Below are 57,671 nucleotides of genomic sequence, written 5' to 3'. Positions count from 1 at the left end.
TATCTTTGATGCTCAAAATATTTCGCCAAACATCAAAAATCCCGATGAAATTCAAGGGACTGTTGATTTAGAGTATGACCTAACAGAATCAGGCGGAAGCCAGGTGCAGTTGCAAGGAGGATATGGAGGAGGTTCATTCATCGGAACTTTGATTCTTTCATTCAATAACTTTTCCGTAAGAAAATTATTTGATAAAGATGCCTATATGCAAAAAATGCCTCTTCCTATGGGAGATGGGCAATCTCTATCAATTAATTTACAAGCAAGTAGATTTTACAGAACTTATGGATTTTCCTTTATGGAGCCGTGGTTAGGAGGTAAACAACCTGTGCAGTTTTCACTGTCATTTAACAGAACTGAGCAGTTTGGATACGACTATCGAACCTACGATGTGGATAAGAGTAGACGAGTTTATATTACGGGAATTAACTTAGGAATAGCAAAGCGTTTGCGAGTGCCAGATGATTATTTTCAAATTTCACATTTGTTCAGTTTCAACAACTATGATTTGAAGAATTACTCATTAGGATTGTTCTCTTTCCAAGAAGGAAACTCGAATGCGTTTTCGTACACTATCTCCCTTTCAAGAAACTCAAGTGGCCCTAATCCAATCTACCCAATGACGGGAAGCAATTTCTCAGTGAGTGCCAAAATAACACCTCCTTATTCAATCTTCAATGGAGTTGATTATGCAGCCTTGGCATCTCAAAGAGTTAATGCGTTCGCAAATGGTGATATGGCAGCCGTTGCAGCTATCGACCAAGAGCGTTTTCGTTGGTTGGAGTACTACAAATTGAAAGCCTCAGGAACGTGGTATACCAATATTGTTGATAAGTTCGTGGTGAAATTAGGTACAGAATTCGGATACTTAGGAGCGTATAACAAAGATAGAGGAATTGTTCCTTTTGAAAGATTCTTTATGGGAGGAGATGGTTTAGGGTATTACAACATGGACGGACGTGAAAATATCCAAATGCGTGGATATACTAATTATTCGCTTTCGTCCGATGGAGGAGATAACATATACAATAAATTCTCTTTGGAGTTACGTTATCCAATCACGTTAAAACCGATGGCTTCTATTTATGGATTGGCATTCGCTGAGGGAGGAAATACCTACACAGGTTTTTCTAATTTTAACCCATTCCAGTTGAAGCGTTCGGCAGGATTAGGATTGCGTTTGTTTATGCCGATGTTCGGTATGTTGGGGATTGATTTTGGATATGGATTTGACAAACCATTAGGCTCAAATACCGTGGGGGGATGGCAAACGCATTTTATTTTTGGACAGCAATTCTAATTTGGCATGATATTTTCTGTAGTAGAAAAGGTTATGCGTAATAAATGTAAATCCAAAACTATTAGCTTGATTATCACATTCCTGTTTTGTAAGTGATGAATAAAATTGTAAAAAATATAATCAGTTTAGGTTTGCTCATCGCAACAACGATGCTTTATGCACAAAAAAGTTCACGTATAGGGTATGTCGATATGGATTATGTCCTGTCCAACTTGGAAGAATATCAAGTAGCAAGTGAGCAATTTGCACTTCAAGTAGCTCAGTGGCAGGTTGAAATTGAAAAGCGGGAAGCCGATATTCAGAAAGAGAAACAGAAACTTGACGCTGAAAAATCCTTGTTGACGCCTGAACTCATTAAGGATAAAGAGCAAGAAATCGCCTTATTAGAATATCAGTTAAATGCCTACAAGGAACAGAAGTTTGGAAAGGAAGGAGAGTACTTTACTCAAAAGTTTATGTTAGCTAAACCAATTCAAGATCAGGTGTTTAATATAGTTCAAGAGATAGGGAAGCTCAGAAATTACGACATGGTTTTTGAAAAAAGTGAAGTGTCGATGCTCTACTCTGCCAATCAACACAATTTGAGTAACGTAGTGTTACTGGTCTTAAAACGTAAAGATAATGCAGAGGATAGGAATCGGGATTTTACCGAGTTATTAAAAGAAAGTTACGATTTTGAGTTTGTCGATGAACGAACCAAACGCCAACGTGAAATAGAAAAAGAACGTGCAAAGCTACAGGCTGAACGGCAAAAGGTGTACGAACAAGAACGAAAACGTAAGGCAGAAGAAAAAGCACAGCGAGATCGTGAACGAGAAGCCAAGGTGAAGCAACAACAGCAAGAACGGGAGGAGCGAATCAAAAAGCAACAAGAGGAACGAGAAGCCAGAAGGAAACAGCAAGTAACGAAATAAATAATAAAAACGATTTAAAATAAACAAGACTAATTATTAATTTAACAATTATTAAGGATGATGAGAAACATTAGAACAATTATGGTAGTGTTAGCTCTTATTTTTGGAGCAACATCAATGGCAACTGCGCAAGTGAAAGTAGCACACATTGACGTACAAAAACTTCTTGAAGAAATGCCTGAGAGAAAAGCAGCAGAGGCTCAATTGAAAAAATTGGAGCAAAATTATACCGCTGATATTCAAGCGTCTATCAAAGAACTTCAAACCAAAGCTCAGACCTACCAAAATGAGGCAGCTTCTCTATCTGAAGCTCAGTTAAAAGCAAGACAAGCTGAGTTTGAGAAAAAAGGAGAAGAAATCCAAACGATGGAAAACAATATTCGTCAAGCTGAGCAAAACGCAAGACAAACGTTATTGAAAAAACAACAAGAATTAGTAGAGCCAATTTTGAAAAAAGTGAAAGCTGCTATTGAAAAAGTTGCTAAAGCACAAGGTATCCACTATGTACTTGATTCGAGTGCTGGTTCAGGGGTAATCGTAGCTTCTGGAACAGATTTGTACGAATCAGTGAAAAAGGAGTTGAAATTCTAACACTTAAAAATAATCTAATATGAGGTTGTCTGAAACATTCAGGCAACCTTTTTTTGTATGTATATATTTATTACTATATTTGCCTCAAAAAATAAGTCTAAATAAAAGATAAGTTATGGAAAATATTTCCACAGCACATAGAACGACAATTTCAGACCTAAAAAAAGGGGAACGAGGTGTTATTAAACATATTGATATTGAGAATGTTCCATTAAAATTGATTGAATTGGGGTGCTTTGTTGGAAGTGAAGTTATGGTTATTGAGAAATCGTTGTTTGGAAATCCTATCTACGTAAACATGAATAACTCCTATCTTTCTATCCGTAAAGAAATGGCTTCATTAATTGAAATTGAAAAAATATGACAAAAGACAGCATACGAGTGGCTCTTATTGGGAATCCTAATACGGGAAAGACCTCTATTTTTAATGCTCTGACAGGGTTAAATCAGAAAGTGGGGAACTATCCGGGTATTACAGTGGAGAAAAAAATTGGATATTGTAAGCTTTCGGATGGAACAAAAGCAGAAATTATAGATTTACCTGGAACCTATAGTTTGAATGCTAACTCAATGGATGAACGCGTTGCTGTGAATATTCTGTTGAATAAAAAAGGGGAATTGTATCCCGATGTGGTAGCTGTTGTCACCGATGTTGAAAATCTGAAACAAAATATGTTGATTTTCACACAGATAAAGGATCTGAATTTGCCTACGATTTTGATTGTTAATATGGCCGACCGGATGGAAAAACGTGGCATCAGTATTGACATTCAAGCCTTGGAGAAGGAGTTACGAACAAAAGTGGTTTTAGTGAGTACGCGAACAAAAAAAGGATTGAATGAACTAAAAGATATTATTACTAATTATGCTGAACTTTCAACCGATAAGTTTTTTAATATCAATAGCTTAGATGAAGGGTATTTCACAAGGATAGCAGATTTATTTCCCAAAGAAAATCCATATAAATTGTGGCTAATAATTTCTCATAACGTAGATATTATCGACCAATACAAAGAAATTGATCTCAGTGGTGTAAAAAGTTCAAAATCAGAGAGCGAAATTAAGCGATTGAAACAACGTGAGACCATTTTGCGTTACAAACATATTAATGAAATCTTAAAAAAGACTTATTCCGTTAATCTGGCTGATGCCCGAGGACTTCGTGCTTCACTTGATAAAATTTTGATTCATAAAGTATTTGGATATCTAATTTTTGCACTTATCTTACTGCTTGTTTTTCAGGCCGTTTACGATTGGAGTTCTTACCCAATGGATTGGATTGAAAAGGGATTCGATTGGCTTTCAAGAAAGGCTGAGCAAATCTTGCCCGAGGGAGCTTTGACAAATCTGCTGACTCAAGGAATCCTTCCTGGAATTTCAGGGATAGTTGTGTTTGTACCTCAGATTTCTATTTTGTTTTTCTTTATCTCTCTATTGGAAGAAAGTGGCTATATGAGTAGGGTAGTGTTCTTAATGGATAACCTGATGAAACGCTTCGGACTTAACGGGAAAAGTGTTGTACCTCTCATTTCAGGGGTTGCTTGTGCTATTCCTGCCGTAATGGTTGCCAGAAATATCGAGAGTTGGAAGGAGCGACTTATAACTGTGTTAGTTACTCCTTTTATGACTTGTTCCGCTCGTTTGCCTGTCTATCTGATAATCATTGCATTAGTAATTCCTGATGGTAGTGTTGGCTTTATCAGTTATAAAGCTCTTACTTTATTAGCTCTCTATGTTTTGGGATTTGTGGTGGCATTGTTATCAGCTTTTATTTTGGATAAGATACTGAAAATTAATAAAAATAAAAGTTTTTTCATTGTAGAAATGCCTGATTATAAGATGCCTTTACTACGGAATGTGGGGACTACGGTTTATGAAAAAACCAAAAGTTTTGTGTTGGGAGCAGGAAAAATTATTTTGGCAATCTCTATAATTCTTTGGTTTTTAGGCTCTCACGGTGTTGGCGAAAAATATGAGAATATTGAGGCAGAAGCCGAAGTACTAGCACAGCAAAATCAATGGGACAAAACAGAAAAGGCTCATTTTGTAGAATCTATGCAGTTGGAATATTCTTATTTGGGATATATCGGGAAAGCCATAGAACCTGTTTTCAAACCTTTGGGATATGATTGGAAGATTAGTATTGGGGTTTTGTCATCATTTGCTGCACGTGAGGTGTTTGTTAGTACCTTGTCATCGATTTACAGTTTAGGAGCCGATTTAGATACGGAAGAGGAGGAGGGAGAACGCACTATTTTGAATAAATTACGAAGCGAAGTTCGTCCCGATGGAACGCCTGTCTACACCTTCGCCACTGGTATTTCGTTATTATTATTCTATGCCTTTGCCATGCAATGTCTCAGTACTATGGCCATTGTTAAACGAGAAACCAACAGTTGGAAATGGACAGTAATACAGTGGTCTTTTATGACAGGCATAGCCTACTTGAGTGCGATGATTGCATTTGTATGGTTGAGTTAGAGAATGCTACGGTAATTAGCTGTTTTTTTTCACATACAGTTATTTCGAGAAAAATATACAATGATTGATTCTAAATCCTTGTAATCTTTCTTTTTTATTCGTAAGTTTGTGGTTCTAATACAAAAAATAAAGAAAATATATGAAAAAATATGATGTTGTAGTCATCGGTTCAGGGCCTGGAGGATACGTAGCTGCGATTCGTTCGGCTCAGTTGGGATTTAAAACTGCAATTGTTGAAAAATACAACACCTTAGGAGGTACGTGTTTGAATGTAGGATGTATCCCTTCAAAAGCTTTGTTAGATTCATCACATCACTACGAAGATGCCCTAAAACATTTTGCAGCTCACGGAATTGAAATCACTGGTGAGGTAAAAATCAGTTTAGAAAAAATGATTGATCGTAAAAAGACCGTAGTAGAGCAAACGTGTGCAGGTATCAATTTTTTGATGGATAAAAATAAAATTGATGTATTCCATGGAGTAGGGAGTTTCGTGAATAATACCCAACTTAAGATTACGAATGAGAACCAAGTTGAGGAAATTGAGGCAAAATATACCATCATTGCTACAGGTTCAAAACCTTCGACCTTACCATTCATAACCGTTGATAAAGAGAGAATCATAACTTCAACAGAAGCTTTAAAACTTAAAGAAATCCCTAAACATTTGATAGTTATAGGAGGAGGAGTTATTGGATTAGAATTAGGTCAAGTGTATAGACGTTTGGGCGCAGAAGTTTCCGTAGTGGAATATATGGATAGTATTATCCCTACGATGGATAAAGGTTTAGGAAAAGAACTCACAAAGGTACTTAAAAAACAAGGTTTTAAGTTTTACACAAGTCACCAAGTTAAAGAAGTTTCACGTTCAGGTGAGGTAGTAAATGTTAAGGCTACTAATAGCAAAGGCGAAGAAGTTAGTTTGCAAGGGGATTACTGTTTAGTAGCTGTTGGTCGTCGTCCCTATACCGAAGGATTAAATCTTGAAGTGGTAGGAGTGAAAAAAGATGAGCGAGGTAGGGTAGAGGTAAATAGTCATTTGCAAACCTCGGTACCTAATATTTATGCCATAGGAGATGTGGTTCGAGGGGCGATGCTTGCCCACAAAGCAGAAGAAGAAGGGGTTTTGGTGGCTGAGCAATTGGCAGGACAAAAACCACACATTGACTATAATCTCATTCCAGGAGTGGTTTATACATGGCCAGAGGTGGCAGCTGTCGGAAAAACGGAAGAACAATTGAAAGCTGAAGGAGTTGCCTTCAAAGTGGGTCAATTCCCAATGCGTGCCTTGGGACGTGCCCGAGCGAGTATGGATGTTGATGGCTTTGTCAAAATTTTAGCTGATGCAACAACGGATGAAATTTTGGGAGTGCATATGATTGGAGCTCGTGCTGCCGATATGATTGCAGAAGCCGTGACCGCAATGGAATTCAAAGCAAGTGCTGAAGATATTTCTCGTACCAGTCATGCTCACCCAACTTTTACAGAAGCTATTAAAGAAGCTGCTTTAGCAGCAACCGATAATAGAGCGTTACACGTTTGATAAGGGTTCATAAAGTTTATAATCCAAAAGAGATTGTCTCAAAGACAATCTCTTTTTGGATTTGTAAAATAAGCTTGTTTTCCGGTTTTTAATACAATATCAGTTGGTTGCTTTCCAATTCAAGTAAAAACTTCTTACGCCAGAGCCCTCCTGCATAGCCTATGAGGGAGCCATTTTGACCAATTACTCGATGGCATGGAACAATAATCGCAACTGGATTCATTCCGTTGGCGGAGGCAACTGCCCGAATGCCCTTGATGTTACCTAAAGTGATAGCTTGTTCTTTATATGAAATCGTTTTTCCGTAAGGAATGTTGAGAAGTGATTCCCACACTCGTTGTTGAAAATCCGTACCGCGAAGATCTAAAGGTAAATTAAACTCGGTGATTTGCTTTGAAAAGTAGGCTTTTAGTTGCTTTTCTAACTCTAAAAATAGAGGAGTTTTTTCTTCAACAATAGAGGCTTGAAAGCATTTTTTTAACTTATCTAATTCTATTTCGGTTTGTTCATTGTCATAAAAATCTAACATACAAACTCCATGGGAAGAAACACATGCTAACAATTCCCCGATGGGTGTGGTTATGTAGCTCTTATAAATGGTGTTTTCTATCATCAGAAATGAAAATTAAATTGAATGTAGCCTATTTTTGCTAACCGACTTTCAAACCATGCTGAAGTTTTTTTCAAGTCGAAAGTATTGTTATCCTTTGTAACACTGTATTTTATAAAGAATCCAGGTTCCGTACATATAGAAAAGTGCTTACTAATTCTATATAAAATTCCAAAAAAAGGATTGATTGCTAGTGTTTTAGTTCGCTGCTTTCGCGAAGTATAATCAATATGCCTTCCCCATAGGTCGATTCCATAGTAGAACGACCAATTTCCACTTTGTTTAAATATTGTTTCTACCCCAATTTTTAGACCAATATCGTAAATGGCATCATCTGTAGTTTCTATTCGATAATCTCCAGCCAAGCGATAACCGAGTTTTTCCTTAGGAGAGTATTTGTATTCAAACAAAAAAGCATTAGCGTCACTCGGAAAGGCCATATTCACGAATTTAGATATACCAATTCCAACCTGATGCTTTTGTGTTGTAACAAAAGAAACATTGCTCTCCTGTTGAGCGAGAGCAATGTTTGCTATAAATAATATTGTAAAAAAAATGATTATTTTATTCATTATTTTCTTCCTTCAAAAAATCTTTTGAAAATCTTTTCTACTCTTTCAGGAAAGTCTGAAACGAAATTCTCAGCTTTCTCTTTTGAACCATCTTCAAAAATCAAATAAGGAATTAATTTTTCAGTATTATCTTTTTCAAGTTTTAAATCAGCTATCTTTTTTGAGTTTTTGAACACCTCTGATTTGATGAATGAGTTAATTTCTTCAGCTGACATATCATCGATGTTCTTTTTGGAACCATAAAGTCCTTTTAAATCAGCTAAACTTCTGATTATTAATTCATTATGAGATATTTCTAAAGTGATTTTTTCGATATCTGATTCTGGATTGATATTTTCAATGTCGGTGTGAGTTAGCTTTACTTCTCCTTTCAATGATGTAGAACACGCGTTTGGAGAACTGAAAACAAAGTCTAATCTGAATATATTTTCACTGGTTTTATTCCATTTTAGATTTGCAGTAAATGGGTTTGCATATGCTTCAATATCTGCTTTTTCAATCATAATTGATTCTCCTGTCTGCATGTATGCGACATCATTTACCTTTATGCTGAAAATTTTAGAAGAATCAACGGTAACTGAAATATTCCCTCTTTTAGGCAACTTAACTTCTTTGCCTTCAATTGTGAATGTTTGGTCTGTATAGCCATCTAAAATCAGTGTGGCGTTGTTAGTAGTTGCGTCTTTTTTTGAAGGGAAATGCAAAGTTATGTTATTTCCGTTGCTTTTTTTCCATTTTTTAGATGTATTGTCCCAAGTGTAGACTCCTTTCATTAATTGATAATTAAAAGAGTCTTCAAACACATCACCATACTGATCTTCAAAAGCATCAGATAAGATACTCATCCAAGAGTGATTTTCTACTTGAGTATAAACATATTCATAAGGAGGATTTCCGTATGTATGAGTTGTTGTTACTGTTTCGGCAATGGTAAAAAAACTCTCGTAGAAGAAATTAGAAAAGCCTCCATCGTTTAAATCTTTAAGACAATTGTAAAAATTGTCAGTTGTTTGCTCAATGAATTGTTTTGCTTCTTCTCGAGATAGCGGAGTTGTGTCATCTTCTTTTCCGTCTTTAGAACAACTCACAAACGTGATTGCAACTAAAAAAGCAATCGTAATTTTTTGTGTCAATCTTGTAAAATTCATAATATATTTTTGTCTGCAAAGGTATTTTTTTTTCTGTAGTGCATGATGTTTTTGTGCTTTTTTTAACAGTTTTTATCTGTTATTATGGTGCTAATCGTTCTATTCTCCAATCATAATCGTCCGTTAGTGTATATCGTATTCGGTCGTGTAAACGATTAGGACGACCCTGCCAAAACTCAATGGATTGTGGACGAACTAAATATCCCCCCCAGTATGATGGACGTAGCACTTCTTTGTTGATGTATTCTTTTTCAAGATTTTCTAGTGTTTCTTCCAAATAGTGACGACTTGAAATCACCTCACTTTGAGGCGAAACTAAAGCGCCTAATTTACTTCCGAGAGGTCGCGATTCAAAATAACCATCAGATAAATTTTCAGGTAATTTTTCAGCTATTCCCTTGATAATTACTTGTCGTTCCATATTAGCCCAAAAAAATGAAAGACATACATTTGGGTGAACTTCAATGGCTTTGCCTTTTTCACTTGAGTAGTTGGTAAAGAAAATAAATCCTTCGTGAGTGTATTTTTTTAGCAATACCACTCGGGCTTTGGGAAAACCGTCCAAGCCTATGGTTGAAACCGTCATTGCATTAGGTTCGTCCACTCCGCCACTTTCTTCTACTTCGTAAAACCACGTTTGAAACAATTGCAATGGATTTTCAGGGATATCATTCTCAACAAGAACTTTTTTATCATAAATTTTTCGGTAATTTCCTAAATCTTTCTCCATAGAATAGTTGTTTTGAGATCACAAAAGTACGTAAAAACCATGAGAGGTAACAAATATTTTTCTATATTTGTACCTTATTTTTAAAACATAAAGCACAATGTCATTACAAGCTATATCTCCTATTGACGGTCGTTATGCCGATAAAACAACTTCCTTGATTCCTTATTTTTCGGAAGAAGCTCTTATTAGATATCGAGTTTTGGTTGAAATTGAATATTTCATTGCTCTTTGTGAGTTGCCATTGCCACAGTTGGAAGGATTCCCTACTGAATTATTTCCTGAATTGAGAAATTTGTATATAAATTTTGATCAAGAGGCAGCAAAGGAGGTTAAAAATATTGAAAAAACTACTAATCACGATGTTAAAGCGGTTGAATATTTTATCAAAGCCGCATTTGACAGATTGAATATTTCCCAGTTTAAAGAATTTATTCACTTTGGCTTAACTTCACAAGATATTAATAATACAGCTGTTCCGCTTTCGCTAAAAGAAGCTACTTCAAATGTTTATTATGTTGAATTACAAGGTGTGATAGATAAATTGGCTCAGTTGATTGATGAATGGAAAGATATTCCACTATTAGCACGCACTCACGGACAACCTGCATCACCCACTCGTTTAGGGAAAGAATTTGAGGTTTTTAAAAAACGTATTGAAGAACAAATAAAACAATTAAAGGCTGTTCCGTTTGCTGCAAAATTCGGAGGTGCCACAGGGAATTATAACGCTCATAAGGTTGCATATCCAGCTATTGATTGGAAGGCTTTTGGAACTCAATTTGTAGAACAAAAATTAGGGCTACACCATTCATTTCCAACCACGCAAATTGAGCATTATGATCATTTAGCAGCAATGTTTGATGCATTCAAACGTATTAATACCATACTGATAGACTTCAACCGTGATGTATGGACGTATATTTCAATGGATTATTTTAAACAGAAAATCAAAGCAGGTGAAGTAGGATCATCAGCGATGCCACATAAAGTCAATCCTATCGATTTCGAAAATTCAGAAGGAAATTTAGGAATTGCAAATGCCATTTTTGAACATTTGTCTGCAAAATTACCCATTTCTCGCTTACAGCGTGATTTGACCGATAGTACCGTACTCAGAAATATAGGAGTTCCTTTTGGACACACGCTCATTGGACTTAAAGCAACCCTCAAAGGGCTGAACAAATTGCTATTGAATGAAGAAAAAATTCGTTGGGATTTGGAGCAAAATTGGTCAGTAGTGGCAGAAGCTATTCAAACGATTCTGCGTCGTGAAGGTTATCCAAATCCGTATGAATCCCTCAAAGGATTAACACGTACGAACGAAAAAATTAATCAACAAACCATTGCAGCGTTCATCGAAACCTTGGAAGTTTCTGACGTTATAAAAGCCGAGTTAAAAGCCATCAAGCCAGAAAATTACACTGGAATTTAGATAAATAATTCAAAAAGAGCTATTTGAGGAATCTAAAACTTTTTTTGATTCCTCGAATAGCATTTTTATTCCTCATTCCATTCATCTGTAGGCAAAGCTCTTTTTAAAATAGCTTCGGGTAAGGATTTTTTAGATTTTACCCCCATAGCTCTTAGCCGTTCAACGCTACGTACCAGATTTCCTTTTCCTTCTACAAGTTTATTCATAGCGTTGCTATATTCCCCTTTCGCTTCATCCATTTTTTTACCGATTTTAATCAAATCAGAGACGAAGCCTTCAAATTTGTCATACAAAGCCCCTGCCTGACGCGAAATTTCATAGGCGTTTTCTTGTTGTTTTTGATTTGTCCACATGGAGTCAATGGTGCGAAGAGTAGCCAATAAGGTCGTTGGAGTCACGATTACAATGTTTTGAGCAAAGGCTTTGGTGTAGAGCGATTCATCTTCTTGTAGAGCTACCGCAAAAGCAGGTTCAATGGGAATAAACATCAACACAAAATCAGGGCTTTGAGTATATAAGTCCTCGTATTTTTTACTAGAAAGTTGTTCAATATGCCTACGTATGGAATTAGTATGTTGCTTTAAAAATATAGGTCTTTCTTCCTCTGAAGCATTTACAAAACGTTCATAATCAGTAAGTGAAACTTTTGAATCCACAATTATTTTCTTTCCATCTGGTAAGTGAATAACCACATCGGGAATTGCTCGAGTGCCATCTTCACGTACAAATGACTCCTGAACAGTATATTCCCGCCCCTTTTCCAAATTGGATTTTTCGAGTACTTTTTCCAGCACCAACTCACCCCAGTTCCCTTGAATTTTACTGTCACCCTTCAGTGCTTTCGTCAGATTTTCAGCCTCTTTCGTAATTCGTAGATTTTGGTTTTGCAGGTCAATAAGTTGCTGTTTCAAAGCCGAGTGAATACTGATATTTTCTTTTTGGCTGTGTTCTACTTTTTGCTCGAAATCTTTGATTTTTTCTTGCAGTGGATTCAGAATATTCTTTAAATTTTCACGGTTTTGTTCTGTGAATTTAGATGATTTTTCTTCCAAAATTCGGTTAGCTAAATTTTCAAATTCTTTGGTAAACCTTTCTTGAAGCTGTTCAGATTCTTTATCTTTTTCTCTGAGTTTAGTTATCAAGTGATCTTTTTCAACATCCGATTTTGCCAAATAAAGACTTAACTCCTCTTTTTCTTTTCGGATTTCTTCCTTTTCACCTTTTTCGATTGCTAAACGATTTTCTAACTCTTGAATCGTTCGTTGTTGCAACTCCTCTCGTTCCAAAGTTGTGGAAAGTAAAGAGTTTGTTTTTAATTTATTGATGTAATTTCCGATGAAAAATCCGACAAGTAAACAGAAGAAAATCAGTAATATATATATGATTGCATCCATAAAGAGTGATGTTTTTGTTAAAATTATTTCTACGAAGAGCAAATATACTTTAATCTTTACATAAAACAAAAAGAAAAGGGATAGATTTCACAACCATCCCTTCTCAAATCACTAACTAAAAAACTCAATCACTATGATTACTTTATAACATTCAACGAAGTTTCTTAAAAAGAAGCTAACATTTTTATTTATATCTGTTATACAGTCATACTAAAAATTTTTGTATTCGGTATATTCCGCTGTAAACGTAGATCAAACGCCATACACAAATTCCTCACAAAAGGTCTTCCCTCATTGGTTACTCGTATGCTTTTCTCCCTCAGCTCAATAAGACCGTCACTGACCATTTCATTTAATTTTGATTTAATGGACTCTATTTCAGAGATGTGCATTTTATCTTCCTCCCATGAAGTATTGAAATGACACATCAAATTTAGGATATGTTGACGGATAATTAGATCCTCTTCATTTAAGATATGTCCTCTAAAAACAGGGATCTCATTCCGCTGGATCCGTGCGTAATAATCCTCCAAATCTTTCTCATTTTGAGCAAATCCGTACCAGCTATCACTGATAGAGGACATTCCTAAACCAATCATTACCTGGGTTTTTGAGGCTGTGTACCCCATAAAATTTCGGTGTAAGCTGTTGGTTTCAAATGATTTGTACATTGAGTCAGTTGGTAAAGCAAAATGATCCATACCTATTTCAACATATCCTGCATCTATCAAATGTTTCTTGCCAGTTTCGTAGAGTAACCGCTTTTCCTCCCCCGAAGGCAGGTTGCTCTCATCAAATCCCCGCTGTCCACTACCTTTAATCCAAGGAACATGGGCATAGCTATAAAACGCAATCCTATCAGGGTGCAAACTATTCGTTTTATCAATAGTAAACAGCACATCGTCAAGAGTCTGGAAAGGCAATCCGAATACTAAATCATGGCTCACGGACTTATATCCTATTTTTCTTGCCCATTCTGTAACTTTTTTTACGTTTTCGAACGGTTGTATGCGATGAATTGCCTTTTGAACTTTTAAAGAATAGTCTTGAACTCCAAAACTTACTCGTTCGAATCCTAAACTGTACAAAACTCTTAAATGAGTCTCTGTAGTGTTGTTAGGATGTCCTTCAAAGCTAAATTCTTTATCCTTAGCAATGTCAGCATATTCAAAAATGCCCTCAAGCAAACGTTTTAACTCTTCTGGTTTAAAGAACGTTGGTGTGCCTCCTCCCAAATGAATCTCTTTAATGAGAGGTTTTTCTTGCAACACATCTAAATATAATTTCCATTCTTTCAAAACAGCATCAATATAAGGACCCTCCATTTCGTGTCGTTTGGTGATGCGTTTGTGACATCCGCAGAAAGTGCATAAACTTTCGCAAAATGGCAAATGGATATAAAGGCTGATTCCCTCTGTTTTGTTGCTTTCGTGAAATGATCTTTTTAGACTATTTAGCCATTTATCATTCGAAAAAGATTCATTATCCCAATATGGAACCGTTGGATAACTCGTGTAACGCGGCCCCGCAACGTTGTATTTTTGTATAAGTGAAACAGTCATACTTATCAAGTACCCCGCAAAAATAGGGGAGTTTATGTTAATAAAAAATGATATATATCAGTTAGTTATAAAAAAAGATTTTTTGTACTCTTTTTTGGTTGATAATTTTGATTTTTATCACATCCAATGATGGAATTTTACAATTTTTAAAAAAAATGATGAAATTGTATTCGTAATATTTTGATTTTCAATTGTTAATTTATGACTTAATATTATATCTCTAACTTACGTATTAAAAAATAACAATATTATTTTATCAATCTAGCAATGTTTTAAATTTATTGAGTTCAGTACTTAATTGTATATATTTTTTAATGGTTCAACACTGGTTTTTCAGTATTTTGACCGCTTTTCATCGGCATTGGAGATTTGGCGTTAAGAAAATCAGTGAATAAAGCGTGAAAATTTTCCGTTGTTCGAATCGACCGCAGGAAGCAAGTTTCGAAAATTTGTCGGAAGCCGACTGCTTATTTTTTAATGCTCGTGCGGCTCGCACTTTTGATTCTTTTCGTCTAAGGAAAAGAACAGTGTATGAAAATAAATAATGAACTCAATAAATTTATATTTTTTACTTAATACGAATTTTAGTTGATTTTTGTGTTGATTACAAAGGTAAATAAAAATATTGAATAAAAAAATCGACCACACGCCTGAGTTAAAGTTTTTTATCAGAGGTGTAGCCGAAGTTTTATTTGAGCGATATCTAATTAACAACCTTATTCTCTTGGAGTTTTCATCTTGAAAGTTTCCATAAATTTGGTAGTGTAATTACCTGCGATATAATCAGGGTCGTCCATCAATTGTAAGTGGAATGGAATGGTTGTTTTAACGCCCTCTACCACAAATTCATCCAATGCGCGTTTCATTTTAGCAATGGCCTCTTCACGCGTTTGTGCCGTAGTGATTAATTTAGCAATCATTGAATCATAATTTGAAGGAATCACATATCCGCTGTAAACGTGTGTGTCCAAGCGGACTCCATGTCCGCCTGGAGCATGTAAGGTAGTGATTTTTCCAGGGGAAGGACGGAAATCGTTATATGGATCTTCAGCATTAATACGACATTCAATAGAGTGTAATTTAGGTAGATAATTTTTACCCGAAATAGGTACACCTGCGGCAACTAATATTTGTTCTCGAATCAAGTCGTAGTCGATAACCTGCTCAGTAATAGGGTGTTCTACTTGAATACGAGTATTCATCTCCATGAAGTAGAAATTACGATGTTTGTCTACGAGAAATTCTACAGTACCTGCTCCTTCATATTTGATATATTCAGCAGCTTTTACGGCAGCTTCCCCCATTCGTTTACGTAGGTCGTCTGTCATAAAAGGCGATGGGGTTTCTTCGGTTAGTTTTTGGTGACGACGTTGCACCGAGCAATCTCTTTCAGAAAGGTGACAAGCTTTACCATATTGATCTCCAACAATCTGAATTTCAATATGACGAGGTTCTTCGATGAGTTTTTCCATGTACATGCCATCATTTCCGAAAGCTGCTCCTGCCTCTTGTTTAGCGCTGTCGAGGGCTTTTTCCAAATCTTCTTCTTTCCAAACTGCACGCATTCCACGTCCACCACCTCCAGCAGTAGCTTTTAACATTACAGGATATCCCATTTCCTTAGCTACTTTTTTAGCATGGTCGAGCGATTCAATGAGCCCATCAGAGCCTGGAACCGTAGGTACACCTGCTGCTTTCATGGTTGCTTTTGCAGTAGCCTTATCACCCATTTTTTCAATCATCTCAGGGGAGGCACCAATGAATTTAATTCCGTGTTCTGCACAAATTTTTGAAAATTTTGCATTTTCCGATAAAAATCCATACCCTGGGTGAATAGCATCAGCATTTGTAATTTCTGCAGCAGCGATTATATTAGGTATTTTTAAGTAAGAATCTTTGCTTGCGGGAGGTCCGATACAAACGGCTTCGTCAGCAAAACGAACATGCAAACTATCAGCATCAGCAGTGGAATAGACAGCCACCGATTTGATACCCATTTCACGACACGTACGAATGATACGCAAAGCGATTTCTCCTCGGTTTGCAATTAATATTTTTTTAAACATAGTATTCAAATTTACGAGTTATTTAAACTATAATCATCTAAGTTGTTACTAATTAAATCGTTATAGTTCAAAAAGGTGAAATGCTTATCTTAATTAAGAAGGATCTACTAAGAACAATGGTTGGTCAAATTCAACAGGTGATGAATCATCTACTAAGATTTTCACTACTTTTCCAGAAACTTCTGATTCGATTTCGTTGAATAATTTCATAGCCTCAATGATACAAAGTACATCACCCTTGGCTATAGTGGAACCTACCTCAACGAATAATGGTTTGTCTGGACCTGGTCGTCTGTAAAAAGTTCCAATCATTGGTGATTTTACAACGATATATTTGTCATTATCAGTATTTGCAGTTGGTTTTGATTCAGCAGGATCAGCAGAGGTTGTAGGTGTTACTACAGCTTGTTGTAGAGGTATCTGAGGTACTGCAGATATAGGCATTTGTTGAACAAATACTTGCTCTCTAGCACTTTCATCAGGGTTGGTTTTGATAGTGATTTTAATATCCTCCATTTCAAGTTTCACTTCACTTGCCCCCGATTTGGCAACAAATTTGATTAGGTTTTGAATGTCTCTTAAATCCATAAGTATTCGTTATTAGATTATTGTCGTAATTATTTATGTTCTTAAATCATTTAGTAAGCCCATTTGAGGTAAACAGCTCCCCAAGTGAATCCTCCACCAAAAGCTGCTAACACAATGTTATCCCCTTTTTTGAGTTGTTTTTCGTAATCATTTAGCACTAATGGGAGTGTTCCAGAGGTTGTGTTTCCATATTTATGGATGTTTACCATCACTTTATTTTCCTCCAAACCAATACGTTGTGCAGTAGCGTCAATGATACGTTTGTTTGCTTGATGAGGAGCTAACCATTGTACATCGTCTTTTGTCAGGTTGTTGCGTTTCAGAATTTCCTCTGCCACTCCTGACATCCCAGAAACGGCATACTTGAAAACTGTTTTTCCGTCTTGGAAAACAAAATGTTCTCTGTTTTTTAGTCGTTCCTCGGTTATGGGATAAAGTGAACCACCTGCTTTAGTGTACAGGTAATTTCGCCCGATGCCATCACTTTTTAGAATTTCATCTTGTACACCGAATCCTTCAAAATTAGGCTCAAAAAGAGCTGCTCCAGCTCCATCTCCAAAGATGATACACGTGGCACGGTCTGTATAGTCAATTATAGACGACATTTTGTCGGCTCCAATTAGTAATACTTTTTTGTATCTTCCTGATTCAATGTATCTTGCAGCTACTGATGTTCCGTACAAAAAACTTGAACAAGCAGCTTGTAAATCAAAAGCAAATGCATTAGTAGCCCCAATTTCAGTAGCTACATAAGGCGCCGTTAACGCTACAGGCATATCTGGCGTTGCAGTAGCTAAAATAACTAAGTCAATCTCTCTAGGGTCTACACCTTTTTTATTGATTAAATCTTCTGCAGCTTTTATGGCCAAATAGGATGTTCCTTTATCAGGGTCTTTTAAAATGCGCCTTTCCTTAATTCCTGTTCGAGTAAAAATCCATTCATCGTTGGTTTCAACCATTTGTTCTAACATTTCGTTAGACAACACATAATCAGGAACATATCCTCCAATAGCTGTGATAGCAGCATTTATCTTTGTCATAGTAATTACAATACGTTTGATATATTTTTACTTGAAATCGTTATGAAAACATTGGCAAAGATACATATTTTCTTAGATAATACGGTAAAAAAGATGGTTTTTTTCGAGTACTTAGATTAAACCTCAGCTGTATACTATCGAAATATACCATGCCAATCAAGCTAAAGATTTGCTTATAGAAAGGGGGCATTTAAAACAATCCGTACAATACTGCGTCTATTTTATTTATAATCACACCCAAATCTTCCGGATTATCTACAAAATCAACGTTATCCACATCAATTATAAGTAACTTGCCCTTGTCGTATCCCTTAATCCACAACTCGTAGCGTTCGTTCAGTCGGTTTAAATAGTCGATTGAAATAGAGCTTTCATAGTCTCGTCCTCGCCTGTGAATTTGTTTCACTAAGTTAGAAATGGAACTTCTTAGATAGATTAATAAATCAGGAGCAGATACCAGTTTTTCCATCAGTTGAAAAAGAGAACTGTAATTGTCAAAATCACGTCCGCTCATTAATCCCATTTCGTGTAAATTGGGAGCAAAGATGTGGGCATCTTCGTAGATAGTGCGATCCTGAATAATGTCGTTGCCTTTCTCACGAAAATCTAAGATTTGCCGAAAGCGACTATTCAAAAAATAAATTTGCAGATTGAAACTCCATCGCTCCATTTGATTGTAAAAGTCATCTAAATATGGATTGTCAACAACGTCTTCATAATGAGCTTCCCAATGGTAATGTTTTGCCAAAAGAGTTGTTAAGGTCGTTTTCCCTGCACCGATATTTCCTGCAATAGCGATATGCATCTTTATTGATTTTTTAGATTAAACTCCGATTCATCACGCAAACACTTAATCATTGATGTGTTTTTAATTTCCTTAATTACAAAGGAACTTTGGATGTTTGAAATGATTTCTAATTTTGATATTTTATGTACGACAAACCGCTGATATTCTTCCATGTCATTTAATACTAATTTTAATAAGAAATCGTAGCCTCCCGCCATATAGGAAGCCTCCAACACTTCGTCAAGGGTACTGATGTATTGTTCAAACTCTTCAAAAAGTTCGCCTTGATGTCTAAGTAATTTTACCTGACAATAGGCTATTAGTTTCTTGCCTAAGAGTTTTCCATTAACAACAGCAACGTAGTTGGAAATGTAGCCCAGTGATTCTAATTTTTTGATTCGTTCATGGACTGGTGTGATGGAAAGTCCTACTTTTTCAGCTAACTTCTTGATGGATTGCTTACTGTCCTGTTGCAATTCATCTAAAAGCATTAAGTCGGTATAATCTAATGTGTACATAATGTAAAGATTTTTTAATTAGGTTTCGTGAAAAAAAATAAAACATCAAATGAGAGAAAATGTCTTGTAATACAACATAAATTGAGTATAATTACCCCCAATGTTCTCCAAAATTATTTTTTACTTTTGCTACGATTTCTTTGATATTTTGTTCTTTTTCTTTTGGATATATTAAAAGAATGTCTTTTTTGTCTACAATTATGTAATCGTCAAGCCCTTCAATGATAACCATTTTATCAGTTTCAGTACGGACAATATTTTTTTCTGAATTAGAAAACAATACTTGAGCATTGACTGTCACGTTCTGTTGATTATCCTTAGGGAGCTTTTCATAGAGTGATCCCCATGTCCCCAAATCATTCCAATCAAAACGGGCAGGTAATACGAAAATATTCGTTGAAGGCTCCAAAATAGCATAATCTACCGAAATATTGGTTGCTTTTGGATAGTTTACCTTAATAAAATCAAATTCTTTTTCTGTATTATAGAATTTTTCCCCCTCTTTAAATAGCTCGTAAAGTGTGGGTTGGTAGGTTTCAAAAGCTTTTAAAACACTGCCTACATTCCATATGAAAATTCCTGCATTCCAAAGAAAATTGCCTTGAGCCAAAAAATCTTTAGCTGTTTCGTAATTAGGTTTTTCTCTGAATTTACAAACTTTTTTGATGTTGTTATTATCACTTTTGTCATACTGTATGTAGCCATAACCCGTATTCGGAAAGGTAGGAACAATTCCTAGAGTCATGAGTATATCTTGATTTTGTGAATTTCCAAAACATTCCAGAACATTTTCTGTAAATTCAGCCTCATCTTCAATCCAGTGGTCACTCGGAGCTACAATCATTACTGCATTAGGATTCCTTGTTTTTATTTTCATAGCCGCATAGAGTATGCAAGGAGCAGTATTTCGCATAGCTGGTTCTAAAACAATGTTTTGTGTAGCGATATCTGGAATTTGGTCTTTTATCAACTCTTCGTATCGTTCGTTAGTTAAGATGAGAATATTTTCTTTGGGAATAAACTTACTCAATCGAGAAAATGTTCTCTGTAGTAAGGTTTCTCCTGTTCCCAGCATATCGTGGAATTGTTTTGGATAATTTTCCGTACTCACAGGCCAAAAACGAGAACCTACTCCCCCTGCCATAATAACCCCATAACGATTCTGTTGCATAGCTAATATTCTTGATATAGTTAATTAAATTACTCAGCAAAGATATATATTTTTTTCTAACGAAAGTAGATTCATTAGAAAAATATTAATAAAAAATCCAAAAAAGAAAAGTTTATTTCTTTCTTGGATTTAGTATGTTGGTGTAAAAACAGGACTTATAAAAGTTTAAATCCAGCTCCTATTTGAATAACATTGCTACGTCCTCCTGCTATGGTTATATCGGAAAGCCCCATTACATAACGTGCGTAAAATACGAACGCAGGAATGTTAATCTCAATTCCTAAAGCTAAATCAATAGGAGATTTTTTCAAGAGATCTTGGTATTTTTCGTCTGAGTTTGCAAGGAAACTAAATTGAGGTCCCGCTTGAATGTAAAGTGTTTTTAAAGGAGTTACCTCAAATAGGACAGGAACACTGATATAGTCCAAATTCGATTTTTCAAATGATAATCGGTTGTAGAGTACCTCTCCTTGTACCTGTAATTGATCCAGAATGCCTATTCCTAAGAAGGCTCCTGCGTGGAATCCAGTATTTAAATCGTTTTTGATATCTTTTACATCTGAAATTTTCTGCAGATTGAGCCCTGCTTTCACTCCTAAATCAATGCTCTGAGCATACATCTGTACTGTGCTAAGTGTTCCGAAAAACACTGAAGCGATCATAATAAATCTTTTCATAGTATTCTTTTTTATTTTGAATTATATTTTGAGCAAAATTAAAAAATAAAATAATAAAATCAAAATAATAGTTAAAGAAAAAGTTTTAAATTTTAGTTGTAAAGCATTGAACTTTCTTCTCATCTATAGGCTATTATGGATACATATCAAGAGAATTTCTATGAAAAAGATTATTTTCAAGTGTTTACACTGTCAAATGATGTTTTTTTAATGGGAGAGAAAATAATTTTGAGTATAATATGCTTAAATTCAAAATAATATACTCGGTCACGCTAATGTTTTTAATTGAAAAGTTTGGTTTTTCTTGAAGGTGAGTGTCGTTGACGTAATTTATAGATGTTTAAAAATCAGTTTAATTTATTCACACTCCGACTCTGAAACTATGGTATAGTCATTCGAGTCGAAGTGTTATTTGTGTCTTGATTTCCTACGATTTTGATTTACTATCTTGATTTTTCATTTTTTCGGCTATTTGATTTGATGCCGTGAATGAAGTAATCATATTGTTCAGCATATCGCTTCCTGCTTGTGGCGAATTTGGCAATAAAATCAGATTGCTATTTGTTTGTTGTCCAACGGCTTGAAGTGTGTCATAGTGCTGTGTGACAACAATCAAAGCTGAAGCTTCCTGTGAACTAATTCCAACTTTGTTTAGTACGTCCACACTTTCCACCAAACCACGAGCAATTTCGCGTCGCTGATCAGCGATTCCTTGTCCTTGCAAACGTTTACTTTCCGCTTCGGCTTTTGCTTTTTCTACAATTAGAATCCGTTGAGCATCTCCCTCATATTGAGCAGCAACTTTCTCACGTTCGGCAGCATTGATTCGGTTCATTGCCGATTTTACCTGTGCATCAGGGTCAATGTCTGTGACTAAAGTTTTGATGATGTCATAACCATAGGTTTCCATCGCTTCTTGTACCTCTCGTTTTACAGCAATAGCAATATCATCTTTTTTAACAAAAACATCGTCCAAACGCATTTTTGGAACTTCAGCACGAACCACGTCAAACACATAACTCGTAATTTGGTCGTGAGGATATTCTAATTTGTAAATCGCATCATACACCTTATCTTTAATGACCACATACTGTACCGAAACTTTTATTTTAACGAATACATCATCTAAAGTTTTAGTTTCAACAATGACATCTAATTGTTGTATTTTTAGACTAATACGAGCTGATATTTTGTCGATAATTGGAATTTTGATTTGCAAACCCGAATGACGAATACTTTGGAATTTGCCAAAACGTTCAATCGCAACTGCAGTTTGTTGTCTTACTGTAAAGAACATTCCAAAAAAAACGATTAGTATCCCTATGATTAAGGGAAGCGAAGAGAATAGATTTTCCATAAAAAATAAATTGTTTAATAAAATTGTTGGCTAATATACAACTTTTTTCGAGAATTACAATAGTCTAAAAATATTTTATGCTTGTATTTTTGTCTTTTTTAGGTTGTTTCGCATTCTTTATTAAGGCGTAGCTACAGCAGAGATAAGACTGAAATTAGACGGTGAAAAGTTCAAAAACTTTATTCTATTCCTGTTAACATTGTAAGTTAGGCTTTTTACCAAAGCCAAATTCATCTTATAGAAAGGATTTCTCTTGAAAAAAGATGTCAAAACTTCATTTAATAAAAAAATATTCGTAATTTTGCCGATTGAAAATACTTTTCTTTAATTGTAACAATTTTAAATATCACAAAATGAGATTATTAGAAGGAAAAACTGCGATTATCACAGGAGCAAGTCGAGGTATAGGAAAAGGCATTGCAGAAGTGTTTGCATCACAAGGTGCGAATGTTGTGTTTACTTACAGTGCATCGGTTGAGGCAGCACAACAACTAGAAGAAGAATTGAAAGCCAAAGGGGTGAAAGCCAAAGGTTTCCAAAGTAATGCTGCCGATTTTGAAAGTGCTCAGCAATTGGCAGATGCCGTACTTGCCGAATTTGGAAGTATAGACATTTTAGTGAATAACGCAGGAATTACAAAAGACAATCTTTTGTTGCGTATGCCAGAAGAGGACTTCGACAAAGTCATTGAAGTGAATTTAAAATCAGTCTTTAACATGACCAAGGCGGTACAACGAGCAATGTTAAAACAACGCAGAGGGTCAATCATCAATATCAGTAGTGTTGTTGGAGTTAAAGGAAACGCAGGACAAGCCAATTATGCAGCTTCCAAAGCAGGAATGTTAGGGTTTACCAAGTCGGTTGCCTTGGAGTTGGGTTCAAGAAACATCCGTTGTAATGCAATTGCTCCCGGCTTTATTGAGACAGAAATGACTGCTGTTTTGGATCCAAAAGTAGTGGAAGGATGGCGTGAAGCTATTCCGTTAAAACGAGGCGGAACAACAGTAGATGTAGCAAACGCTTGTCTTTTCTTAGCATCAGATATGTCTGCTTACGTCACAGGACAAGTCCTGAATGTAGACGGAGGAATGCTAACGTAATTAAAACCAATGTATTATATCTATCAAAATGCAATTTAAAAAATATATTATCATAGGATTATTGAGTGTTGGATTTAGCTCATGTGGTGAATATCACAAGGTGTTGAAATCCGATGATTCAGCACGTAAATATGCTATGGCGGAAGAATTGTATAAGACAGGGAAATACCGCAGAGCCACAGAATTGTTTAAGCAGATTGCCAATGAATATGCTGGACGACCACAGGGGGAACGTATTTTCTATATGTATGGAGATGCTTACTATAAGTTGAAGCAGTACACCTTAGCAGCATATCCTTTTCAGCGTTTCCAAAATCTATATCCTCGTAGTGAAAAAGTGGCAGAGGTAGCATTTTTGGAAGCCAAAATGTTTTATATCGATACTCCTGAATACAGTGTTGATCAGCAACCAACAAATGAGGCATTGGAGAAATTGCAATTATTTTTAGACAAATATCCGAATTCTGAATATGCTAAGGAAGCGAGTGATATGGTTGTTGACCTATTGACACGTCTTCAAAAAAAAGAGTTTGAAATTGCGAAACAGTATAATACCATTCGTGACTATCAGGCATCTATGACCTCGCTGGACAATTTTCTAGCAAATAATCCAGGGAGTGTTTTCCGTGAAGAAGCTTTGTATGTGCGATTGAACTCAGCATATGAATGGGCCATCAACAGTGTTGAACACAAGAAAAAAGAACGATTGAACACAGCCAAAGAAGCGTATGAAATCTTGTTGAGATCATTTCCTGAAACAAAGTACAGAAAAGAGGCGGATAAAATGCTCGAAAAAATTGAATCAACGTTAAAAAATTTTTCATAAGAACATCAATAAAACACTGAATACTATGGATTTAAAAAAAATAGACGCTCCTATTTCAACGATTACTTATAGTCGTGCCGATATTGAGGCTGAAACAGGAAATATTTATGAAGCTATATCAATCATTGCAAAAAGAGCCGTGCAAATTAACGCGGAAATTAAGAAAGAATTGATTGATAAATTAGAGGAATTTGCAACTAATAATGATAATTTGGAAGAAATATTTGAAAATAAAGAACAAATAGAGGTTTCTAAATTTTATGAAAGATTACCAAAACCACAAGCAATTGCTGTGAAAGAATGGTTAGACAAAAAGGTATATCACAGAGAAACTACTTAAAATTTTTCGTTTTCATAGTAAAGGGGAAAGCAATTGAAATAAGAAGTTGCTGTCCCTTTTTTTGTCTACATATATTTATTCATGCTTAATTCTTTAACTCCGTTATTTATGCAGTCACAGGTAATTTGCTAAATATTAGCAGATTGAGCAAATTCGTTTCTGTAGCTAATTTTGTTTTATATTTAGAAATTGCTCTAAACTAAAGAAAAATATCGGTACATGTATCGTCAAAGTTCTTACATTTTCTAAAAATTAGGGTAAAGGCACACCAGAAGAATTTGTATGTATTTGTGATGAACATCTATATGAGACAAGCGATAAGAAAATCAAAAGATATGTCACTACAAGGGAAAAATATCGTTTTAGGAATTACGGGGGGCATTGCCGCTTACAAAACGGCTCATTTGGTACGCCTTTTTGTAAAAAAAGGAGCAAATGTTAAGGTAATTTTGACTCAAAGTGCTACAGAATTTATAACTCCATTGACTCTTTCTACCTTGTCGAAAAATGAGGTATATACTTCATTTTCAACGACAAATGCACGCTGGAATAACCACGTAGAATTAGCCTCTTGGGCTGATTTCATGATCATAGCTCCTGCTACAGCTAACACTTTAGCAAAGATGGCTACGGGGTTATGCGATAATTTTTTATTAGCAACTTACTTATCAGCTAACGTTCCAGTGTTCGTAGCTCCTGCTATGGATTTAGATATGTATGCTCATCCTACACTCAGTAAAAATTTATCTCAAATTGCAGAGCATGGAAATCATGTTATTCCTGCTACTTTTGGTGAATTAGCAAGTGGGTTGGTTGGACAAGGTCGCATGGCAGAACCTGAGAATATTGTTTCTTTCATCGAAAATACGTTTGATAATAATTTACCGATGAAAGGCAAACGATTACTCATAACTGCAGGGCCAACTTACGAAGCTATTGATCCTGTCAGATTTATAGGCAATTTTTCGACAGGAAAAATGGGAATAGCTTTAGCAAATGAGGCTTTACAACAAGGAGCTATCGTTGATTTGGTATTAGGGCCTTCTGCGGAGAAAAATATACATAAAAACATACGGCTACATCGAGTAATAACTGCTGATGAAATGTATGAAAAGGTAGTCTCGTTATTTGAAAACACGGACGTGGCTATTCTTTCGGCAGCTGTTGCAGATTATAAACCTAAGAATCCTGCTTCTGAAAAAATTAAGAAAAATGACAATGAGCTTCATTTAGAATTGGTTAAGAATAGAGATATACTTGCTTCATTAGGTGCTAACAAAAAACATCAGTTGCTTATAGGATTCGCTTTAGAAACAGAAAATGAACTTGCCAACGCCAAGTCAAAGTTGAAGCGTAAAAATTTAGACGCTATTGTACTTAACTCACTCAAAGACAAGGGTGCAGGATTTGGCACGGAAACCAATAAAGTTACTTTTATCACTCATGATGCAGAAGTTTCTTTTCCCTTGAAAGATAAGAATGAGGTAGCCAAAGACATTCTCCGCGAAATCTCGGATCGATTCTACAAATAATAGTGTTGATTTAAAGTACAAACACACAGATAAGAACTTAACTTCTTGTCTGTGTGTTTATAAACTTAAAAATTGTATTACTACATTATCCTAAAACTTCTTTCACTTTATCAGCAGCTTCTTGGAACATAATAGCAGAATGTACTGCCAATCCTGAATTGTCAATGATTTCTTTTGCTAATTCAGCATTTGTGCCTTGTAAACGTACAATGATTGGAACTGCTATATCTCCTCCCATATTTTTGTAAGCATCAACGATTCCCTGTGCTACGCGATCACAACGTACTATTCCACCGAAAATATTTACTAAAATAGCTTTCACTTGTGGGTCTTTTAAGATAATACGGAAAGCCGTTTCCACACGTTTAGCGTCAGCTGTTCCTCCAACATCCAAAAAGTTTGCAGGTGAACCTCCTGCTTGTTTTATCAAGTCCATCGTTGCCATTGCAAGTCCTGCCCCGTTTACCATACACCCAACATTTCCATCCAAAGCTACGTAGTTCAGTCCTACAGCTTTAGCTTCAACTTCAATTGGGTTTTCTTCACGTAAATCACGTAAATCAACATAGTTTTTATGACGGTATAAAGCGTTGTCATCAAGAACAACTTTGGCGTCTACTGCAAGAATTTTATTGTCTGAAGTTTTTAATACGGGGTTGATTTCAAACAGACTTGCATCGGATGATACATAGCAATTGTACAAAGCGGTAACGAATTTGACCATTTCTTTGAAAGCATCGCCTGTAACTCCTAAATTAAACGCCACTTGACGAGCTTGGAAAGGTAATAAACCAACAGCAGGGTCGATTTCTTCTGTAAAAATCAAATGAGGGGTTTTTTCAGCTACCGTTTCAATGTCCATTCCTCCTTCAGTCGAGTACATAATCATATTTTTCCCTTTTGAACGATCTAGTAGTACAGACATATAGAACTCTTCAGGTTGGCTTTCTCCTGGATAGTATACATCCTCCGCGATAAGGACTTGATGAACCTTTTTACCTTCAGGAGGGGTTTGTGGAGTCACCAAATTCATTCCTATGATTTGTTCAGCAAGAGGCTCAACATCTTGCAGTCCTTTAGCTAATTTTACTCCTCCACCTTTGCCACGACCACCCGCGTGAATTTGTGCTTTTACTACATACCACTGGGTTCCTGTTTCTGCGGTTAGTTGTTTAGCAGCATCTACTGCTTCTTTTGGACTTTGAGCCACAATACCGCGTTGTACGCGTACGCCAAAACTCGAAAGTATTTCTTTTCCTTGATATTCGTGTAAATTCATTTTTTAGATTTATTTATAATTCACAAAGATAGAAAACAATTTTTATAAAAAAAAAATATTCTGTTTTTTTTGATTAATTATTTTTGTGAAACTTGTACAAAAAACAAATGATATTTTGTGCTAATTCTTCCTTTTTTGTAGTAATGAAATGAATACATAGGCAACAATGATCAAAGGAATTGCTACAAATTGCAGAATAACCAATGAAAGGACGCATATTCCTAAGAAGATATATTTAATTTTATTGTTCTTGAAACTAAAATCTTTGAATTTCAAGGCGAAAAGAGGAATTTCAGCATTGAGCATATACGAACTTAATAGCGTAATACATACTAAAAACCAAGTATTTTGAAGGATGATTTCAAAAAAATCCGCTGGTTGGAATTGTAAAATAACAGGCAATGATAGAATAAATAGAGCGTTTGCAGGAGTTGGTAGTCCAATGAATCCCGTTGCCTGTCGAGTATCTATATTAAATTTAGCCAATCGATAAGCGGAAGCTAAAGTTATTAATAGTCCGAAGTAGGGCAAAATATCAGTTAGTAGAGTTTTATTTTCGTTTACAAAATCACTTTTAGCGATGAGTTGAAACATTACAATTCCTGGGACTACACCTGCTGTAACCATATCTGCTAAGGAATCCAGTTGTAGACCTAATTCAGATTTTACGTTCAACAAACGAGCAAAAAAACCATCAAAAAAGTCAAAGAATATCCCTAATGAAACAAAAAGTCCTGTCATGGCAAAATTGCCTTTTACGGCATAAATCACCGCAATACTTCCGCATAATAAATTCAGTAGAGTTATCAGATTTGGGATGTGCTTTTTCATAAAAATTGTGCTTTGTTTTCGATAAAAAAAGGCTGTCCGATAGTTTTGGAAAGCCTTTATTTTGAGTTTGTTAAATTTTGTGTTGTGTCAAGTGATTAATTTATAATTATTTACAAGTGTCTGCATCCAAGTAGTCGGGATGGGAGTCGTTATCACAATTGGTATATGTAATTATTCCATAGTCATCTACTTGAATTTCTTCCAATGAAGGTTTGCCATCTCTGTCGTGGTCAGCCCGTTTGGTTTTTATCAAATGTATTGTAAACATCAAAGGGGAGTAGGCAGGAATACTTTGTTTTGATGTGTTGAAATATGCTAAACGTGAGGGCATAAAAAATACACCAACCCCGCCATCAGTTGGAGTTTGAATAGTTCCATCAACATTGACCATGATTTCAGAAGCTGAATCTTTCAACTCAGCGATGCTGTGTCTGAATCCTCGAATTACATTTATGGCATTTGGATTTGTCACATCACCCAGCAAATCAAACCAATTCGACTGTGTGTATCCTACTGACCTGTCAAATTCTATTCCTTTTAATAACTGTCCTCTGTAAGCTATGTAAACCGAATCGGCTATACTTGATTTCATTCCTGTTCCCTCTTGTACAGGCAGGTAGTAGAGTTTATGACGTACTTTTTTGTTATTAGCATCATAAGCATCAATTTCTATGGTTTTTACCAAATCCATGAGAGATGTTTGGTTTGCATTTGCCCCAGCAATGGTGTCTAAAACTACCTCGTTATTTTTAAAAGTATGGAAGTGTGTTTTTAAGTAGTTGGTAATAGCTGCGTCGTTCTCATCACGTACTTCAGTTACATCACGAGGAGGCGTTATAGGCTTTGATTCTTCCTCTTTTTTACAGGAAATAATCGATAAAATAGCTAATAGGCTGATACTTAGTGTTATTTTTCGCAACATATATTTTTTTTGTTTTTTCAAGGGTGCAAGATACGAAATTATATTATTTTTGCCATATACTTTCATTGTTAATATTCAGATTTTATGAGAATTGATAAATTTCTTTGGTGTGTACGCTACTACAAAACTCGGAATATGGCTACGGAGGCCTGTAAAAAAGGACATGTACGGATTAATGGTGACATTGCCAAGCCTTCACGAGAGGTTTTTAATGCCGATAAAATAGCTCTTCGCAAAAACCAAATTACCTACGAATTGAAAGTGCTGGATATTCCTCCATCACGCGTAGGAGCTAAGCTACTGGATTTATATCGACAAGATCTGACGCCTCCTGAAGCTTTTGAACATGCTGAATTGATGAAATTATCACAAGAGTACTACCGAAAAAAAGGCGAGGGTCGTCCTACTAAAAAAGATCGACGTGCCATAGATAGCTTACTCAACGATGCCGATGACGACGATTGGGATATTTAATTAAATCCTAAACTATTTATTAAAAATTGAAAGCATTTTCAAAAGGTGTTTTTTTACAAAATCTTGTTTTTAAGGTCTTTGTAAAGAAACAAGCTATGCTTAAAAAAGAAACGTGGCATCACGAACGAATATTTCAGAGTAATCTTCTATGCTATTTCCCTCTCAAAATCGGATTCAGTTCCTCGTCGTTGTACATTTTCATCTGTTTGTAAACTTTCATGTACTTCCTACCAGCTTCAATATCAGCTAATAATTGATCAAGAGCATCAGAAAGATCTTTGCGTTGTTCAATTAGTACGTTGAGTTTTTCTTGACATTTGGCTCTATGTTTGTCTGAAGCATCAGGTCGATTTACTTCCTCTTGCATGTGATAAATTTTCAATGCCAAAATCGACAGTCTGTCCACTGCCCATGCTGGGCTTTCGGTGTTAATTGTTGCATTTTCAATAGGTTTTACATTTTTATAGGTGTGTAAAAAGTAACTGTCTATATACTCTACCGTATCGGTACGGTCTTGATTTGAAGCGTCAATTTTCCGTTTTAAATCTAAGGCTTCGACAGGGTCGATATTCGGATCACGAATAATGTCCTCGTAGTGCCATTGTACAGTGTCTATCCAATTTTTACGATAGAGTAAATGCTCCATCGAAGATGAAGGATATGGATTGCTAAATGGCTGATACACATCATCTAAGATATGATATTTTTGAATGCTTTCTTCAAAAATCGCTAAGGCTTTTTCACTAAACATATGTATATATTTTAGAGGTGTTTAAAATTCTAATGGTATATAATTATAATTTAAAACTTTGATTGTTAAATGCTTACGTTATTTGAGTGTGGTGGAATGTTCATCCAAATAAGCTCTTCGTACTTTTTTAAATAGTTCCGAGGAGTATACAAAATCCGTAACAGCTTCATTGTCAGTTATAAAAATTGTATCTTTTGAACCTTCCCATTCTTTATATCCATTTTTGAGGAATATGATTTTTGCTCCAATTTCCATTACGGAGTTCATATCATGGGTGTTAATAATAGTGGTAATATTAAATTCTTCGGTGATTTCCTGAATCAAATTGTCGATAACGATAGCCGTTTTTGGATCAAGACCTGAGTTAGGTTCATCACAAAATAAAAAATTCGGACGATTGACGATTGCACGGGCGATGGCAACTCTTTTTTGCATACCTCCAGAAATTTCTGAAGGCAATTTATGCTCAGCATTCACCAATTTCACACGATTGAGTACCATATCAGCTCTTTCGCGAATTTCTTCTGGAGTTTTTGAAGAAAACATCTGTAATGGAAATGTTACATTTTCAAGTACAGTCATAGAATCAAATAAAGCACTTCCTTGAAAAACCATTCCCATTTTTTGGCGTAGCTTTGTGCGTTCGTTGCGCTTCATTTCAGCATAGCTAACCCCGTCATAGATAATATCACCCTCATCGGGTGTGAATAATCCTAATAAAGATTTTAAAAAAACAGTTTTTCCAGAACCACTTTGACCGATGATTAGGTTAGTTTTTCCTTTTTCAAAAGTTGTTGATATACCTTTCAGTACAGGTACTCCGTTAAATGATTTATGTAGGTTTTTAACTTGAATCATAGTTTTGCTTGTTCCTTTTTTTAAATGAGTGAAGTAATTTTAGGCGTAGAACAACTGTGTCAATACCGAATTAACTATAATAATCACAATACTCGTCCATACGAACGATGTTGTACTTGCCTTTCCAACATCTAAAGCTCCACCTTTCATGTAGTAACCGTGATATGCAGGGACTGTAGCTAAGAAAAAGGAAAATACCAATGTTTTGGTAAAGGCATAAACTAAATCGTATGTTTTGAACTGCATTTGTACCCCTTCTATAAACTCGCCTGAAAAAGCAGCTCCACTTGCCACAGTTGAGACCCAACCACCTACAATACCTACGAACATGCCAATCGCAACCAGAAAAGGAAAGAAAAGCAGTGCAATGATTTTCGGAAAAACCAAATAGTTTAGTGAATTTACTCCCATAACATCTAAAGCGTCAATCTGTTCTGTAACTCGCATTGTTCCGATGCTTGAAGTTATGAATGATCCTACCTTTCCTGCTAAAATTACTGATGTAAATGTCGGTGCAAATTCCAAAATGATGGATTGACGTGTAGCAAAACCTATTAGTGATTTCATTACCAAAGGAGAGTCTAAGTTCAATGCTGTTTGAATAGCAACGACTCCCCCTATGAAAAATGAAACGAATAGGATGATTCCTAATGAGTTGACTATCAGATCATCAATTTCTTTGATGATTAGCTTTTTTGTGATTGACCATCGCGTCCTTTTTCTGAATATATCGTAGAGCATTATAAAGTAACGCCCAATAGCTTCAATGTGTTTCATAGTGAAAAATAAGAGCAAAAATACAAAAAAATATTGGTTTACAAAAAAGTAAGGCTATCCTTTTTACGAATAGCCTATCCTTATTTATTAAATAACAAATTGTATAGATTTTTAGAATAATTTTATTGACATTGTCAATAGAATGTTACTTCTTGTCGATGTCATTTTTGCAGGTGTAGTTAAGACCGATTCATAGATACGATGGTAATTATCTTGCTTTGCAACGTCATACGACAAATCGAAACGCACACCACCAAGAGCGTATCCTAAGCCTAATGAATATCCCGTCAAATCACCTATGTATTTAATTCCTGTTTTGTAAGGACTTTGTTCATGACGGATTCCTGCTCGTAAACTCAATGCTTTGATTCGGTATTCTCCACCTAAACGAATAGTCGAGGTGTCTCCTAATTCATTTTGAATGACTGTGTTTTCCGATTTTAAATTTTCTGTTCTGAAATATGTTTTCCCATATCCTTTGTAGATATAATCAAAGCTAATTAAGCCGTTTTTTCCAAATATATAAGCAGCACTTGCAGTCCATGAACCTGGCGTGCGGAATTTGTACTCATCGTATACAACTACTACTCGTGGGTCTGCAAAAAACGCTCGGTTGTTTGTTTCTATGTACTGAGTTGTTTCATCTTGTAATGTGTACCAAGTAGGCGAAGTATACGAAACTCCTAAACGTAAATCTTTCGTAGCTTTAGCTATAGCCCCCAACTGAAAGGAAATTCCATTCCCTAAAGTTTTCAATTCGTTTCTGAAATATGCATTTTTGATATCTCCGGAATGATCATATCCTTCATAGTGGCGTGTAACACTCGAATAATCAACAGTATGGGCATTGAATCCTAAACCTAAATAAATATCATCACCATACTGGGTAGCGAAACTAAAGTTGTACTTATGTATTCCTCCTTTGGTCGTAACATCGAAATTCTGCTTGGTTGAAACTCCTGCCACCTTGTTTATGTAGTTAGTCTCTGCTAAAATATTATCTGCTAATTGGTCAGAGTCGGAAGGTTGAATTTCTCGAAATCCAATTTGAGGATCTACCAAGCCTACTGTATATCCCAATAGAGCATTACGTAGGGTAAATGCTCTTGGTGATCGTCCCATAGCATCATAAATATCAGTCAAACTATTTCTTCTCACAATAACCTTATTTTCGTAGTCATCTAACATCAAGTCTTGCTGGGCGATGCCATTGGCAAAGTGTTGAAAATAGTCTCCTAAATTTTTCCCTGTTGTAGAGCCTCCATAAATAAAATCTCGGTTGAAATCGGCTGAGGTTTGGTAGTTGAACGACAGTGCGAATTTTTTCCAATCTGAATCATCCGTATTCGGAATACTGAAAACTACTCCAAACTGATCGAAAGTGAAGTTTGAGTATTTGTTAGTCACAGTAGTATTGTGTAATGTATTTTTGGAGTTGAAACTTTCCCCTCCCAAAGTGAAAGTTATTTCGCCTGTTGAAAAAATAGCACTACCTGCAGGATTCACACTGATAGCGGATAAATCTCCTCCCAGTGCACCAAAAGCCCCACTCATAGCTCGGTAACGAGCCGTTCCGTTCAAATCTTCAACAGAATAACGCAATGCATCTGTTAAATTTTGAGCTGAAGTAACACCAACTATGGATGAGCATATTAATAATAATGTTTTTCTCATTTTCTATTCGTTTAAATTCAAATGTATATTCTAGGACTAGTAACTTCTTCGGGTAGTTCCGCTACTACTGCGGTTTGAGTTTCCGCTACTGCTTCCTCCTGAGTCGTAAGAACGAGATGTATTCCTACTATTATCGTAACCTCTGTTTGTGTTGGAAGGTGTGTAGCTTCTTGACGAATTGTTATAGCGTTCTTGATTTGAGTTGTAGTTAGAACTTCTTTCTCTACTTTGGTAGGATCTAGAATCTGAGTTTACTCGATTTTGGGTAGAATTGCTCGGTGAGTAACTTCTTGACGAAGTACCTCTATCATTATTACTGTTGCCATAATTTGAATTTCGTTCAGTTCGATATGTTCTTGAGTCTGAGTTGCTTCTATTAGGCACATATCCTCTTGAAGAGTTACCTCTATTGTGGTCATCGTAATAACCGCTTGAATCGCCTCTACGTCCTACAGTTGGTGAATATCTTCTACCATCATATCGGTAGTAGTTTCCATTGCTGTAATACCCTCCATTGTTGTAGTATCTATCACGGTAATAATATCTATCACCGTAATAGTATGGATATCCATAGTAATGTCCTCTGTAATACGGATAATACCCATAGTGATAAGGGTGGTAATAGCGTTCATAATATCCCCAACCCCAGCCTATTGAAAATCCCCAGGTTCCTCTGTTTCTGTAATATGGGTAGTAACCTCCATAATAAGGTGTCGGATACCAAGCTCCATATCCCCAATAAGAATTGTAGCGATAATAAGGATCGTACCAATAGCTATTATAATCATAAATATTTACAGTCACTTGTGAAGGATTGTCTCCCCAACCAGCGTACGCTTGTCTTCCATTTTCTGTATAAGTGTTTGATGAATAGTTATCTACATCAGTAAACACGGTATAATTGTCATCAGGGGTAAACTGTTGAGCCTTATCTCGGAAGTAATTACTGTATTTATTCTCGCGTACAACTATTGTTTGCTGTGCAGGACGATGCTCCACAACTTCTACATATCGTACCGATGGACGCTCTCCATAGATTCCGTCATCGTAATATGTGTAATAAGAACCACAGGAAGCCAAAAGCAACGGTAACATCACTAAAAAACTTCTCACCGCAAGAACTCTAATTTTGTTATACTTTTTCATAATACTGAATTTAAAAATTTCACTTCATGTTGAAATCATAGACTTCACTAATAAATCAACAATATCTGTGCCAAATTTTGAACAAAAGCAATCCATAGTTTTTTGGAATAAAGAAGAAGCTTTCTGAAAAGTTAACACGACGTACCTCCGAGCAGTAAGCAATATCCTAAGCTGTTGATATTTAAACGCTCTTAAATAGCGGTACAGTAAGAAAAACTTTTCGGAAAGCCTTTATAATTAATATGTTGGAAATTAGCTGTTTTACTTTTTAGCTACTAATTTTGCAATATTTACAATCACTTGTGTAGCTTTTTCCAAACTTTCTACAGGAACATATTCAAATTTCCCGTGGAAATTATGTCCTCCGGCAAAAATATTTGGACAAGGTAACCCCATAAAGCTCAGTTGCGAACCATCTGTTCCGCCACGAATAGGCTTGATAATAGGGGTGATTCCCAGTTCTTTCATCGCTTTTTCGGCTACTTCTACAATATGAAAAACAGGTTCAATTTTTTCACGCATGTTGAAATATTGGTCTTTGATTTCTACCGTAACAGCATCTTTATGAGTTTTGTTTAATTCCTCAACAATTTGTTTTATAGTTTCTTTTCGTTTTTCGAATAACTGACGGTCGTGGTCACGGATGATAAGTTGCACAGTCGTGTTTTCAATGTCGCCTGTTATATCCATTACGTGAAAAAATCCTTCTCTGCCTGAAGTTTCTTGTGGGATTTCATTTTCAGGCAACATTGATATAAACTTGTTGGCAATCAACAAGGAATTGACCATTTTGTTTTTCGCATAACCTGGATGTACGCTTTTCCCTTTGAAATACACTTTTGCCATCGCAGCATTAAAGCTTTCGTATTCCAATTCTCCGATTTGACTTCCATCCATGGTATAAGCCCAGTCGGCACCAAATTTTTCCACATCAAACTTGTGGGCTCCACGTCCAATTTCTTCGTCAGGGGTGAATCCAACACGGATTTTACCATGCTTAATTTCAGGATGTTGTATCAAATATTCCATAGCGGTAACAATTTCTGCAATTCCTGCTTTGTCGTCAGCCCCTAATAAGGTAGTTCCGTCTGTAGTGATAATTGTTTGTCCTTTGTAAAGCAATAGGTCTTCAAAATATGAAGGGGAAAGTACTATGTTTTTTTCTTTGTTCAGTACGATGTCGCTTCCATCATAATTTTCAATAAATTGAGGATTTACGTTTTCTCCCGAGAAGTCAGGCGAAGTGTCGAAATGAGCAATAAATCCAATGGTTGGTACTTCATAATCAACGTTTGATGGTAAAGTTGCCATTACATACGAATTTTCATCAATTGTAACCTCTTCCATGCCAATTTGTTTTAGTTCTTCGGCTAAGAATCGAGCTAAGTTCCATTGTTTTTCTGTACTTGGAGTAGTTTGACTTTCAGGGTCAGATTGTGTGTCTGTTTTTATGTACGTAATGAAACGTTCTACTAATTTTTGCATATGGATTAACTATTTTATTATATAAATCTGATTTTTCTTAGTTTTAAAACCTATTTTTTTGTTTGTTTTAGAAGATTTAACGACTCTTTTAAGTTTATTATTCGCTTTTAGGTATATACTTTTACCAGCAGGAAGCATCACATAGCATGTACTTCCGCTTAAGGAGATGATTTCCGCCTCTTTAAGATTGTGATCTTCCCAAGAAAAGCTAACTTCAAAGTTATTTCTTGCCTTCATTCCTTTCATTTCTCCATTTTTCCAGTCAGGATGGCTTGGCAGAGCAGGTAAAATTCGGATAACATTGTCTTTTCCATGACTTTGTAAAAGCATTTCTGAAATTCCAGCCGTTCCTCCAAAGTTTCCATCAATTTGAAATGGAGGATGAGCACAAAATAGATTAGCGTACGTTCCACCATCTCTCCAGTTATTTGAACTAATTTCAGTAGGTTTTAATAGCTGCCGAATCAGTGTAAGGGCATGATCACCATCTTGTAATCTTGCCCAGAAATTTATTTTCCAAGCCTTGGACCAACCTGTTCCAGCATCACCACGTATGTTTAAAGTTTTGCGAGAAGCTTCGGCGAGTTCAGGCGTGTCCCAAGGGGTTATTTCATCATACGGATATAGTCCGTAGAGATGTGATACATGACGGTGTTTAGGGTCAGAGTCCTCCCAATCGTCCAACCATTCGTTCAAATCACCATCTTTTCCGATAGTGTTTGGTGCTGTGTTTTTAATTATATCTCGCCATTGAGAGTGTTTTTCTTTGTCGACACCCAATAATTGGGACGCTTTTAAGGTGTTGGAAAATAATTCTCTAAGAATTTGCATGTCCATTGTAGGCCCCATGCAAGTGAATCCAACTTGTTTTTTTCCATCTTTTAATTCTGGAAGTACATATCCGTGTTCAGGAGAATTTGAAGGAGAAGTAACCCAAAAATTTGTTTGAGGATCTTTCACTAAAATATCTTCAAAAAAACGAGCTGATTCTTTTAAAGTTGGATAGTATTCTCGTAAGAAGTTAATATCCTGAGTGAATTTGTAATGCTCCCAGATATGTTCACAAAGCCAAGCTCCTCCCGTAAGTGTTGAACCCCAACTTGCTCCTTCGCCTGGAGAGGTGAAAAACCAAGGATTGCTAATCACGTGAGCTACCCATCCGTTAGCATTGTAATAAGCCTTAGCCGTTTTTTTTCCATTCTCCATTAGGTTTTTAGTGAAACGATGCAAAGGCTCAGCTAAATCGGATAAATTAGTTTGCTCAGCTAACCAATAATTCATCTGTACGTTGATATTTAAATGATAATCACCATTCCAAGGCGTTTGATACTCCTCAGCCCACAACCCTTGCAGATTCGCTGGTAACAATCCAGGTCGTGACGAGCAAATCAGTAAATAACGCCCAAAATTGTAGTACAAAACAGGTAATAAAGGATCATTTTCACCTTTATAAAAGCGGTGTAATCGTTCATGTGTAGTGAAATTTTCAGTAGGAATGCTACTTGGCATATACCAACGATTGCGATTGAAAACTTCCTGATATTTTTTTTGACTATCAGATAAGGCAGCCTCAAATGATGCACTTTTATGTAGGTATGAATGTGCTTTTTCTACCACGTTTTCTGAAGATAATTTCCCTGTATTATGATCGTAATTTGTTGAAGCACTTATTTTTAAAATAATGTTTTTTGAATTGTTGACAACTAAACAATCATTATTTTGTTCTAAAACTCCATCTGCTTCCACCTCTACGACTGAAGCAAACCTCATTCCCTTTTCAGTTTCATTAGGCAACGTTCCACTCATAATGATTTGGTTCCCTTGATATGAAACGGAAGCATTTTCCTTACGCGAAAGAGCTACGTTAAGTTGTAAGGGATTCGATGCAGAAATTTTAATCCATAAAATGTCGTTTTTAAAATCAGCGAAAGCAATTTGTTGAATTTGGTTATTATCACGTTCAAAGGAGGTGGTGGCAATAGCTTTCTCAAGATCTAAAATTCGTTTATAATTTTTTACTGGAGAAGAGTTTTGCCAATCCAAGGTAAGATCTGCCAATATTTGATAACAACCGTAGTGACATTTCATGCCATTCCCATGACAAGACCCACGTCCTTCAGATACAAAATGCTTTTGAAGTAATTCTTGTGCCTGGAGATTTTTTCCTTCAAAAAGTAATTGTTGGATTTCTTTCAGATAGGCATTGGCATTTGGGTTATCAGACTCCTGATGTCCTCCTGACCAAAGTGATATTTCGTTTAAAACGATGCGTTCCACATCAGTTTTTCCGAAAATCATTGCTCCTAAGCGTCCGTTTCCGATAGGAAGGCTTTCGGTGAAATGCTTAGCCGATTCGTTGAATACCACCGAAACGTCTTGTTTTTGAGCGTTTACCACATAACAGATGAAAAACGCTAAACATACAAATGATTTTTTCATTGTTACTTAATTAGAAAATTAGCACCCAAATTTATGACTTTTTACCACAAATAGCAAAAAAACCGATTAGAAATTTCTAATCGGTTTTTCAATTTATTCTTTCATATGAACTATTTCAATTCGAAAGTAGCTTTGCGAACAATTTGACGTGCCTGAGCAGAGTTTTTGTTAACACTTTTATCTTCCCCTCTTCCTTCAGAGGTAATTCTTGAAGCATTAATTCCAGAGTCAATCAACAATTGTTTAACAGTGTCAGCTCTTTTCTTAGATAAACTTTGGTTGTAATTTGTTCCTCCTAACTCATCTGCAAAACCTACAACATTTACCCTTGAACTTGGGTTTTCTTTCAAGAATTTAGCAACAAAATCAGCAGCCCAAATTGAATAAGACTGAGGTTTGCTTGAGTTGAAATCAAAGTAAACGTTAATATATCCTTTTCGTATTAAATCACTAGCTGTGTCGCTATTGATTTCACCCGAGTGAGATACACTGTTCTTTGTAGCGTAGTTTTCATTCAAGTAGTTTTCGATTTCATCAGGAATATTATTTCCGTTAGCATCGTTCATTTTATTTTCTTTTTTAGCCACTTCTTTCTGTAAACCAGCTACATCTTTCTCTAACGCTGCTATACGGTCATTCAAATCTGATTTTTCAGTTGCAATACTATGCCAATCAGCGTGTTTTCCATGTTTTCCGATAGCAAACTGTAGGCCGACAGTAGTTACAAAGTTAATTCCCTGAATTGCTTTATTTTGAGTTGCTGTAAAGCCATCAAACGTTCTGTCTTGTTTTCCGTTAAAGTAAAAAGAACCGTCAACAACTAACGTAATTCTGTTAGAAATACGCAACTGAGGGGTTAAACCAACAACGCCGAAAGCTACTTGATCCTTACCTGAGAAAGCATCTGCCTTTAGCTGACCGTATCCAACACCTGCATGAGCCAACAATCCTAAATCACTCGTCCATTCTTCAAAGCCTAAAACACGACCTATGTTCGCAATTCCTTGTAAATTAACATTCCATAGGTTTGATTCAAACTTTGGCGTATTGTTCTTATTCTTGAAAGAATCGTATCCTCCACCTAAGCGAAGACCAAACTTATTGTTGAACATATAGCGAACACCACCGCTCACGTTCCATGGGCTAAGTGTTGAAGTTGAATAGCCTTCAGACATTTCAACCAAAGGGCTGTTAACACCCCCTTGTAAGTCAATTGACCATTTGTTGTAATCTTCTTGAGCTTTTACAGAAACTATTGCTAAGGCAAATATTCCTAAAGTAAAAATCTTTTTTTTCATTTTTCTCGTTTTTTATATAAATTAATACTGCTTTTTGTTGTGGGTAGCAAAAATAATACTAATTTGAAAATTAGAGAAAAAATTTTGTCATATTTAACGTTTTTCTTTGTATTTTAACAACATTCGCTCCAAAGGAACTACAGATGCATCTACTCCTTCCTCAAAAGACTTAAATTGTTTCTTTACGACGAAACTTTCACCCGGAACATGAACCTTAATTTCTACAATTTTATTTTCTTTAGCGCTTGTGTTTTCTAATTTTAGATGGACATCTGCTTCGATTATTTTATCATAGAAGAGGTCTAACTTATCTAACTTTTTTTGGATAAAATCAACCAATTTTTGGTCAATAGTAAAATCTACTGGATGTACGTGTACTTTCATAACTTTAATTTTATAAAAGGTTAAACAACTTTTTTATTTATTCATTTTTTATTGCTCGAGGATGAGCTCCGTTGTACTGCTTTTTCAATTCTGCTAAACTACTATTAGTATAAACTTGGGTACTCGCCAAACTGGAATGTCCTAACAGCTCTTTAACAGTGTTCAAATCTGCTCCTCCGTCCAATAAATGACTTGCAAATGAGTGCCTCAATACATGAGGGCTTACGTTTTTCTTTGTTGTTATTGTGCTAAAGTACGAATTAATTATGCGATAAACAAGTGTTTCGTAAATTTTTTTTCCATTTTTTAGTAAAAATAAATAATTTTCACTTTCTGAATTTGCAACTTCTTGTCGTACAAATAGATATTCTTTCAATGATTTTTCTAACTCAGGAAGCATTGGTATGAGGCGCTCTTTGTTGCGTTTTCCTAATACTTTTAGTTGATGCGAACCAAAATCAATGTCTTTCAATTGCAAATTGATTAATTCGAAACGACGTATGCCCGTGCTGTAAAGCGTTTCTATAATGGCATGATTTCGAATAGCCTCAAAACAATTTTTGTCTTCACATAGCGACAGTACTTTTTTTACTTCATCTTCAGAAAAGGGAAGTTTTATGTTTTTTTCTGTCTTCAACGAGGGAATTCCTTTTTCAAAAGGGCTTACTTCAATTTGACTTGATTTTTTCAGAAAAGAAAAGTAAGTTCTCAAGGCAGCCAATTTCCGATTGACGGTTTTAAAAGTGATGTTTTGCTCAGTTAAATGGATAATCCATTTTTTTAAGTCTTCTTGTTGGGCATTTTCGATATTTTGGTTTTCTTTAGGATTTAGTTCGTTTAGAAATTTTTCAAATGATATCAGGTCATGTTTGTACGCTTCCACAGTGTTTGTGGAATAATTTCGCTCTATGGTAAGATAGTTTATGAAAGCACTGACAGACATTGTTTTATAGTTATGTAGTGATATATATATTATTATAGAAAGAGTAAATACATTGTTGATTTTTAGGTTAGAAACCGATTGCCGTATCATCCCCTCGAGGATCAGCTCCGCCCTCTAATTCTCCGTTCGGATGTACTAAAATGGCATCTACTTTACCTATTATAATGTTATCTTCTTCCTTGATAAGATACCCTTTACCCATAAGTTCTTCGACTGTTTTTCGATCAAATCCTTTAGGTTCTAACTTTACTTCATCGGGTAACCATTGGTGATGAAAACGTGGTTGATTTACAGCTTCTTGCATCGTCATTCCAAATTCAATTACGTTCAGAATATTCTGTAGGACAGAGGTAATAATGGTTGATCCACCTGGAGTACCGATGACCATTTTGAGTTTTCCGTTATGTTCCACAATGGTAGGGGTCATAGAACTTAGCATACGTTTGTTAGGAGCTATTGCATTAGCTTCTGAACCGACTAATCCGTAAACATTAGGGACGCCTGGTTTGATACTGAAATCATCCATTTCATTGTTAAGGAAAAAACCTGCTCCCTTAACATATACTTTGGAGCCGTAATTCGTGTTTAGTGTTGTTGTTACAGCTACGGCATTTCCATAAGAATCTACAATGGAATAATGAGTGGTTTCTTCACTTTCGTAAGATGATAATTTTCCATGACTTATTTCCGATGAACGACTGGCTTTATCCCATGAAAAATCTGACATTCTGTATGTTAGGTAATTTGGATTGAGTAGGCTATCTAATGAAACTCGTACGAAATCTATATCTCCCAGATAGTGGGCTCTATCGGCATAAGCACGGCGTTCGGCTTCGGTTAAAAGTTGGATGTATTCTGTTTGATTGTGAGGATAATTACCAATATCATAAGGTTCTATCATTTTCAATATTTGAGCTAAACAGATTCCTCCACTCGAAGGTAAGGTCATGGAGATGATGTTAAAATCTTTGTATTGAAACGAAATTGGGGTTCGCCACTGAGCTTTGTAGTTTGCCAAATCATCATGGGTGATAATGCCCCCCAATTCCTGTACGTAATCCACTATCCGTTTGGCAGTTTCTCCTTTGTAAAACTCATCTCGTCCATTGTCACGAATCCGTTCTAAAGTCTTTGCCAAATCTTCGTATTTGACTACTTGACCCGCCGTCCATCCATTGTCAAAAGGGGTAGGGTAGTTGTTAGCTTTTTTGATTAGTTCTATATTTTTGTTCATGTATCCATTGGCTTGTAATTCGGTAATAACTACTCCATTACGAGCTAAATCAATAGCAGGTTGTACTAATTCAGCAAAAGGTAATGAACCTAATTTTTGATGAACTTCAAAAAGTCCGTCAATAGTTCCAGGGATGCCTATTGCCAACGCACCAAGTGTGCTTTTGTGTTCAATAACCTCTCCTTTGCTATCCAAATACATATCTTTAGTTGCACCCGCAGGAGCTTTTTCACGATAATCCAGCGCTCCTGTTTTCCCATCAGCTAAGCGGTAAACCATAAATCCGCCTCCGCCAATGTTTCCTGCATTGGGATATGCCACAGCCAAAGCTAGTTCCACAGCTATCATTGCATCGAACGCATTGCCTCCTTTTTGCATTATGGCTACTCCTATTTTTGAAGCCTCTTCCTTGGCGCTTACGACCATTGCATTTTTAGCCAGTAAACCATAGACTTTCTCTTTTTCAGTAATTTGAGGTGAATTGCATTGCAAAAAAAGAAGTAATAAACTTAAAAGAAAGACCGATTTTTTCATCTTTGTTAATATTTATCGTTGGCTAATTTCCACATTATCAAATAAGAAGCACGTGTAATTTCTATGATTTTATCCCAATTTAAGCGATCGGCATGGTCAGTAGGTTTGTGATAATCTGGATGTCCATCGGTATGAAACCATACAATTGGGATTTTATACTTAGCAAATGAACCATTATCACTTCCACCGACAGGATTATCCCAAGCTCGGTAATCAGGTTCTAAATCAAGTTTGTAGCTTTTTAAATCTTGTTTTAACCATGTTTCAAAAATAGGGAATGAAGCCGTATAGAAATACACCACATGTTTTGGTTCGGCAGGACGATTATTACGCCCAATCATGTCATAATTCAAATAGGACTTTATATTATCTCTAAAAGAGCATTTGTCGATGAAATATTGTGAACCAAGAAGCCCTCGCTCCTCTCCATCCCAAAAAGCGAAAATAATGGTTCGCTCAGGTTTTTCTCCCGATTCTTTGAAAGCCTTTGCCAATTGCAGTACGGCTGACACTCCCGAAGCATTGTCGTCTGCACCGTTATATATGTTGTCACCAAATAAATTTGCATCCATTCCCAAATGGTCGTAATGAGCACCCACTATAACGTACTCATTTTCCTTTTTACCTCGAATCATTCCTAAAACATTAGCCATTTCCAAACGAACGTGGAAAGTTTTCTGTAAACGTGTGATTATCGAGTCAGTAACCGTGTATCGTTTCGGTTCACGAGCCGAGTTTTCAGGTCGGTAAGCAGTAAAGTGTTGTAGATAGTTATTTGAAGATAATAAGGGTTCTATGCCGTATTGTTTGAGTTGAGCAACGATGTATTCTCGAGCAATTCGTCCCCCTCGAAATCCTGATTCGCGACCTTCTAAAAGGTCATTTGCTAAAAACTCAATATGAGCTTCAGCGTTTTTGCGGTCAATGGCTTGAAATCCTTTTTGTATTGGTTTTTGGGCATTGACATTCAATGCGATAATCAATGTAAAAAATAAAGCAATGTATTTCATAGTTTTTGGTAATTAAGATTTGTCATTATTTATATCTGAAAACTTATTGCGATTCATTGTGTATATTTTATGTTTTAGAATGTGTGGTAGATTTATATAAATCAATATAAATCAATGAAATATAGCCTCTTCGTTGAAAGAAAATCCGTTAAGTAAATCAGAGGCTTTCATTCGTTTTTTTCCGGGTATTTGGAGTTCAAGCACATTAATATATCCTTTTTTTACGGCTATATGAATTTCTTTCTTCTCGGTGGTAACTTTTCCAAGCGGAAGGTCGTGAGCCTTTTCCATAAAAATGGCATCATAGATTTTGATGTTCATTTCTATTTCGTTTTGACGCAAGAGCGTCCAAGCTGTTGGATACGGGCTCATTCCTCGGATGAGTCTTTCTATGGCGATTCCTTCGGTTTGCCAGTTAATTTTACAAGTTTCTTTGAAAATTTTTGGAGCTTCAGTAAAAGTTTCATTCATAGGTTGTTGCTTCGGGAGGCAGTTTCCTTTTTGTATAGCATCGACCGTTTTTAATACCAAAGTAGCTCCCTGTACCATCAGTTTATCGTGTAATGAACCTGCGGTTTCTCGGTCTGATATGGGAGTTTCTGTTTGCATGATTATAGCCCCTGTATCAATCTTTTCATCAATAAAAAAGGTAGTCACCCCCGTTTTTTGTTCTCCGTTGATGATTGCCCAGTTGATAGGAGCTGAACCTCTGTAATGAGGTAATAATGAAGCATGTAAATTAAACGTTCCGTATTTTGGAAGTTGCCAAACTACCTTCGGAAGCATCCGAAAAGCAACCACTATTTGCAAATCGGGCTCCAAATCTTTGAGTGATTTTATGAAATTCTCATCTTTCAAATTTGTCGGTTGCAAAACCAGAATTTGTTGACTTTCTGCATATATTTTTACGGGAGATGCGTGTAATTTTTGTCCACGACCAGCAGGTTTGTCAGCAATGGTGACAACACCTACGACATTGTATTGATTTTCAACTAACTGTTTTAAAGTCTCCAGAGCAAAGTCTGGCGTACCCATAAATACGATTCTTAAATTTTTCATGTTTTGATATTAAAAGAAGAACTATTAGGAGGTTGTGTCAAAAAACTGTTTTCATCTCCCTACAAGTTCACAATGAGAGCATTATAAAAGTTTTTCTCTCAGATAAGTTTATCAGTTATGGCAAATGTAACTTATTGTTTGTTAAGTAGATATAATCTATAAAATTACTGTAAAGAAGCCTGAATTTCAGCCTTTAAACTATCAGAAGCCTCGACTAAAGGTAAGCGAACATGAGGTTTACACAATCCCTTAGATGCTAAATAGGCCTTTATACCTGCAGGATTTCCTTCTTTGAATGTTAAATGTATTTTTTCAATTAGTTTGTACTGCAACTCATTGGCTTTTTGAATGTTACCCGTTCTTCCGAAGCGAACCATATCTGAAAATTCCTTTGGAAATGCAATAGCTACCACCGAAATTACTCCGCTTCCTCCCATGTACACCGATGGTAACGTAGTCATGTCATCTCCGGATAGGAAAGTAAAATTGGTAAGTTTTTCGCGTAATATTTTCATACATAGCACTAAATCGCCTGAGGCTTCTTTTACAGCTACGATATTTTTAAACTCTTTTGCTAAACGAACAGTAACCTCCGCCGACATTGAGACACCTGTGCGTCCTGGAACATTATAGAGAATCAATGGCAGTGGAGCATTTTTTGCAATTTCAGCAAAGTGAGCGTACAGTCCATTCTGTGAGGGTTTGTTGTAATATGGCGTAACAGACAAAATAGCTACAAAATCGGAGAGGTCAGTTTCCTTTATTTGTTGTATAACCTCTTGGGTGTTATTTCCTCCGATACCAATTACCAAAGGAACTCGTTTTTTATTTGCCTCAATGATTGTTTTGCATACCAACTTTTTCTCTTCTTTGGTTAAAGTAGGAGCTTCACTGGTAGTTCCTAATGCCACGATGAACTCTACACCTCCATCAATTACATAGTCCACAATCTTAGCTAATGCTTCAGTATCTACTTTATTATCGGCTGTAAATGGAGTAATTAGAGCCACTCCTGTTCCTTTTAGTTGTTCCATGTCTGTTTTATTTTAATATCGTTTCCAAAACTTTTTTAGTCTCTTCAATGAAGATATTTTCCTCTTCAAGTTTACAATTGATGATGATGTCATTGTAAGTCATATCAATACCTTGAAAACCAATTCGTAATTTTGCTTTGATAGATGACGAAAGCAATAACAGTGCGAGTTTAGGTTCATTGAAATAGTTTATCAGTACATCATACTCCTGCTCAGCAAGTCTGTCAGCATGATAGTTACGTATTTTCCCTTGCCAATTAATTTCTCTGTCCGTTAAAAAAGGAACTCCATTAGCATGAGTTTCGTCCGATTTTCGTTTATATCCTAAAAAAATATAATTTTCAGGGCGTACTCCATAGAATTTTGTCAATTGTAAAAGAGGGTCGATGTCCTTAATCACATCCATATCAATGAGGCATCCTATTTTCACGATTCCATTGTCAAACCTTGAAGAAAAGGATTTTAGCTCTTCTATGTTTCGTTGGATGCGTTTTTTTACGTAATATGTTTTTAGAAATTCCAAAATTATTTTATCTTTACGGTCTGAATGCAAATATAAAAAATAAAATATTATGAAAATATCATTTATGAAAAACTTATTCCAATATCAACGACTTTTTTTTGTTGGTTTTGCAACTTTTTGTTTTTTATCATCATGTGGAAAGAAAAAAGAGCAACTGATACACATCCAAGCTAAGAATATTGAAATAGATGACCAAATTTTGAAACATGCTGAAATAGATAGTTTTATACTTCCATTTCGCAAGCATGTTCAAGAGCAAATGGCTGTTGAATTGGCGTATAACTTAGTTGCATTGGAGAAAGGAAAGGAAGAAAACGAAGCTAATGCGGCGATTGCTAATTTTATGGCAGATGTTTCGTATGAAATGTTAAATCCAACTTATTTTAAAAGAACAGGCAAAAATATTGATTTTGTTCTTTTGAACTGGGGAGGTATTCGCTCCGATTTGCCTCAAGGGGAAGTTACCATTGGAACAGCTTACAGATTGATGCCTTTTGAAAATAAATTCGTGTGTTTGGAAATTAAAGGTAATAAGGTGCTTGAAATTGCAGAATATCTCCATAAAGGTAAACGACCACATCCTATTTCAAAGCAAGTGAATTTAAAAATGACTGATAAAGGCGATGTTAAGTTGTTTACTATCAATGGAAAACCTCTTGATTTGAACGCTACTTACATTGTTGCTACATCAGACTATCTGATGCATATGGGTGATGGAATGCTTTTTTTTCAAGATCCGGTGAGCGTTTACGAAACGGATTATGCAATCCGTAACGTACTTATTGACTATTTCACCAAAGTAGATACGCTTCATTTTACAAAAGACAATCGAGTAGAGCGAATTAAAGAATAGGGAAGAAGAGGAGATAAGAAATGTTGAATTTTAAAATCGTTTTCTTTCATTTTCAATAACTTGAACTCCATAAATGCTTTCAAAAATTGCTTTAATGTGATCCCATTCGCTGTCGCGTACTTCTATGAAAAGTCTGCAATCTAATCCAAGTTTTTGGTCAATTACTTCCAGATTTTTTTCTTTGACCACACGCATCACTTTGTTTATGTCTTTGTAATCAAAGACAATTTGAAGGGTTTGGGTCACGATTTTTTCGATGATTTCAGCTTCTTGTAAGGTCAATTGGGCTGATGTTTTGTAAGCCTGTACCAAGCCACCAACTCCCAATTTAATACCACCAAAGTAGCGTACCACAATGATGAGTACGTTGGTAAGGTCAAAGGATTGTATTTGTCCATAGATAGGAATCCCAGCTGAGTTGTTGGGCTCACCGTCATCATTCGCTCGGTAGTGCTGTTGCGCTCCGTGTCCCAATTGCCATGCGTAGCACCAGTGTCGAGCAGAATGGTGTAGTTTCTTTACGGCTTCCAAATGACCCTTGACATCTTCTTCCGTTTGTATGGGAAAGGCATACCCTAAAAATTTACTACTTTTTTCCTTAAAAATTACTTCTTCTACAGGAGAAGCAATAGTTTTAAACACATCATTCATTGTTGTGAATTTTTGTAAATAAACAAGTGATCTTCTCCAAAGAGCATTGTTTTTTGCAGTGAAGCATCTTTCAACGCAGGAGCTTTAATACCATTTTTGAAAGTCGATTTTCCAATAAAAACAAAGGCTTCATCCCATAGTTTTGCATCTATAAACTGCTGCAGAACATTTCTACCACCCTCTACGATAAGACTTTGTATGCCTTTTTTGTAAAGTATTCTGCAAATTTGTTCAGCAATATTCTCCGAAAAACAGATATTTTCAAAAAACGTATTCTTAAATTTAGCGTTTTCTCTTTTTTCTGTAATGAAAATGGTGTCGGTTGATTCGTCCCAAACAGAAAATTTTTTGGGTGTTTTTAGTTCTCGGTCAATAATCACTCTAAGAGGATTTTTACCTTGCCAATGGCGAGTGTCTAGTTTTGGATTGTCGTGAAGAACAGTATTTGTTCCTACTAAAATAGCTTCCTCTTCACTGCGAATTTTGTGTGTGTATTGTCTTGAAAATAAGTTAGTTATCCAATGAGGGTTTACTTCCTTTTTTTGCTCAGGTGCAATGAACTTGTTAGAAGTTTCGGCCCATTTTAAAAAGATGTATGGGCGTTTTTTCTGATGGAAAGTGAAAAAACGTTTGTTAAGTTCTTGACATTCATCTTCTAAAACCCCTACAATTACTTCACAACCGGCTTCTTTCAGTTTTTTTATGCCATTACCACACACTTTAGCGAAGGGGTCAGTTGTTCCGATGACCACTTTGGGAATCCCGTGTTTAATGATAAGATCAGCACACGGAGGGGTTTTTCCAAAATGGCTACAAGGTTCCAAACTTACAAAAATGGTACTTTTTGAAAGTAGGTTCTTATTTTTGACTGAATCAATAGCATTTACTTCAGCGTGTGGTTTACCAGCTTTTTGATGCCATCCTTCACCTAGGATGCTATCTTCAAAAACAACGACACTCCCTACCATTGGATTGGGGTAGGTAGCTCCTAATCCATTGTTAGCTAGTTGGATACAGCGTTTCATGTACTTTTCGTAGTAGGTCATTTTTATTCTATGATTTTTATCCGAATAATTCTTGGATTGCATCTTCTATTTTGGCTACTTTTACGATGTTGATAGCCGTATTTTTCAAAGCCACTTTGCTATATTTTGATACAAAAATGGTGGTGAAACCTAATTTTTCCGCTTCGGTAATGCGTTGCTCCACACGCTGTACAGGTCGTATTTCTCCACCTAAGCCTACCTCTCCAGCAAAACAAATGTTTTTTTCAATAGCAATGTCTTCGTTGGAGGATAGAATCGCCATGGCTACTCCCAAGTCAGTAGCAGGGTCGTCAATATTAATCCCTCCAGTGATATTTAAAAACACGTCCTTAGCTCCCAATCGGAAACCTGCTCGTTTTTCTAGTACAGCCAGTAACATATTGAGGCGTTTAGCATTGAATCCTGTAGCACTTCGCTGCGGTGTTCCATAAACAGCAGTACTTACAAGTGCTTGAATTTCAATCATCAATGGACGCATTCCTTCTAAAGTAGCCGCAATTGCTGTTCCGCTAATGGTTTCCTCAGTTTTTGAAATCAAAATTTCTGAGGGATTGCTAACTTCTCGCAATCCGTTGCTCAACATTTCGTAAATTCCAAGTTCAGAGGTAGAACCAAAGCGGTTTTTCAGTGATCGCAGTATGCGATAAACATGATTTCGGTCGCCTTCGAATTGTAATACGGTGTCGACCATGTGTTCCAAAATTTTAGGACCTGCAATTTGCCCATCTTTGGTGATATGCCCGATAAGGATAACAGGTGTATGTGTAGTTTTTGCAAATTTTATCAACTCGGAAGCACATTCTCTGACTTGTGAGACACTCCCTGCCGAAGCCTCAATATAATCCGATTGCAAGGTTTGTATGGAGTCAATAATAACAATTTCAGGTTGTAACTCTTTGATTTGTTGGAATATATTCTGTGTTTTTGTTTCTGTGAGTATAAAACAATTATCCAATTTATGTACAATGCGATCGGCTCGCATTTTGATCTGTCTTTCGCTTTCTTCTCCCGAAACATAAAGCGTTTTGTAAGGCAGATTTAAGGCGGTTTGCAGTAGAAGTGTACTTTTTCCGATGCCAGGTTCGCCGCCCAATAAAGTTACGGATCCGGGAACAATGCCACCACCCAGTACGTTGTTCAGTTCGTTATTATTGCTGTTGAGCCGAGTTTCTTCTTGCGTACTTATTTCAGAAATGGGAACATATTTAGGTGCTTTTTTGGATTTCGGAGTATCGTCCTGCCATGCTTTTTTTGCTTCTTTTTGGATGATTTCTTCAACAATAGTGTTCCACTGTTTACAAGCATAACACTGCCCCTGCCATTTGCTGTACTGAGTACCACAATTCTGACAAAAGTATGATGTTTTTATTTTCATTTTCTTAGCTTTACGATACGTTGGTCGATAATGTCCTTTTTTATGAAATCAATAGGAAGTTCAGTATATGCTTTTTGATAGGCACGTAATGCTCTCTTGTTATCCCCAGTATGCTCGTAGTATTCTCCTAAGAAGAAATTTGGCATAGCGGTTTTCTCATATCCATTATCTTTCACATAATCAGATAGTTTTATTAATGAATCCCAGTCTTCTTTTTCTATAATTACATCATAAGTTGCCATAATATCATTCAAAACAGGTGTTTTTTTGAACCCTAATTCCGATTCTATTTTTTTGTATTTATCCTCTAAATAGTAAAAAATATCTTCAGATAAAGGTTGTAAGTTTTCCTTGAACTCTTTAGCATCAATTGGTTTATAGGAGCTGAAAATCAGGTCGAAAGCTCTTGGTATTCCTGATAAAGCTACCGAGTGTAATGAAGTTTTTGGAAAATCGTCGAAAAATAATTTTACATCTTCAGTTGTTAGGTTATTAACAATTTGGCTATTCAAACTTTTTGTGTTAGTGTAGGCTGTTTCATGATCGTAGTTTGTTGTAGCAATGTAGTAGAAAACAGTTCTTTTAACAGCGTTGAGTTTATCCGAAATGGTTTCCGAAATAGCCGGTAATGTCTTGGGATTTAGACTGATAACGACGTTAAATAAAGGTTCTTTTCCTAAAAAGAAATAATTACTTACGTAAGCACCTTCATCCTTGGCAATAATTCCTTTGAAGTTATTTACGCTATATTTTCCATGAATATAAGGAATGAGTTCTCCGCCCATAAAATCCAAAAAATTAGCTGATTGGCGAGTCAGTTCCCCGTTTTTTCCAGTTTTTACGTCCTCAAGAGTGTTGTAAACTCCAACGATGATGCATTTAGGCATATTTTCAAAATACTCATAGTAACGAGCGTTTGCAAGTACAGGCTCCATCAAAGAACCGGCGTTTAGCACTACTAATAGTGGATAAGCCTCTTTATCAGAATATTTTTCAGGTAGATAAATGGCTAATTTTCGTTTTTCACCCAATTTTCGTGACGAAAATTCTTCTGAAATAATTTGAGCATAGGCAGTTCCTAAAAAGAGAAATAGAAAGCCAAGAGAGAAGATTTTTTTCATATGTATTTACGTGTGTATAACATCATTTTGTTTGTTCAAAAATACGAACTACTTCGCTGTGTGTAACCGTTTTATCTTTGAAGTATTCGGTGATTTGTTCTTTTTGTCTGTCACTTGCTCCCAATTGGTTTAAAATGTTCATTAGATGCATCTTCATATGTCCTTTCTGAATTCCCAAAGTAATCAAAGAACTTACAGCTGCAAAATTTTGAGCCAAGCCAACGGTGGCTACAATTTGCATTAGTTCAGAGGCAGAGGGTTTTTCTAAAATTTGTAAGGCTGTTTTTACCAAAGGATGTAAGTTTGTTAGTCCACCTACTGTGCCCAAAGCTAACGGTACTTCGATTTCGAAATGAAAAATTTCATCTTTGATATGCGCTTTTGTCAAACTTTGGTATTTTCCTGAACGAGCAGCATAGGCATGAACTCCTGCCTCCACAGCCCTGAAATCATTCCCTGTGGCCAAAATGACAGCATCCATTCCGTTCATGATACCCTTGTTATGCGTGGTTGCTCGTCGTACTTCGGAATTAGCTATCGCGATGGCTCGTACAAATTTCTCAGCAAATTCCTTACCACTCAATCCTGCAACAGCCAAATTTTCCACAGGCGAGGATGTACTTACTTTTACCAAACATTCGGGTACATAATTCGATAAAATTGACATTACGATTTCGTATTTCCCATCAATTTCAGGATGTTTTAAAGCTTCTTGACGAAATGTTTCTGCAAATTGTTCTAAGCACGAATTGATGAAATTTGCACCCATAGCATCCAGCGTTTCAAAGGAAGCAAACAATTGGTAGTAATTGGCTAATTCTGAGGTTTTATCCACCAAGCGAAGTGTTGAAATGCCTCCTCCTCTTTTTTCCATATTAGAGGTAATGTGTTTTGCATCAGTAAGCATTTTTGAGTGTATTTTCTCAAAAAAACACTCTAAATCAGCTTTTTTACCATAAAACATGAGATGTACTTGTCCATTTTTTTCTGTGGAAATGACTTCGGCTTTAAATCCTCCACGTGTTTCCCAGTATTTTGCAGCTCTACTTGCAGCCGCTACAATAGAGCTTTCTTCAATTGCCATTGGAACGGTGTAAGTTTTTCCATTGATAACAAAATTTGGAGCTACGGCAAACGGTAGGTAGAAATTCGTTACCGTATTCTCAATAAATTCATCGTGTAATTTTTGGAGAGTTTCATCGGCGTTGTGGTATTTTTTAAAATTAGAGAAAGCATCCTTATCATCAGGGAAATAAGTGTCGCAAAGCCATTGTATTTTTTGCTGTTTAGTCAGTTTGGAAAATCCTGAAATGTTTTTCATCGTTGTTTTAATTGTTAAATAAGCATAGGGTACAAAGATATGAATTTTTTTGTGTTTAAAATCAACATCTCACCAACATATTTTGAATGTTATTCAGATACAGTCTGTATAAGAAAATCATGTTTTTATTTTGGTAATAAATGTGTACTTTTGCTTCCGTTATACTATGTTTATGAAAGAACAAATAGATTTATATCTGAAAGAAATTGCTGATAAAAGCGAGATAGAAACCCTGCGTTATTTTGCTGGACAATTTCCTAATCAGGTCGTTTTCTCGACGAGTTTTGGTATGGAAGATCAAGTCATTACCGATTTGATACTCAAAAACCGCATACCTATCAATATTTTTACTCTTGACACAGGGCGTATGTTTGCAGAAACGTATGCCACTTGGGACAAAACAGCGATGGCTTACGACACAAAGATAACTCCTTATTATCCAAAAGCAGAATTTATTGAGAACTATGTAAAAACAAATGGTATAAACGCTTTTTATGAATCTGCTGAACTTCGAAAAGAATGCTGTTACATTCGCAAGGTGGAACCCTTAAAACGAGCACTAACAGGAAACAAGGTATGGATTACAGGGCTGAGGGCTGAACAATCTTCAAATCGAGAGCAAATGCCTATGGTTGAATGGGATGAAGGCAACCAGATTATCAAATTCCACCCAATTTTGCATTGGAAAACTACCGAAGTTTTGGATTTTTTAAGAGCTAACGGAGTGCCATACAATCCATTACACGATAGAGGTTTTATAAGCATAGGTTGTCAGCCTTGTACACGAGCTGTTAAGGACGGAGAAGACTTTCGTGCAGGTAGATGGTGGTGGGAGGACAAAAGTAAAAAAGAGTGTGGGTTACATCTTCACCAAAAGTAATACCCCTGTCAGGAGATAATTTTGAGAATATTATTTTTTGGTTAGTAACAGAATATCAAAAGTAATAAAAAAACGATAGCGATGTCACACGATTTACTATGAAAAATGTATCTTTGCACAAAATATTTGATTTTTAACAAAAGGAATATGCTAACCCAATTGGGATAGGTGTTGTCATTAGACTATTTAACTCTTTCGAATCGAAATGTATTGAGATTTTTGATTCGTGTTTGTGGGGTAAGAATACAGAAAAAGTGTTTTATATTCCTTTTAACTATGAAAGATTTATTTTCGATTATAACATTTCCAAAATTAAAATAAAAGTTATTAGAGAGTTGGAAAATTAAAAAATAAACATTTACATATGGATTATTTAGAACAATTAGAAGCCGAAGCCATACATATATTTCGTGAGGTAGGAGGGCAGTTTGAGAAGCCTGCACTTTTGTTTAGCGGAGGTAAAGATTCAATCGTTTTGGTACATTTGGCACTCAAGGCGTTTCGTCCTTGTAAATTTCCTTTTCCATTAGTACATATTGACACGGGTCATAACTTCCAAGAAGCCTTGGATTTTCGAGATAATTTAGTGAAAAAATTAGGAGAAAGACTTATCGTTCGTAAAGTAGAGGACACCATTAAAGCAAAGGGTTTGACCGAACCCAAGGGGAAGTTTGCCAGTCGTAATGCCTTGCAATCGTTCACATTACTTGACACTATTGCTGAATTTGAGTTCGATGCCTGTATCGGAGGAGCCAGAAGAGACGAGGAAAAAGCACGTGCTAAGGAACGTATTTTTTCCGTTCGTGATGATTTCGGTGGCTGGGATCCTAAGTTACAACGTCCAGAACTGTGGCATACCTACAACGGTAAAATCCACAAGGGCGAAAACGTACGTGTTTTCCCTATCAGTAACTGGACGGAACTTGACGTGTGGAATTATATTCGCAGAGAGAATATCGAACTTCCAAGCGTGTACTTTTCCCACGAAAGAGAGGTTATTGACCACAACGGGCAACTCATCGCTGTGTCGCCTTATATCCAAATCGATGAAAATGATGTGATTATAACCAAAAACGTTCGCTACCGAACTGTTGGCGATATGACCTGCACTGCTGCCGTAGAATCCGAAGCCTATCACATTGACGATATAATCAACGAAATTACGGCAACCCGTACCAGCGAGCGTGGCGAAACCCGTATTGATGATAAAATATCCGAAGCAGCAATGGAAGATAGAAAGAAAAATGGGTATTTTTAAGAGTCTTTAAATCAGTGAGCTATAAATAAAGTAATCAATCGCTGAGATAAGGGCAAATTCTTTGGTGTCAAATCATAGTATCTTGTTTAAAAAGAGAGAAGATACGCATGAATACTAAAAGAACAAAACAGGATGTGTTTTTTAATAATAATCCCTATTACATAAGGAAAAAGTATAAAAAAATATCCTAAAAGGAATATTAAAACCACTTTATGAAAAATAAAATAGATAGTTTTGTTGTTTTAGGGCAGTTTTTGGAGCAGTTTTCGGTTTTTCCGTATGTAAAAAACGTTTCTTTGCCTCAGAATGAAGTCTTTTTTGATGGTTTTGTTGAGGTTTTAGGATTGGCAGAACAACAAAACGGTTGGTTTACTCCTGAGAATTTACGTTTTGCTTGTAAGTCTTGGGCGACCGCTTTGCAACGAAACAATATAGAACATTGGTTGTCAAACTACACTTTCGATGAAATTACCCCCAAAAATGTAGCTATCATTATGGCAGGAAACATTCCTTTGGTAGGGTTTCATGATTTTTTATGTGTACTAATTTCAGGACATCGTGCTGTGGTCAAACTATCTTCGGATGACCAAGTGCTACTTCCTTTTTTAGCGAATTACCTTCAACATATAGAACCGAGTTGGCGTGGAAAATTTGAGTTCACAAATGAACGAATGACCCACTTTGATGCTGTCATTGCTACAGGAAGTGATAATTCTGCTCGATATTTTGAGTATTATTTCGGAAATAAGCCTCATATTATTCGAAAAAATAGAAATTCGATAGCTGTTTTAACAGGAAAAGAGACTCAGGAGCAGCTTTTTCAGTTAGGAAAGGATATTTTTACGTATTTTGGATTGGGGTGTAGAAGTGTTTCTAAGATTTTTATTCCTGAAAATTATGATTTAGATATCTTTTTCAAGGCAATTTTCCCTTATAGTGACATCATCAATGGGCAGAAATATGCTAACAATTATGACTATAACAAGGCTGTTTATTTGATGAGTTTGTACAAACTTCGTGAAAACGGCTTTTTGATTTTGAAAGAAGATGAGCGATATGCTTCTCCTATAGCAACACTTTTTTACGAATACTATACCGATATTAACAATTTGAAAAATAAATTGCTAACCGAATTTGATAAAATTCAATGTGTTGTCTCAGATGGATTCTTGCACAATGAAATTCATTTTGGAGAAACCCAACAACCAGCATTGTGGGATTATGCTGATGGAGTGGACACGGTTGCATTTTTAACGAATATACCATAGAAACGAATGAAAAAACATAATTTTAGTGCTGGGCCTTCTATCTTGCCTCAAACTGTTTTTGAAAAGGCTTCACAAGCAGTAATTGATTTCGAAAATACGGGACTCTCTATCTTAGAGATTTCCCACCGAAGTTCTGAATTTCTGAATGTTATTGAACGAGCCAGAGCTTTGGCTTTGGAATTGGCCGGATTGGATGATTCGTATGAAGCGTTGTTTTTGCACGGAGGAGCGAGTACTCAATTTTTGTCAGTTCCGTATAATTTGTTAGAAAATAAAGCTGCTTATATTGACACAGGAACGTGGGCAAATAAAGCTTTAAAAGAAGCTCAATTGTTTGGAAAAGTAGAGGTTATTGCTTCCTCTAAAGATACTGGTTATCGACATATTCCAAAGGAATATTCAATTCCTAAAGATATTGATTATTTACATATTACAACCAATAATACCATTTACGGGACGCAGTACCACAGTTTGCCTACAACGGAAGTCCCCTTAGTGGCAGACGCAAGTTCGGATATTTTTTCAAGAACAATGGATTACTCAAAGTTCAGTGTCATTTACGCTGGTTCTCAGAAAAATATAGGTCCATCAGGTAGTACACTTGTGTTAATCAAGAAAGACGTTTTAGGCAAAGTATCTCGAAAAATTCCGTCAATTTTGAGTTATGAAAATCAAATTGGAAATGAGAGTATGTTCAATACCCCAACTACGTTCTCAATATACGTGAATTTGTTGGTTTTGGAATGGATTCAGGCAAAGGGTGGACTACAAGGAATGGAAAAAATGAATCAAGTTAAGGCTGAATTGATTTATAATGAAATAGATAGAAATCCTTTGGTGTTAGGGTACGCTAACACAGAGGATCGTTCTTTGATGAATGTTGTGTTTAATTTGAAAGATACATCTGCAGAAATATTATTTGATGCACTTTGTGAAGAAGCAGGAATTAGCGGGATTAAAGGAC

General features: G+C 36.0%; 53 protein-coding genes and 1 pseudogene (2 of these 54 running past the window's edge). 17 read left to right on the top strand and 37 right to left on the bottom strand.

Annotated features, from left to right (window positions below):
* From CGC49_RS02455 to lpdA, 6 genes are all read left to right on the top strand, one after another.
* Window positions 1-1,300, top strand: partial view of an outer membrane protein assembly factor gene (locus CGC49_RS02455; protein ID WP_095912668.1) — the 3' portion only. The gene continues 1,244 nt to the left of window position 1, outside the view; 1,300 of the gene's 2,544 nt are visible here — the last part of the coding sequence; its start codon lies beyond the left edge, outside the window; the stop codon is at window positions 1,298-1,300.
* A 95-nt stretch (window positions 1,301-1,395) separates the two neighbouring features.
* Window positions 1,396-2,214, top strand: a complete 819-nt coding sequence (locus tag CGC49_RS02450; RefSeq protein ID WP_095911771.1) for an OmpH family outer membrane protein — start codon at window positions 1,396-1,398, stop codon at window positions 2,212-2,214.
* Window positions 2,215-2,271: 57 nt separating this feature from the next.
* On the top strand, window positions 2,272-2,805 hold the full coding sequence (locus CGC49_RS02445) for an OmpH family outer membrane protein (RefSeq protein WP_095893339.1): 534 nt from the start codon (window positions 2,272-2,274) through the stop codon (window positions 2,803-2,805).
* Window positions 2,806-2,920: 115 nt separating this feature from the next.
* Window positions 2,921-3,169: a FeoA family protein gene (locus CGC49_RS02440; RefSeq protein WP_042345664.1), complete on the top strand. Its 249-nt coding sequence runs from the start codon at window positions 2,921-2,923 to the stop codon at window positions 3,167-3,169.
* Window positions 3,166-5,286: a ferrous iron transport protein B gene (gene feoB, locus CGC49_RS02435; protein ID WP_095911770.1), complete on the top strand. Its 2,121-nt coding sequence runs from the start codon at window positions 3,166-3,168 to the stop codon at window positions 5,284-5,286. The genes CGC49_RS02440 and feoB overlap by 4 nt, the downstream gene beginning before the upstream one ends.
* A gap of 139 nt (window positions 5,287-5,425) precedes the next feature.
* On the top strand, window positions 5,426-6,829 hold the full coding sequence (gene lpdA, locus CGC49_RS02430; RefSeq protein WP_095911769.1) for a dihydrolipoyl dehydrogenase: 1,404 nt from the start codon (window positions 5,426-5,428) through the stop codon (window positions 6,827-6,829).
* Window positions 6,830-6,917: 88 nt separating this feature from the next.
* Here lpdA and CGC49_RS02425 read toward each other — a convergent pair whose 3' ends face one another.
* The 4 genes from CGC49_RS02425 to pdxH all read right to left on the bottom strand — a co-directional run bounded on the left by CGC49_RS02425 (window position 6,918) and on the right by pdxH (window position 9,889).
* Entirely contained in the window at window positions 6,918-7,442 is a 525-nt protein-coding gene (locus CGC49_RS02425; protein ID WP_042008769.1) for a methylated-DNA--[protein]-cysteine S-methyltransferase, read from the bottom strand.
* Window positions 7,442-8,011 (bottom strand): hypothetical protein, encoded by a 570-nt coding sequence (locus CGC49_RS02420; RefSeq protein ID WP_042008772.1) that lies wholly within the window; start codon window positions 8,009-8,011, stop codon window positions 7,442-7,444. The genes CGC49_RS02425 and CGC49_RS02420 overlap by 1 nt, the downstream gene beginning before the upstream one ends.
* Window positions 8,011-9,159 carry a hypothetical protein gene (locus tag CGC49_RS02415; RefSeq protein WP_095911768.1) on the bottom strand — a complete coding sequence of 383 codons (1,149 nt, stop codon included), beginning with the start codon at window positions 9,157-9,159 and terminating at the stop codon, window positions 8,011-8,013. Before CGC49_RS02415 ends, CGC49_RS02420 begins: the two co-directional genes overlap by 1 nt.
* A gap of 82 nt (window positions 9,160-9,241) precedes the next feature.
* Window positions 9,242-9,889, bottom strand: coding sequence for a pyridoxamine 5'-phosphate oxidase (gene pdxH, locus CGC49_RS02410; RefSeq protein WP_095893335.1), 648 nt, complete (start codon window positions 9,887-9,889; stop codon window positions 9,242-9,244).
* 97 nt (window positions 9,890-9,986) lie between these two features.
* Here pdxH and purB point away from each other — a divergent pair, with 97 nt between their 5' ends.
* On the top strand, window positions 9,987-11,321 hold the full coding sequence (gene purB, locus CGC49_RS02405) for an adenylosuccinate lyase (RefSeq protein WP_042008781.1): 1,335 nt from the start codon (window positions 9,987-9,989) through the stop codon (window positions 11,319-11,321).
* A 65-nt stretch (window positions 11,322-11,386) separates the two neighbouring features.
* On the opposite strand, the gene rmuC is transcribed toward purB, so the two are convergent.
* The 10 genes from rmuC to CGC49_RS02355 all read right to left on the bottom strand — a co-directional run bounded on the left by rmuC (window position 11,387) and on the right by CGC49_RS02355 (window position 22,481).
* The gene (rmuC, locus tag CGC49_RS02400; protein WP_095911767.1) at window positions 11,387-12,715 is read right to left on the bottom strand and encodes a DNA recombination protein RmuC; all 1,329 of its coding nucleotides are present in this window, start codon (window positions 12,713-12,715) and stop codon (window positions 11,387-11,389) included.
* 197 nt (window positions 12,716-12,912) lie between these two features.
* Window positions 12,913-14,277 carry an oxygen-independent coproporphyrinogen III oxidase gene (gene hemN, locus CGC49_RS02395; RefSeq protein WP_095911766.1) on the bottom strand — a complete coding sequence of 455 codons (1,365 nt, stop codon included), beginning with the start codon at window positions 14,275-14,277 and terminating at the stop codon, window positions 12,913-12,915.
* Window positions 14,278-14,993: 716 nt separating this feature from the next.
* Window positions 14,994-16,343, bottom strand: coding sequence for an acetyl-CoA carboxylase biotin carboxylase subunit (gene accC, locus CGC49_RS02390; protein ID WP_042008789.1), 1,350 nt, complete (start codon window positions 16,341-16,343; stop codon window positions 14,994-14,996).
* A 93-nt stretch (window positions 16,344-16,436) separates the two neighbouring features.
* Window positions 16,437-16,931: an acetyl-CoA carboxylase biotin carboxyl carrier protein gene (gene accB / locus CGC49_RS02385; RefSeq protein ID WP_095911765.1), complete on the bottom strand. Its 495-nt coding sequence runs from the start codon at window positions 16,929-16,931 to the stop codon at window positions 16,437-16,439.
* Between the two features lie 50 nt (window positions 16,932-16,981).
* Window positions 16,982-17,971 (bottom strand): beta-ketoacyl-ACP synthase III, encoded by a 990-nt coding sequence (locus CGC49_RS02380; RefSeq protein ID WP_095911764.1) that lies wholly within the window; start codon window positions 17,969-17,971, stop codon window positions 16,982-16,984.
* Between the two features lie 190 nt (window positions 17,972-18,161).
* Entirely contained in the window at window positions 18,162-18,776 is a 615-nt protein-coding gene (locus CGC49_RS02375) for a deoxynucleoside kinase (RefSeq protein ID WP_095911763.1), read from the bottom strand.
* A gap of 2 nt (window positions 18,777-18,778) precedes the next feature.
* On the bottom strand, window positions 18,779-19,276 hold the full coding sequence (locus CGC49_RS02370; protein ID WP_095911762.1) for an Lrp/AsnC family transcriptional regulator: 498 nt from the start codon (window positions 19,274-19,276) through the stop codon (window positions 18,779-18,781).
* Window positions 19,277-19,367: 91 nt separating this feature from the next.
* Window positions 19,368-20,447: a mannose-1-phosphate guanylyltransferase gene (locus CGC49_RS02365; protein ID WP_095911761.1), complete on the bottom strand. Its 1,080-nt coding sequence runs from the start codon at window positions 20,445-20,447 to the stop codon at window positions 19,368-19,370.
* Window positions 20,448-20,602: 155 nt separating this feature from the next.
* Window positions 20,603-21,124, bottom strand: coding sequence for a porin family protein (locus CGC49_RS02360; protein WP_095911760.1), 522 nt, complete (start codon window positions 21,122-21,124; stop codon window positions 20,603-20,605).
* A gap of 427 nt (window positions 21,125-21,551) precedes the next feature.
* Window positions 21,552-22,481 (bottom strand): SPFH domain-containing protein, encoded by a 930-nt coding sequence (locus CGC49_RS02355; protein WP_369800737.1) that lies wholly within the window; start codon window positions 22,479-22,481, stop codon window positions 21,552-21,554.
* 353 nt (window positions 22,482-22,834) lie between these two features.
* Between CGC49_RS02355 and fabG the strand changes: the two genes are divergently transcribed.
* The 4 genes from fabG to coaBC all read left to right on the top strand — a co-directional run bounded on the left by fabG (window position 22,835) and on the right by coaBC (window position 26,279).
* Window positions 22,835-23,581, top strand: a complete 747-nt coding sequence (gene fabG / locus CGC49_RS02350) for a 3-oxoacyl-[acyl-carrier-protein] reductase (RefSeq protein WP_095893328.1) — start codon at window positions 22,835-22,837, stop codon at window positions 23,579-23,581.
* A gap of 28 nt (window positions 23,582-23,609) precedes the next feature.
* On the top strand, window positions 23,610-24,407 hold the full coding sequence (locus tag CGC49_RS02345) for an outer membrane protein assembly factor BamD (RefSeq protein WP_095893327.1): 798 nt from the start codon (window positions 23,610-23,612) through the stop codon (window positions 24,405-24,407).
* Window positions 24,408-24,432: 25 nt separating this feature from the next.
* Window positions 24,433-24,747 (top strand): DNA-directed RNA polymerase subunit omega, encoded by a 315-nt coding sequence (locus tag CGC49_RS02340; RefSeq protein ID WP_042008807.1) that lies wholly within the window; start codon window positions 24,433-24,435, stop codon window positions 24,745-24,747.
* A 305-nt stretch (window positions 24,748-25,052) separates the two neighbouring features.
* Window positions 25,053-26,279, top strand: a complete 1,227-nt coding sequence (gene coaBC, locus CGC49_RS02335) for a bifunctional phosphopantothenoylcysteine decarboxylase/phosphopantothenate--cysteine ligase CoaBC (RefSeq protein ID WP_369801104.1) — start codon at window positions 25,053-25,055, stop codon at window positions 26,277-26,279.
* A gap of 85 nt (window positions 26,280-26,364) precedes the next feature.
* On the opposite strand, the gene sucC is transcribed toward coaBC, so the two are convergent.
* From sucC to CGC49_RS02320, 3 genes are all read right to left on the bottom strand, one after another.
* Complete coding sequence (sucC, locus tag CGC49_RS02330) at window positions 26,365-27,558, bottom strand: ADP-forming succinate--CoA ligase subunit beta (RefSeq protein WP_042008084.1); 1,194 nt, start codon at window positions 27,556-27,558, stop codon at window positions 26,365-26,367.
* Window positions 27,559-27,678: 120 nt separating this feature from the next.
* Window positions 27,679-28,389, bottom strand: coding sequence for a phosphatidylcholine/phosphatidylserine synthase (locus CGC49_RS02325; RefSeq protein WP_042342909.1), 711 nt, complete (start codon window positions 28,387-28,389; stop codon window positions 27,679-27,681).
* Window positions 28,390-28,495: 106 nt separating this feature from the next.
* On the bottom strand, window positions 28,496-29,311 hold the full coding sequence (locus CGC49_RS02320; protein ID WP_095912666.1) for an FKBP-type peptidyl-prolyl cis-trans isomerase: 816 nt from the start codon (window positions 29,309-29,311) through the stop codon (window positions 28,496-28,498).
* Window positions 29,312-29,395: 84 nt separating this feature from the next.
* Between CGC49_RS02320 and CGC49_RS02315 the strand changes: the two genes are divergently transcribed.
* Window positions 29,396-29,785 carry an RNA-binding S4 domain-containing protein gene (locus tag CGC49_RS02315; RefSeq protein WP_042008077.1) on the top strand — a complete coding sequence of 130 codons (390 nt, stop codon included), beginning with the start codon at window positions 29,396-29,398 and terminating at the stop codon, window positions 29,783-29,785.
* 151 nt (window positions 29,786-29,936) lie between these two features.
* On the opposite strand, the gene CGC49_RS02310 is transcribed toward CGC49_RS02315, so the two are convergent.
* The 15 genes from CGC49_RS02310 to CGC49_RS02240 form a co-directional block, all read right to left on the bottom strand.
* Window positions 29,937-30,536, bottom strand: coding sequence for a DUF4254 domain-containing protein (locus CGC49_RS02310; RefSeq protein WP_042008074.1), 600 nt, complete (start codon window positions 30,534-30,536; stop codon window positions 29,937-29,939).
* A 78-nt stretch (window positions 30,537-30,614) separates the two neighbouring features.
* Window positions 30,615-31,394 carry an ABC transporter ATP-binding protein gene (locus tag CGC49_RS02305; protein WP_042008072.1) on the bottom strand — a complete coding sequence of 260 codons (780 nt, stop codon included), beginning with the start codon at window positions 31,392-31,394 and terminating at the stop codon, window positions 30,615-30,617.
* 39 nt (window positions 31,395-31,433) lie between these two features.
* A complete protein-coding gene (locus CGC49_RS02300) occupies window positions 31,434-32,171 on the bottom strand; it encodes an ABC transporter permease (RefSeq protein WP_042008069.1) in 738 nt (245 codons plus the stop codon).
* A gap of 111 nt (window positions 32,172-32,282) precedes the next feature.
* Window positions 32,283-33,845 carry an OmpP1/FadL family transporter gene (locus tag CGC49_RS02295; protein WP_095911759.1) on the bottom strand — a complete coding sequence of 521 codons (1,563 nt, stop codon included), beginning with the start codon at window positions 33,843-33,845 and terminating at the stop codon, window positions 32,283-32,285.
* Between the two features lie 36 nt (window positions 33,846-33,881).
* Complete coding sequence (locus tag CGC49_RS02290) at window positions 33,882-34,991, bottom strand: hypothetical protein (protein ID WP_232745191.1); 1,110 nt, start codon at window positions 34,989-34,991, stop codon at window positions 33,882-33,884.
* Between the two features lie 261 nt (window positions 34,992-35,252).
* Entirely contained in the window at window positions 35,253-36,476 is a 1,224-nt protein-coding gene (gene pepT / locus CGC49_RS02285) for a peptidase T (RefSeq protein WP_042008063.1), read from the bottom strand.
* 9 nt (window positions 36,477-36,485) lie between these two features.
* Window positions 36,486-38,915 carry a glycoside hydrolase N-terminal domain-containing protein gene (locus tag CGC49_RS02280; protein WP_095911758.1) on the bottom strand — a complete coding sequence of 810 codons (2,430 nt, stop codon included), beginning with the start codon at window positions 38,913-38,915 and terminating at the stop codon, window positions 36,486-36,488.
* Window positions 38,916-39,025: 110 nt separating this feature from the next.
* Window positions 39,026-40,213, bottom strand: a complete 1,188-nt coding sequence (locus tag CGC49_RS02275; RefSeq protein ID WP_095911757.1) for an OmpA family protein — start codon at window positions 40,211-40,213, stop codon at window positions 39,026-39,028.
* Window positions 40,214-40,306: 93 nt separating this feature from the next.
* The gene (hpf, locus tag CGC49_RS02270; RefSeq protein WP_042342916.1) at window positions 40,307-40,597 is read right to left on the bottom strand and encodes a ribosome hibernation-promoting factor, HPF/YfiA family; all 291 of its coding nucleotides are present in this window, start codon (window positions 40,595-40,597) and stop codon (window positions 40,307-40,309) included.
* A gap of 37 nt (window positions 40,598-40,634) precedes the next feature.
* Window positions 40,635-41,540 (bottom strand): tyrosine-type recombinase/integrase, encoded by a 906-nt coding sequence (locus CGC49_RS02265; RefSeq protein WP_042008055.1) that lies wholly within the window; start codon window positions 41,538-41,540, stop codon window positions 40,635-40,637.
* Window positions 41,541-41,607: 67 nt separating this feature from the next.
* Window positions 41,608-43,308: a gamma-glutamyltransferase gene (gene ggt, locus CGC49_RS02260; protein WP_095911756.1), complete on the bottom strand. Its 1,701-nt coding sequence runs from the start codon at window positions 43,306-43,308 to the stop codon at window positions 41,608-41,610.
* A gap of 5 nt (window positions 43,309-43,313) precedes the next feature.
* Window positions 43,314-44,318 carry a M28 family metallopeptidase gene (locus CGC49_RS02255; protein ID WP_095893319.1) on the bottom strand — a complete coding sequence of 335 codons (1,005 nt, stop codon included), beginning with the start codon at window positions 44,316-44,318 and terminating at the stop codon, window positions 43,314-43,316.
* A 111-nt stretch (window positions 44,319-44,429) separates the two neighbouring features.
* Window positions 44,430-45,377: a methionyl-tRNA formyltransferase gene (gene fmt / locus CGC49_RS02250; protein WP_095911755.1), complete on the bottom strand. Its 948-nt coding sequence runs from the start codon at window positions 45,375-45,377 to the stop codon at window positions 44,430-44,432.
* A gap of 164 nt (window positions 45,378-45,541) precedes the next feature.
* A complete protein-coding gene (gene dapA / locus CGC49_RS02245; protein WP_042342924.1) occupies window positions 45,542-46,411 on the bottom strand; it encodes a 4-hydroxy-tetrahydrodipicolinate synthase in 870 nt (289 codons plus the stop codon).
* A 7-nt stretch (window positions 46,412-46,418) separates the two neighbouring features.
* Window positions 46,419-46,934, bottom strand: coding sequence for a hypothetical protein (locus tag CGC49_RS02240; protein WP_231549978.1), 516 nt, complete (start codon window positions 46,932-46,934; stop codon window positions 46,419-46,421).
* Window positions 46,935-46,983: 49 nt separating this feature from the next.
* Between CGC49_RS02240 and CGC49_RS02235 the strand changes: the two genes are divergently transcribed.
* Entirely contained in the window at window positions 46,984-47,787 is an 804-nt protein-coding gene (locus CGC49_RS02235) for a 5'-nucleotidase C-terminal domain-containing protein (RefSeq protein WP_232745190.1), read from the top strand.
* A 30-nt stretch (window positions 47,788-47,817) separates the two neighbouring features.
* Here the strand turns inward: CGC49_RS02235 and CGC49_RS02230 are convergent, their stop codons facing one another.
* Genes CGC49_RS02230 through CGC49_RS02210 form a run of 5 tightly spaced genes read right to left on the bottom strand, consistent with a single transcriptional unit; the run spans window position 47,818 to window position 53,301 of the window.
* Window positions 47,818-48,438: a YigZ family protein gene (locus tag CGC49_RS02230; RefSeq protein ID WP_095911754.1), complete on the bottom strand. Its 621-nt coding sequence runs from the start codon at window positions 48,436-48,438 to the stop codon at window positions 47,818-47,820.
* Entirely contained in the window at window positions 48,435-49,484 is a 1,050-nt protein-coding gene (ribD, locus tag CGC49_RS02225; RefSeq protein WP_042008111.1) for a bifunctional diaminohydroxyphosphoribosylaminopyrimidine deaminase/5-amino-6-(5-phosphoribosylamino)uracil reductase RibD, read from the bottom strand. The genes CGC49_RS02230 and ribD overlap by 4 nt, the downstream gene beginning before the upstream one ends.
* A gap of 16 nt (window positions 49,485-49,500) precedes the next feature.
* Window positions 49,501-50,859: a DNA repair protein RadA gene (radA, locus tag CGC49_RS02220; RefSeq protein WP_095911753.1), complete on the bottom strand. Its 1,359-nt coding sequence runs from the start codon at window positions 50,857-50,859 to the stop codon at window positions 49,501-49,503.
* On the bottom strand, window positions 50,856-51,980 hold the full coding sequence (locus CGC49_RS02215; RefSeq protein WP_042008037.1) for an alpha/beta hydrolase: 1,125 nt from the start codon (window positions 51,978-51,980) through the stop codon (window positions 50,856-50,858). Before CGC49_RS02215 ends, radA begins: the two co-directional genes overlap by 4 nt.
* 22 nt (window positions 51,981-52,002) lie before the next feature.
* Window positions 52,003-53,301, bottom strand: a complete 1,299-nt coding sequence (locus CGC49_RS02210) for a hydroxymethylglutaryl-CoA reductase, degradative (protein WP_095893314.1) — start codon at window positions 53,299-53,301, stop codon at window positions 52,003-52,005.
* A gap of 172 nt (window positions 53,302-53,473) precedes the next feature.
* On the opposite strand from CGC49_RS02210, the gene CGC49_RS02205 reads away from it, so the two are divergent.
* The 4 genes and pseudogenes from CGC49_RS02205 to serC form a co-directional block, all read left to right on the top strand.
* Window positions 53,474-54,181: a phosphoadenylyl-sulfate reductase gene (locus CGC49_RS02205; RefSeq protein ID WP_095911752.1), complete on the top strand. Its 708-nt coding sequence runs from the start codon at window positions 53,474-53,476 to the stop codon at window positions 54,179-54,181.
* Between the two features lie 361 nt (window positions 54,182-54,542).
* A pseudogene (gene cysD / locus CGC49_RS02200) lies at window positions 54,543-55,439 on the top strand (sulfate adenylyltransferase subunit CysD); the annotation flags it as partial.
* A gap of 212 nt (window positions 55,440-55,651) precedes the next feature.
* The gene (locus tag CGC49_RS02195; protein WP_095911750.1) at window positions 55,652-56,707 is read left to right on the top strand and encodes an acyl-CoA reductase; all 1,056 of its coding nucleotides are present in this window, start codon (window positions 55,652-55,654) and stop codon (window positions 56,705-56,707) included.
* Window positions 56,708-56,713: 6 nt separating this feature from the next.
* Window positions 56,714-57,671: the 5' portion of a 3-phosphoserine/phosphohydroxythreonine transaminase gene (gene serC / locus CGC49_RS02190; RefSeq protein WP_095893311.1), read on the top strand. Its footprint extends 104 nt past the window's final position; 958 of the gene's 1,062 nt are visible here — the first part of the coding sequence; it begins with the start codon at window positions 56,714-56,716; its stop codon lies beyond the right edge, outside the window.

The sequence above is a fragment of the Capnocytophaga sp. H4358 genome (genome assembly GCF_002302515.1).
GTDB lineage: Bacteria > Bacteroidota > Bacteroidia > Flavobacteriales > Flavobacteriaceae > Capnocytophaga > Capnocytophaga canis.
The sequence above is the reverse complement of the archived record's forward strand: the minus strand, read 5'-3'. Positions and strand labels throughout refer to the sequence as shown.

Coding starts and splice junctions, on each gene's coding strand:
- CGC49_RS02265 (WP_042008055.1), bottom strand. CDS start 41,540: ATGTCTGTCAGTGCTTTCATAAACTATCTTACCATAGAGCGAAATTAT.
- CGC49_RS02380 (WP_095911764.1), bottom strand. CDS start 17,971: ATGACAAAGATAAATGCTGCTATCACAGCTATTGGAGGATATGTTCCT.
- CGC49_RS02375 (WP_095911763.1), bottom strand. CDS start 18,776: ATGCATATCGCTATTGCAGGAAATATCGGTGCAGGGAAAACGACCTTA.
- ggt (WP_095911756.1), bottom strand. CDS start 43,308: ATGAAAAAATCGGTCTTTCTTTTAAGTTTATTACTTCTTTTTTTGCAA.
- accC (WP_042008789.1), bottom strand. CDS start 16,343: ATGTTTAAAAAAATATTAATTGCAAACCGAGGAGAAATCGCTTTGCGT.
- pdxH (WP_095893335.1), bottom strand. CDS start 9,889: ATGGAGAAAGATTTAGGAAATTACCGAAAAATTTATGATAAAAAAGTT.
- dapA (WP_042342924.1), bottom strand. CDS start 46,411: ATGGAACAACTAAAAGGAACAGGAGTGGCTCTAATTACTCCATTTACA.
- CGC49_RS02310 (WP_042008074.1), bottom strand. CDS start 30,536: ATGTTTAGTGAAAAAGCCTTAGCGATTTTTGAAGAAAGCATTCAAAAA.
- sucC (WP_042008084.1), bottom strand. CDS start 27,558: ATGAATTTACACGAATATCAAGGAAAAGAAATACTTTCGAGTTTTGGC.
- hpf (WP_042342916.1), bottom strand. CDS start 40,597: ATGAAAGTACACGTACATCCAGTAGATTTTACTATTGACCAAAAATTG.
- feoB (WP_095911770.1), top strand. CDS start 3,166: ATGACAAAAGACAGCATACGAGTGGCTCTTATTGGGAATCCTAATACG.
- CGC49_RS02230 (WP_095911754.1), bottom strand. CDS start 48,438: ATGAATGATGTGTTTAAAACTATTGCTTCTCCTGTAGAAGAAGTAATT.
- CGC49_RS02205 (WP_095911752.1), top strand. CDS start 53,474: ATGAAAGAACAAATAGATTTATATCTGAAAGAAATTGCTGATAAAAGC.
- CGC49_RS02295 (WP_095911759.1), bottom strand. CDS start 33,845: ATGAGAAAAACATTATTATTAATATGCTCATCCATAGTTGGTGTTACT.
- fmt (WP_095911755.1), bottom strand. CDS start 45,377: ATGAAAAATTTAAGAATCGTATTTATGGGTACGCCAGACTTTGCTCTG.
- CGC49_RS02195 (WP_095911750.1), top strand. CDS start 55,652: ATGAAAAATAAAATAGATAGTTTTGTTGTTTTAGGGCAGTTTTTGGAG.
- CGC49_RS02315 (WP_042008077.1), top strand. CDS start 29,396: ATGAGAATTGATAAATTTCTTTGGTGTGTACGCTACTACAAAACTCGG.
- CGC49_RS02210 (WP_095893314.1), bottom strand. CDS start 53,301: ATGAAAAACATTTCAGGATTTTCCAAACTGACTAAACAGCAAAAAATA.
- CGC49_RS02370 (WP_095911762.1), bottom strand. CDS start 19,276: ATGTACACATTAGATTATACCGACTTAATGCTTTTAGATGAATTGCAA.
- CGC49_RS02340 (WP_042008807.1), top strand. CDS start 24,433: ATGGATTTAAAAAAAATAGACGCTCCTATTTCAACGATTACTTATAGT.
- hemN (WP_095911766.1), bottom strand. CDS start 14,277: ATGACTGTTTCACTTATACAAAAATACAACGTTGCGGGGCCGCGTTAC.
- CGC49_RS02300 (WP_042008069.1), bottom strand. CDS start 32,171: ATGAAACACATTGAAGCTATTGGGCGTTACTTTATAATGCTCTACGAT.
- CGC49_RS02215 (WP_042008037.1), bottom strand. CDS start 51,980: ATGAAAAAAATCTTCTCTCTTGGCTTTCTATTTCTCTTTTTAGGAACT.
- CGC49_RS02425 (WP_042008769.1), bottom strand. CDS start 7,442: ATGATAGAAAACACCATTTATAAGAGCTACATAACCACACCCATCGGG.
- CGC49_RS02420 (WP_042008772.1), bottom strand. CDS start 8,011: ATGAATAAAATAATCATTTTTTTTACAATATTATTTATAGCAAACATT.
- CGC49_RS02290 (WP_232745191.1), bottom strand. CDS start 34,991: ATGAAAAAGTATAACAAAATTAGAGTTCTTGCGGTGAGAAGTTTTTTA.
- CGC49_RS02235 (WP_232745190.1), top strand. CDS start 46,984: ATGAAAATATCATTTATGAAAAACTTATTCCAATATCAACGACTTTTT.
- radA (WP_095911753.1), bottom strand. CDS start 50,859: ATGAAAATAAAAACATCATACTTTTGTCAGAATTGTGGTACTCAGTAC.
- CGC49_RS02440 (WP_042345664.1), top strand. CDS start 2,921: ATGGAAAATATTTCCACAGCACATAGAACGACAATTTCAGACCTAAAA.
- purB (WP_042008781.1), top strand. CDS start 9,987: ATGTCATTACAAGCTATATCTCCTATTGACGGTCGTTATGCCGATAAA.
- ribD (WP_042008111.1), bottom strand. CDS start 49,484: ATGACCTACTACGAAAAGTACATGAAACGCTGTATCCAACTAGCTAAC.
- CGC49_RS02355 (WP_369800737.1), bottom strand. CDS start 22,481: ATGGAAAATCTATTCTCTTCGCTTCCCTTAATCATAGGGATACTAATC.
- lpdA (WP_095911769.1), top strand. CDS start 5,426: ATGAAAAAATATGATGTTGTAGTCATCGGTTCAGGGCCTGGAGGATAC.
- CGC49_RS02450 (WP_095911771.1), top strand. CDS start 1,396: ATGAATAAAATTGTAAAAAATATAATCAGTTTAGGTTTGCTCATCGCA.
- CGC49_RS02255 (WP_095893319.1), bottom strand. CDS start 44,318: ATGAAATACATTGCTTTATTTTTTACATTGATTATCGCATTGAATGTC.
- fabG (WP_095893328.1), top strand. CDS start 22,835: ATGAGATTATTAGAAGGAAAAACTGCGATTATCACAGGAGCAAGTCGA.
- CGC49_RS02275 (WP_095911757.1), bottom strand. CDS start 40,213: ATGAAAAAAAAGATTTTTACTTTAGGAATATTTGCCTTAGCAATAGTT.
- rmuC (WP_095911767.1), bottom strand. CDS start 12,715: ATGGATGCAATCATATATATATTACTGATTTTCTTCTGTTTACTTGTC.
- CGC49_RS02325 (WP_042342909.1), bottom strand. CDS start 28,389: ATGAAAAAGCACATCCCAAATCTGATAACTCTACTGAATTTATTATGC.
- CGC49_RS02320 (WP_095912666.1), bottom strand. CDS start 29,311: ATGTTGCGAAAAATAACACTAAGTATCAGCCTATTAGCTATTTTATCG.
- CGC49_RS02305 (WP_042008072.1), bottom strand. CDS start 31,394: ATGATTCAAGTTAAAAACCTACATAAATCATTTAACGGAGTACCTGTA.
- pepT (WP_042008063.1), bottom strand. CDS start 36,476: ATGCAAAAATTAGTAGAACGTTTCATTACGTACATAAAAACAGACACA.
- accB (WP_095911765.1), bottom strand. CDS start 16,931: ATGGATTTAAGAGACATTCAAAACCTAATCAAATTTGTTGCCAAATCG.
- coaBC (WP_369801104.1), top strand. CDS start 25,053: ATGAGACAAGCGATAAGAAAATCAAAAGATATGTCACTACAAGGGAAA.
- CGC49_RS02345 (WP_095893327.1), top strand. CDS start 23,610: ATGCAATTTAAAAAATATATTATCATAGGATTATTGAGTGTTGGATTT.
- CGC49_RS02280 (WP_095911758.1), bottom strand. CDS start 38,915: ATGAAAAAATCATTTGTATGTTTAGCGTTTTTCATCTGTTATGTGGTA.
- CGC49_RS02360 (WP_095911760.1), bottom strand. CDS start 21,124: ATGAAAAGATTTATTATGATCGCTTCAGTGTTTTTCGGAACACTTAGC.
- CGC49_RS02415 (WP_095911768.1), bottom strand. CDS start 9,159: ATGAATTTTACAAGATTGACACAAAAAATTACGATTGCTTTTTTAGTT.
- CGC49_RS02445 (WP_095893339.1), top strand. CDS start 2,272: ATGATGAGAAACATTAGAACAATTATGGTAGTGTTAGCTCTTATTTTT.
- CGC49_RS02365 (WP_095911761.1), bottom strand. CDS start 20,447: ATGCAACAGAATCGTTATGGGGTTATTATGGCAGGGGGAGTAGGTTCT.